Raw genomic sequence first — 56,646 nt, 5'->3', positions numbered from 1 at the left:
CATACCAAACAACCTTATTTGTGTTTACCTACTGCTTGTTTTCTTCGCTGTCCAAGAAGCTGCGCAGGCGGTCGCTGCGGGTGGGGTGGCGCAGCTTGCGCAGGGCTTTGGCTTCAATTTGGCGGATACGTTCGCGGGTAACGTCGAACTGTTTGCCCACTTCTTCAAGCGTGTGGTCGGTGTTCATATCGATGCCGAAACGCATTCTCAGCACTTTTGCCTCGCGCGGGGTGAGGCTTTCAAGCACTTCTTTGGTTACTTCGTGCAGGCTCGAATACATGGCGGCCTCGGCGGGGGCGATGTTGTTTATATCTTCGATAAAATCGCCCAGATGCGAATCGTCGTCGTCGCCGATGGGGGTTTCCATCGAAATCGGCTCTTTGGCGATTTTCATGATTTTGCGGATTTTTTCTTCCGGCATTTCCATCAGCTCGGCCAGTTTGGCAGAATCGGGCTCTTCACCGGTTTCCTGCAGGTATTGGCGCGAGATACGGTTCATTTTGTTGATGGTTTCGATCATGTGCACCGGAATGCGGATGGTGCGCGCCTGGTCGGCAATCGAACGGGTAATCGCCTGGCGTATCCACCAGGTGGCGTAGGTTGAAAACTTGTAGCCGCGCCGGTATTCGAATTTATCCACCGCCTTCATCAGGCCGATATTGCCTTCCTGAATCAAATCGAGAAACTGCAAACCGCGGTTGGTGTATTTTTTTGCAATCGAAATCACCAGGCGCAGGTTGGCCTGAATCATTTCCTGCTTGGCTGCGGCGGTTTCTTTTTCGCTGACCACCATGTTTTTGTTGATTTCTTTCAGCTCTTCAATGGAAATCTGAGTTTGGGTTTCCATATTTGCCAGCTCGGCCTGCTTCTCGATGATGGCATGGCGGAAGCGGTCGAGCGCGCTGCTCCACACATTGCTTTTGGCGATTTCGGCTTCCACCCATTCAAGGTTGGTAATATCGGGCAGGAAATGGGCGATAAAATAATCGCGGTCCATGTGCACGCGTTCCAGGCAGATGTCGCGGATTTCGCGCTCAAGCCTGCGGATGTTGTCGACACGGTCGCGCAGGCTGCTGCTCAGGCTTTCAATCTGGCGCGTGGCAAAACGCACTTCGAGCAGCTTGGAGGCTATGGCGTCACGGTGTTCGAGATAAGCGGCATGGCGGCTGTTGTGTTCGGAGAGTGCGGCAATCATTTGATTGTAATCGGCTTCGATTTTTTCAAAATGTTCCAGCACTTTCTGCTTCAGCTCTTCCAGGTTGGTAGCGGCAATGGCTTCTGCGCTGCCTTCGTCTTCTTCATCGTCGTCGCTTTCATCACCGTCATCGTCGCCCTCATCGGTGTCGGCGGAGGCGGTGGCCGGTGCGGTTTCGAGATGCCCCAAACCGAGTTCGTTCAACAGCACTTCGTTGGGGTCGATAATGGCTTCTACCACTTCGTCGACTTTGATTTCATCTTCGCGGATGCGCTTGATTAATTCGAGAATCTCGGCAACCGAACCGGGGCAGGCAGAAATTGCCTGCACCATGTTTTTGAGGGCATTTTCGATTTTTTTGGCGATAATGATTTCGTCTTCGCGGGTGAGCAGGTCAACCTGCCCCATTTCGCGCATATACATGCGCACGGGGTCGGTGGTGCGGCCGAATTCGCTGTCCACGCTCGACAGAGCCGCCTCGGCTTCGGCTACGGCGTCATCATCGGTGATGGCTGCGGTGTTGTCGCTCATCAGCATTTCTTCGGCATCGGGCGCCTGCTCGGTTACTTGGATACCTAACCCGGCAATCATGCTGACGATGTTGTCGATTTGCTCGGCGTCCGACATATCGTCGGGCAGCGCGTCGTTGATTTCGGAATAGGTGATGTAACCGCGCTCTTTGCCCATGATGATGAGCTGGCGCAACCGCGCCCGCTGCTCTTCGAGGGTCAGCGGGCGGTTGTCGTCTTGTTCTTCGTATCCGCCGTCGCGGACACCGGTGTTTTCGTTGGACATAGAATATTCTCGGGTTAAAACGGTTTAACGGGAATAAGGCCGTCTGAAACATGGGAAATGGGGTTCTGCGGTAGGTACAAGACGACTCGGTTGCAGTGGTATGTATGTGTTTTCAGACGGCCTGCGGATTGTATTCGCAAGCCTGTTTCAAGGTTTCAATGTGCTGCGGGCGTCAATAAGGCCAGCAGCAGCTTTTTTTCGCTTTCGCTCAAACCGCCCTGCCGGCTTTTTTGTTTCAACATTTCAATTTGGGCGTATTTTAACTCATTCAGCAGTTTTTTCATGCCGAGTTTGAAACTTTCGCAATCTTCTTCGCTGCTGCTTTCCAGCTCTTCCGCACCGTACTGCATGTTTTGGAAAATGCGGTTGACGGTGGCTTCGTAAGGCGTGCCGCGCATATGTTCCAAAATCTGTGCGCTGCCCGGCGGCTCCGTGCGGCTGTTGATAAGCTCGGCAAGGTTGGCCAGGCAGGCGAAATCGCCGCTAAGGTTCAGATATTCGGGCAGCTCTATATATGCAGCCCATGCGGGATTTATCAAGAGGCTGCGTATCTGCCGCTCTACTAGGGTTGACATCTGCGGCTGCCTGAAAGTTTCCTGCGGCAGCTTGTAATTTTTCTGCTTCACGTGCTGCTTGGGCGCTTCCTGCCCCAGCAGGCGGGCGAGATTGGCGGGATCGATGCCCACTTTGCCGCCCAATTCCTGTTTCAGCAGAAAGGATAACGCGGGGGCGGTAATCCGGGCGAGCAGCGGGGCGCTGGTTTTCACCAGCTCGGCCTTGTCTTCTTGCGTGTTCAGATTGAGGCCGTCTGAAAGGTGTTCCCAAAAATAGGCCGACAAGGGCTTGCTTTGGTTGAGCAGAACGTCTTCAAACTGCGCTTTGCCGTAGGCACGGATATAGCTGTCGGGATCGTGCTCTTCGGGCAGAAACAGAAAATGCAGCGTTTTGCCGTCTTTCAGCTGCGGCAGCGCATTTTCGAGTGCGCGCCATGCGGCCTTGCGCCCTGCCCTGTCGCCGTCGAAGCAGAAATAAATGCTGTCGGTTTGCCGCATCAGGATTTTCACGTGCTCGGCGGTGGTGGCGGTGCCGAGCGCGGCCACACCGTAACCGATGCCGAACTGCGCCAGCGCCACCACGTCCATATAGCCTTCCACCACCAGAATGCGCCCTGCTTCTTTGATGGCGGCGCGGCCTTCGTGCAGGCCGTAGAGGTTGCGGCCTTTGTCGAACAGCGGCGTTTCGGGCGAATTGAGGTATTTCGGCTCGCCTTTGTCGAGCACGCGGGCGCCGAAGCCGATAACCTGCCCGCGCGGGTTGCGGATCGGAAACATGATGCGGTCGCGGAAGCGGTCGTAATGTTTGCCGTCTTTTTCCACCACCATGCCGCTTTCCACCAGCGGGGTGTTGGGATAGGGCCGGAACACCTGCGCCAGCGGCTGCCAGCCGTCGGGCGCATAGCCCAGGCCGTAATGCTCGATGATTTCGGCGCTCAAGCCGCGTTTGCGCAGGTATTCCTGCGCGCGCGCATCCTGTTTCAGACGGCCTCTGTAAAAAGCGGCGGCGGCTTCGGTGGTTTCTTCCAGCGTTTGCTGTTTTTTCTTGCGCTCGGCGCGCTGTTCGGGGTTGTCCTGCCGGGCGTGCGTGCGCGGCACGGTCAAACCCGTGCGGTCGGCCAGATACTGCACGGCCTCGGTAAAGCCCAACCCCTGATACTCCATGATAAAACCGATGGCCGTGCCGTGCGCGCCGCAACCGAAGCAGTGGTAAAACTGCTTCTGCGGGCTCACCGAAAACGACGGCGATTTTTCTTTGTGAAACGGGCAGCAGGCCATATAGTTGGCGCCGCCTTTTTTCAGCGGCACATGCTCGTCGATAATATCGACGATATCGACTTTGGCCAGCAGCTCGTCTATAAATTCGCTGGGTATCATGGTTTTTTATTCGAGGCCGTCTGAAAAACGGCAACGGGTTAGGCCGTAATCCGTTTCAGACGGCCCTGTTTGGCAATCAGGCCGCCAACATTGCTTTGAGCACTTTATTCACTTCGCCCATATCGGCTTTACCGGCCAGGCGGGTTTTCAAAACGCCCATCGCTTTGCCCATATCGGCCATGCCGGCGGCGCCGGTTTCGGCCACGGCTGCCGCTACGGCGGTACGGATTTCTTCTGCCGACATCATCTGCGGCAGATAGCGTTTGAGCACTTCGGTTTCGGCGTTTTCTTTGTCGGCCAGGTCGTTGCGGCCTGCATCGGTGTAGATTTTCGCGCTGTCGTTGCGCTGTTTGACCATTTTGGTGATGATGGCCGCCACTTTGGCATCGTCTGCCTCCGTGCGTTCGTCCACTTCAAACTGTTTGACGGCGGCATTAATCAGGCGCACGGTAGAAAGCGTTACGCTGTCTTTGGCGCGCATGGCGGTTTTCATGTCTTCGGCAAGTCGGGCTTTCAGGTTCATAGTGTCGTTCGGTCAAATCAAACAATCGGTATGGCTTCTAATGGTGCCGTCCGGTAAAAAAATCAAGTTTTCAGACGGCATACAAAACCAAAAACACCGCAAAGCCTAAGCCTTACGGTGTGCATTGCTTTCGCCGCATCGGAAAGCGCGGCGGATTTAGTAGAGTTTCGGGGGCAGTTGCTGGCTGCGCAGGCGTTTTTGCAGGCGTTTGACGGCAGCGGCTTTTTTGCGTTTGCGCTCGGTGGTCGGCTTTTCGTAGGCTTCGCGGGCGCGCAGCTCGGTGAGCAGGCCGGTTTTTTCCACAGCGCGTTTGAAACGGCGCATGGCAACTTCGAAAGGTTCGTTTTCTTTTACACGGACAGCAGGCATTTTTTATTCCTCAATCAAAATCGGTTACAGGCCGCCGCTTTGTTTTCAGACGGCCTTAAAAATAGGTTAGGTGTGTATCGCAAGTTTTGCCAAACGGCAGGGCGGGATACGCGCCGTGATGTAAACACCACCTCCTAACGGCACGGCAGCAACAGGCTGCCGAAAAATTACCCGCCGTATTCAAACGGCGGCAGACGAATTGGCGGATTATCTTAGCAACGGCTTGGTTTGTCAAGAAAAACGGCGGTGATGCCGACTTTTTCTACCCAGGCATCAGGCTGTTGGTTTTACAAAATGCCAAAGTTACCGGGTTGCCAAAAGTTTGTGTTCCGCCATACCCGGTTATTCTCTTTTGGCAGGGAAATCAAGAAAATAAAGATACCCGGGTCAAGCCCGAGTATGACGGTAATAAATAGATGACGGTAATCATATGGAAACGGATTTCACAAAACCATCAGGCCGGGAGCTTTGCAAAATTCTTTGAGGCCGTCTGAAAAAAAACCATGCTGTCTGCCTGCTTTCAGACGGCCTGATAGGCGTTAACGGCCTACAGAATAATATTTTTACCGTAACCCTCTAAAATTTCTTTGATTTTTAACACGGTTTCTTTGGGCGGCGGGTGTACGCCCTTGAGTTTGTATTCGTCGCCGCACAGCTCCCATTTGTGCGCGCCCAGTTCGTGATACGGCAGAAGCTCCACGGTTTCCACGTTTTCCATACCACCGATAAATCCGCCGAGCAGGTTGGCCGAACGTTCGTCGTCGGTGTAGCCGGGCACGATCACATAGCGCACGCGCACGGGTTGGTTGCGCTCGGCCAGATAGCGGGCGAAGTTGAGGGTTTTGGTGTTGGGAATGCCCACCAGCACTTTGTGGATTTCGGGATCAATCTGTTTCAGGTCGAGCATCACCAGATTGGTGTGGTCGAGCAGGTCGTCGAGGATTTCGTCGTAATGCAAGGCGTAGCCGTTGGTGTCGAGACAGGTGTGGATGTCGTGCTCGCGGCAGGCGGTGAACCAGTCGCGCAGAAATTCGTATTGCAGCAGCGGCTCGCCGCCGGTTGCGGTTACGCCGCCTCCGGTGGCTTTGAGGTAGTGGCGGTATGACAGCACCTGTTTCATCACCTGCTCCACGGTAAGCTCTTGCGATTTGTCGGTGTGCATATCCCAAGTGTCGCGGTTGTGGCAATAGAGGCAGCGCATCAGGCAGCCTTGCAGAAACAGCACGAAACGCAGGCCGGGGCCGTCGACCGTGCCGCAGGATTCGATGGAATGCACGACGGCGGTGCCGTGGTAGCCGCGACGGCCTTCGTGGTGTTCGTTTTCGGGTTTGATGGTGTAGGTTTGCATGACGGTTGTCTTTTTTGGTTTTACACGGGTTGGTTTGACGATGAAATAAAACGGTGTTTTTGAAACAGGTTTCAGACGGCCTGCATCATCCGTGAGGCCGTCTGAAAAAATGCCGGGCTGCGAACCCGGCATTTTGATAACGAACCCTGAACCGGATTACATGCTTGCCGTAAAGGTGCGGGTAATCACGTCTTGCTGCTGCTCGCGGGTCAGCGAGTTGAAGCGCACGGCGTAACCGGATACGCGGATGGTTAACTGCGGATATTTTTCCGGGTGTTCCATCGCATCCATCAGGGTTTCGCGGTTGAGCACGTTCACGTTCAGGTGTTGGCCGCCTTCGGTTTCGCCGGCCTCATGGTGGAAATAACCGTCCATCAGGCCTGCCAGGTTGCGTTCGCGGGACTGCTCGTCTTTACCCAATGCGCCCGGCACAATCGAGAAGGTATAGGAAATACCGTCTTTGGCGAACTCGAACGGCAGTTTGGCTACCGAGCTGAGCGAAGCCACCGCACCGTTCACATCGCGGCCGTGCATGGGGTTGGCGCCGGGTCCGAACGGTGCGCCTGCGCGGCGGCCGTCGGGGGTGTTGCCGGTTTTTTTGCCGTAAACCACATTGGACGTGATGGTGAGCACGGATTGGGTCGGAATCGCGTTGCGGTACATCGGGTGGGTGGCCACTTTGCGCATGAAGCGTTCCACCAAATCGCAGGCGATGTCGTCAACGCGGTCGTCGTTATTGCCGAACTGCGGGTATTCGCCTTCGATTTCAAAATCAACAGCAATATTGTTTTCGTCGCGCACGGGTTTCACTTTCGCGTATTTGATGGCGGAAAGCGAGTCGGCGGCTACCGACAAACCGGCGATACCGCAGGCCATGGTGCGTTTGATGTCGCGGTCGTGCAGGGCCATCAGCGCGGCTTCATACGAATATTTGTCGTGCATATAGTGGATGATATTCAACGCGGTAACGTATTGGGTGGCCAGCCAATCCATAAAGCTGTCCATTTTTGCCATCACGGTGTCGAAATTCAGCACTTCGTCGAGAATCGGCTCGGATTTGGGGCCGACCTGTTCTTTCGATTTTTCGTCCACGCCGCCGTTGATTGCATACAGCAGGGTTTTGGCCAAGTTGGCACGCGCGCCGAAGAACTGCATTTGTTTGCCGACCACCATCGGGCTGACGCAGCAGGCAATGGCGTAGTCGTCGCTGTTGAAGTCGGGGCGCATCAAATCATCATTTTCGTATTGGATAGACGAAGTGTCGATGGATACTTTGGCGCAGAAATGTTTGAAGCCGTCGGGCAGCTGCTCGGACCACAACACGGTGATGTTCGGCTCGGGCGAAGGCCCCATGTTATAGAGCGTGTGCAGGAAGCGGAAGCTGTTTTTGGTTACCAGCGTGCGGCCGTCCAAGCCCATGCCTCCGATGGATTCGGTAGCCCAGATCGGATCGCCTGAGAACAGTTGGTCGTATTCGGGGGTGCGCAAAAAGCGCACCATACGCAGCTTCATCACCAAATGATCGATCAGCTCTTGCGCTTCGGTTTCGGTTAACGTGCCGTTTTGCAGATCGCGCTCGATGAAGATGTCTAAGAAAGTGGCCACACGGCCGAACGACATGGCGGCGCCGTTTTGTGATTTCACGGCAGCCAAGTAGGCAAAATAAGTCCACTGCACGGCTTCGCGGGCGTTTTTGGCGGGGCCGGAAATATCAAAGCCGTAGCCGGCGGCCATTTCTTTCATTTGACCCAAAGCTTTGTGCTGTTCACTGATTTCTTCTCGGCGGCGGATAACTTCTTCCAAGTTTTTACCGGCTTCCAAATCGGGTTGCAGCGAGTTGAACTGCGCCACTTTGTCGGCCATCAAACGGTCGATACCGTACAACGCCACGCGGCGGTAGTCGCCGATGATGCGGCCGCGGCCGTAAGCGTCGGGCAGGCCGGTCAGCACGCCTGATTTGCGGCAGCGGCGGATATCGGGGGTATAAACGTCGAACACGCCCTGGTTGTGGGTTTTACGGTATTTGGTAAAGATTTCGGTTACGGTGGGGTTCAGCTCCACACGGTAGATATTGCACGAATCCTGCACCATTTTCAGGCCGCCGAACGGCATGATGGAGCGTTTCAGCGGTTCGTCGGTTTGCAGGCCGACTACGGTTTCCAAATTTTTGTCGATATAGCCTGGGCCGTGGCTGGTAATGCCGGAAACCGTTTGGGCGTCGATTTTATAAGGCTCGTGGGTGCGGTTTTCCACTTTGATGCCTTCCATCACTTCGGCCCACAGTTTGACGGTGGCTTCGGTGGCGGGGGCTAAAAAGTCGGCGTTACCTTCATAAGGCGTGTAGTTTTTCTGAATAAAATCACGTACGTCAATACTGTTCTCCCACTCGCCGGCTTTAAAGCCGGCCCATGCAGCGGGGCGCTCCTGTGTGGTGGCAGCCATTTTTAACTCCTTGTTTTCAAAAATATAAGAAACAGATTATGTAAAACTTAACGGGCACAGGATAGCACTGATTCAAAACAGGTGCGCTGCAATTTTATTGAAATAAAATTACTTATTGATATAAATCAGGTAGCGAAATGTAGTAGGAAAAAACGGCGGTAAAAATACTGCCCCGCCACAAAAAACAGGCGTAAAATAATTAATTTGCGCGGATTCAAACAGGCCGTCTGAAAAGTTTCAGCTCCGCAGAAACTGCATCCGCTTGTTTTTCAAACGGCCCGGATTTTTGCAGAAACCAATGGGGTTATTTTGGCAGACAGGGCATTTCAGGGTGCCTGACCGTTTTTTTTTCGCAGACCACATGCCGTCTGAAACAAAACTACGGCAGCAATTTACCCGGATTCATAATGCCGCGCGGATCAAGCTCGGCCTTCACAGCCCGCATCAGGGCGATTTCCGCCGCACTGCGCACGCTCGGCAGCCATTGCTTCTTCACCATGCCGATACCGTGCTCCGCCGCCACCGTTCCGTTACAGGCCAACACATTTTCATACACCACGGCATTCACCGCATCTTCATATTCATATACACCGTTATCCAGCACGCCAGGCAGGAAGGTATTGTAGTGCAGGCTGCCGTCGCCCAGATGGCCGAACACCACGATATTGATGCCGGGAAAGGCCGTTTGAAGCGCAGTTTCACAATCGGCCACAAACCCGGCCGCTTTCTCAATCGGCACCGCAATATCGTGTTTGATACTGGCGCCAAGATTGCGCTGCGATGCGGAAATATTTTCCCGCAACGCCCACAAGGCTTGGCGTTCGGCTTCGGATTGCGCCGCCACGGCATTGCCGAAACCGTGCGCCAGCAAAAACTCCGCCAACTCTTCACCCAAGCCGCCGCTTTCCATCGAGTCGGCCAACTCCAGCAGAATATGCCACGGCGCATCAACCGGTTGGCCGATACGGCTGAAATCGGACGACAACGACAACGCAAAACGGCTGACCAGTTCGAAGCTGCACAAACGCTCGGCAAAGCAGCCCTGCACCAGCGTAAGCAGTTCCACCGCCCGCCCTATCGAATCCACCCCCACCCACACGGTTTCAACGGTTTTCGGCAACGCAAACAGTTTCAACGTCGCCCCCGTTATCACACCCAACGTGCCTTCACTGCCGATAAACAGATGGCGCAAATCATAACCGGTGGTGTTTTTATGCAGCGGGTGCAGGTGCGAAACCAATTCGCCGTTTGGTAACACCACTTCCAACCCCAACACCAAATCGCGCATAGTTCCATAGCGCAACACATTCAAGCCGCCCGCATTGCAGGCGATATTGCCGCCGATTTGGCACGACCCTTCGCTGGCCAAACTCAACGGAAACAGCCGCCCTGCCCCCGCCGCCGCTTCCTGTACCGTTTGCAGCACCACACCCGCATCCACGGTAACGGCATTGTCGGCCAAATTAATACTGCGGATTCGGTTGAGTTTGGAAAGGTTCAGCAACACCCCGCCCTCGGGTACGGCAGCTCCGCACAACCCCGTGTTGCCGCCCTGCGGCGTTACCGCTATCCGGTTTTCAAAACAAAACCGCATCAACTGCTGCACCGCAGCCACACTTTTAGGCTGCACCACCGCATCGGCCGTGCCTGTATAGCGGCGGCGCTGATCGGTCAGCCAGACGGATGCGTCTTCTAAGATTTCGTCTGCACTTAAAAATTGCAGCAATGCCGTTTTGATATGTTGCGGATTCATAATTCGGGCCGTCTGAAAAACGAAAAACCTTTCTAAGAAGGTTTCGGAAAAGATAAGGGGCTGTCCAAAACAAAAAACAGGATACATTGTATCCTGTTTTTTACCGCATATTTCAAAAATACGCTTATTGGGCTTCTGAAGCTGCACCGGTAGCAGAAGCAGCAGCGTCAACAGCAGTGTCGGCAGCAGAAGCAGCAGCAGATTCAGCTTCGGTTGCAGCATCGGAAACTTCAGAAGCAACCGCATCAACTGCAGAAGCAGCTTCGTCGGCAGCAGAAGCGGCAGCTTCGGGAGCATCGGCTTGCTGACCGCAGGCGGCCAGGAACAAAGACATCAGAGCAGCGGCTAACAGAGATTTTTTCATTTTCAATACCTTTTAAATCGATTTAAAACAAAATCGGCACAGGCGCGAACCCGGCCTCATATGGGAAAGAAATTCATTACTGAATTGCTGCGGCATTATGCCCGACCTCTCCGGCCGATGCAATGCAGCCGACAACCCAGCTAATCATGAATATGGTAGCTTAGTCATATCAAAGCGGGAATAAGTTCAATATAAATTGCAAATTTCTGCTTTATTTTTGTAATGAAATTAAAGTTTGCATTGAAATTTCAAAAATTTAAATAATTTGATAACAAATAAAACTATTTTTATAATTATTTCGAATTATTTGCCACAACGCCCGCACCAAGTAGCAAAAATACAACATTTGCATAAATTTTAGTATACCCGGCTTGATTTCTCCCTGCAAATTGAAACCAAAAATACAGCCGCTAATGTGTTACAATCATCAAAGTTTTATCGAAGAAACCGAATTTTCAAAGCAAACAAACAAGGACCTCAGCATGGCTATCCAAAAAAATTCTGTTGTTACCCTGCATTACGAGATGTTTGACGCCGACGACCAACTGCTCGACAAAACCGAACAACCCATTACCTACCTTCACGGCGGCTACGACGGTATTTTTCCGCTGGTGGAAGAAGCGCTGCATGGAAAAGAAACAGGTGATGTGGTAGATATTGTTTTACAGCCCGACGATGCTTTCGGCGAGCAAGACCCCGGATTGGTGCGTATCGAAGATGCAGATGTGTTTCCCGTTGAAGTGGAAGTGGGCATGATGTTCGAAGCCGACGACCCCGAAACCGGCGACGTGTGGGTTTACCGCGTAACCGATGTGGCCGACGGCAAAGCCGTAGTTGACGGCAACCACCCGCTGGCCGGCATGAAAATCCGCTTCAAAGCCACGGTTGACAGCGTGCGCGATGCCAGCGAAGAAGAAATCGCCCATGGCCATGTGCACGGCGAGCACGGACACCATCATTAACCGAGCCGGTTTTCCAAACAGCAACAGGCCGTCTGAAACTTTCAGACGGCCTGTATCGTTATAGTGCGGCATCTTTCAAAACCGGCAACTGTAAATCACTATAAGAAAAGCGTACGCCATACTCGGGCTTAGTCCGAATATGGCAATACTGCGGTTTAAGTTGATTGGCAGTGGCGGACAAACCTAATCGCGCTTGGCCGCTTTAGCCTCCTGTTCGGCCTTATATTGCCGCAGAAACACCAATGCCGCCGCTTTCTCTTCTTCCGTGCCGTATTGCAAATCGCGCTGCGCGCGGCGGTAGGCGGCGCGCTCTTTGGCCTCTTCCAACTGCTTTGCCTGATAAACTTCGCGGTTGGCCGACACCACCCGTTGCGTTTGCTGTGCTTGGGCGCGCGCCATCGCCTGTGCAATCAGGTCGGCCGGACTGAACGAGGGAGCGGCCGTCCGCGTCGTGGCGGCCTGCCCTGCCGCTTTGGCTTTAACGGCGGCTTCCCGTTCGGCCAAGCGGGCTTTTTTCTCCTGCAAGTCTCTCGCCGTGCGCTTTTCGTGCCAGGTAAAACGGGCGCGGGCATATTCGGCTGCGGCTTGGCGCGGATTGCCGCCGTGTCCGCCTGCGTGCGCCAGCGGCAGAAAACCGGCCTTTACCGGCTGCATATGGATGCAGTCGACCGGGCACGGTACCACACACAATCCGCATCCCGTGCATTCGTTGCGGATAACCGTGTGCATCTGTTTGGACGCGCCCATAATGGCATCAACCGGGCAGGCTCTGATGCAGGCCGTGCAGCCTATGCACGCGGTTTCGTCTATCCATGCCAGTGCTTTTTCCTGGATTTTGGCGGGCTTGAGCGGCGGCCTGCCGAGCAGGCCGGCAATATCCAGCATAACAGCCTCTCCGCCCGGCGCACACAGATTGATTTCAGCCCCTCCTTCGGCCAACGCCCGTGCATAGGGCAAACAACCCTGATAGCCGCATTCGCGGCATTGGGTTTGCGGCAGCAGTGAATCCAGCTGCCGGATAAGGTGTATGTCAGTCATTTGAAAATATGGTTTTGAAGGAATCAAGCCATCTGAAACCGTTTCAGACGGCCTCGTTTCACCCCCAGATAACATGCTCTTTTTGAAATTTACAAAATTTGTGCGGCTCTTCAATAGAGTGATGGCGTAACGGCTTGCCTGTGTGGCAAGGCATAAGGGTTTATTCTTCTTCCAAACCGAATTTGCGCAGCAGGCGCACCTGGCATTGGCCCAAGTGTTTGCGCATCATTTTGCAGGCGCGGTTGCCTTTGCCCGCTACCACCAGATCGAGGATTTCCCGGTGTTCGCAATAGGTGTGGCGCAGGCTGTCTTTGGGGGCGTCGAAAACGGCGATAATCAGTGAGGAACGGGCACACAGGGTGTTGACGATATCAAGTAAAACCTGATTATCAAGCAGGCGCGCCAACTCCACGTGAAATGCGTTGGAAAGGCGGTTCCAAGCCACACGATCGCCACGTGCGAAGGCGGCTTCTTCCCGCTCTATCAAGGCATACAGCGGTTTGGTACGCTCGGCCAAATCGGGCTGCTCAAGCAGCATATTGATAACGGTTTCTTCTAAAGCGATGCGCATTTTAAATACGTCTTGGGTTTCTTTGGCATCAGGAACGTGCACGAACGCGCCCCGGTTCGGCTGCAAATCAACGATTTTATCGTGTGCCAGCAACGATAAGGCACCGCGCACTGTACCGCGCGAACACACCATCTGCCGGCACAGATCGGATTCGGTCAGTTTGCGGCCGGGGCGGAGCTGGTGGTCGGTGATTCCGTCGAGAATCCGGGCGTATACCCTGAACAGCTCGGAATCGTGCCTTTCTTCCATTGAAGCGGAAGCTGCGGGAGCGTAAAACATGTTGTTGGTATTATTGCTGTTTTCAGTCATACTGCGTTTCTTTGTTTCAGAGTCGGTACAGGCAGGTTTCAAGGCCGTCCGAACGGTTTTTCAGACGGCCTTAACCGACGGAATCTTTATACCTCGATCAGTTCGAAGCTGTGCGTTACTTTAGCCGCCTTGCCCAGCATAATCGAGGCAGAGCAGTATTTTTCGGCCGACATCTCCACGGCTTTGGCAACCGCGCTCTCTTTGAGGTTGCGGCCGGACACTTTGAAATGGATATGGATTTCGGTGAATACGCGCGGGGCTTCGTCTGCCCGTTTGGCGGTAACGGCGGCTTGGCAGTCGGTGATGTTTTGGCGCTGTTTTTCGGCAATCATCACCACGTCGATGCTGGAACAGCCCGCCACGCCCAATAACAGCATTTCCATCGGGCTGGGGCCGCGTTTGACGCCCCCTTCCGCCGCCGCGCCTTCCATCACTACGCTGTGGCCGTGCTCCGTGGTGCCGATAAAGCACATCCCGTCAATCCATTTTGAAGTTACCTGCATGTTTTATTCCTGATGAAACGGTTGTTCCGACACCAAAATGCCGTCCGAATCACTGTATAGATAATGTCCGGGCGTGAAAGTTACGCCGCCGAAGCTGACCGGCACGTCCACTTCGCCCGTGCCTTCCTTGCCGCTTTTGCGCGGGTTGGTGCCCAATGCTTTCACGCCGAAATCGAGGGTGTTGAGTGCTTCGCTGTCGCGTATGGCACCGAAAACCACCGCCCCCGCCCAGCCGTTGGCTGCTCCCGCACCGGCAATCATGTCGCCCATCAGCGCGCTGTATAAATCGCCGCCGCCGTCCACCACCAGCACTTCGCCGTCGGAATGGGTGTTCATCAGCTTTTTAACCAAACCGTTGTCGCGGCTGCACTTTACCGTGCGGATTCTGCCGCAGAAGCGGTAACGGCGGCCGAAATGGCGCAACTGGGTTTCGCACGACGGGGTGTCGGGCGCAATGTCGATCAGGTCGGAGGTGGCAAAATCGTATTGGTTGCTCATGTTTTCTCCTTGTGTTTACAGGCTTCAGACGGCCTGAAAATCTTTGGCGGGATACGCCTTAAAATGGCGCGCAATGCCGAAAATGCAATACATGGCCGTCTGAAAACATTAATTATAAAAGATTTTTACCGTTCAGACGGCCTGCCGCGCTTGCTAAAGGTTTTCCAGCATCCACTGCACATAGCGGCTCACGCCTTCGTTTACGTCGAAAAACGCGCCGTCGTAGCCCGCTTCGCGCAGGCGCGAGATGTCGGCTTCGGTGAAACTCTGGTATTTGCCCTTGAGCGCATCGGGGAACGGGATATAGCGGATAAGCTCTTCTTTTACCAGCTCTTCCAGCGTCATCGCTGCTTTGCCTTCGGCCGAGCGGCAGGCGTTGACGGTGGCGGCGGCCAACTCGTTAAACTGCTGGCTGCGGCCGGTGCCGAGGTTGAAAATGCCTGATTTTTCGGGGTGGTCGAAGAAAAACAGGTTTACTTTTACCACGTCTTCCACGCTCACAAAATCGCGGGTCTGCTCGCCGTTGCCGTAGCCGTCGTTGGCGCCGAACAGGTTAACGTAGCCGTTTTCGCGGTATTGGTTGAAGTGGTGGAAGGCCACCGACGCCATGCGGCCTTTGTGCTGCTCGTGCTGCCCGTAAACGTTGAAATAGCGGAAACCCACCACCTGCGCGGTCAGCCCCTCTTTCATGCGGCGGCGCACCACTTGGTCGAATTGGAATTTGGAATAGCCGTAAACGTTGAGCGGTTTTTCCAGCTCGCGCTCTTCGCGGAATATTTCGCCTTTGCCGTACACCGCCGCGCTGGAGGCGTAAAGGTAGGGGATGCGTTCGTCTTGGCACCAGTCGAGCAGGTCGAGGCTGTATTGGTAGTTGTTGTCCATCATATAGCGGCCGTCGTGCTCCATGGTGTCGGAGCAGGCGCCGTCGTGGAACACGGCTTCGATGTCGCCGTAGGGCAGCTCGTGCTCGCGCACTTGGCGGATAAACTCGTGTTTGTCGAGATAATGGGCGATTTCGCACTCGGCCAGGTTTTTGAATTTTTCGCCGCGCGAGAGATTATCGACGGCAACGATGTCGGTGATGCCGCGCCGGTTTAAGGCTTGAACGATGTTGCTGCCGATAAAGCCGGCGGCGCCGGTTACGATGATGGTCATGATTTTTCCTTTCGGGTGGCCGTCTGAAAAGGCTCGTGTTTTCAGACGGCCGTTAATGTTTGTATCAGCTTCTGCACCCATGCGGGTTGTGTGTCGGTTTGCAGATAAATTTTACCGTCGGCGATATATAGCACCAACGCCAATTCTGCTCCGGAATTATCATAAAGATACGCTTCGTCGGCCAATTGTAGCGCCACGGTCAGATTGGCGTGGCTTTCGATGAAACGCTTGCGGATGACCCTGCTGTCTATCGGATAGCCGCCGCTGCGGATGCGCGACTGTACGCGTTCGATATGCAGATCGGCGGAAACCAGCCCTATATAGTTCAAAATAACATGAAATCCCTTATCTTTGGCCTGCCGCATACGCCGCAACACCGAAACACCCGACAGTGTGGATTCCATGGAAAACGAAATATCATTATTTAAGGCCGTCTGAAAAAGTTTTAACGCCTGCCGCCCTGCCTCCATATCTGCAGCCCGCGGGTTGGCAGGATTAAGCTCGGCGGCGATATGGTCGGAATCAATCACCACCGACACGGCATCGTGGTTCAAACCGCGCAAAGTGGTTTTGCCCGCACCGTTGGTGCCGCAATAAAATACCGCCCTAGGGTCTGTTGACAATTGGCCGGCGAAGCGGTTTTTTGAGGCAAAAATCCGCGTATGCAAGGCAAAAAGCGCAGCAAGGTTGAACACCTTGCGAGCATTTTTAACGCCGCAGACGGGGATTTTTGACCAAAAACACCGCCGTTGCGTTAATTGTCAACAGACCCTAGCCTGCTTCGGCCTCATGCACAATCTCCGTATGCCCGTCGGGGTGGTGCAATACGATGTTGCCTTTTTCATCGGCAAACGCCAATATTTCGTGTTTGGCTTTTTCGGCTATCCATGCGCGGTGGGCCGCCTGCAATTCAGCCTGCTTGCGTTTGATTTTTTCCAAATCGGGTTGGTGCACAGCATTATTCCTTTCAAGGCCGTCTGAAACCGCCGTTATTCCTTTTCGAGCGCTGCTCTCAGCTCGTCAAACGAACATACTGCCGTGCCCAGTTTGGCCACCACCACGCCAGCGGCAGTGTTGGCGATGTGCATGGCTTCGGGCAGGCTGAAACCGGCGGCCAGCCCCAAGCCCATGCTGGCGATGACGGTGTCGCCTGCGCCGGACACATCATAAACTTCCTGCGCCCGCGTGGGCCGGTTGACTATTTCGCTGCCGCTAAACAGGGTCATGCCCTCTTCGCTGCGGGTGAGCAGCAGGGCTTCGAGTTCGAGGTGGCGGCGCAGGTGCTGCGCTTTTTCGGTCAGCTCGGCTTCGCTGCGCCAGCTGCCCACCACTTCCTTCAGCTCGGCGCGGTTGGGCGTGAGCAGGGTGGCGCCGGCGTATTTTTCGTAGTCGTCGCCTTTGGGGTCGATCAGCACGGGTTTGCCGGCCTGGCGCGCCCATTCTATCATCGAGGCAACGTGCAGCAGGCCGCCTTTGCCGTAGTCCGACAGAACCACCACGTCGTATTCGGGCAGCAGAGCGCGGTATTGGTCTTTTACCGAATCAAGGATTTCGCGGTGCGGCATCTCTTCAAAGTCGAGGCGGATCAATTGCTGGTTGCGGGCAACCACGCGCAGTTTCACGGTGGTGGCGATTTCCGAATCACGCACCAGATGGGCGGCCACGCCGTCCTGCCGCATCAGGCCGTCGAGTACGTCGGCGGCTTCGTCGTTGCCGGTTACCGACAGCAAGGCGGCCTGCCCGCCCAGCGAGGCAACGTTGCGGGCAACGTTGGCGGCACCGCCGGCGCGCTGGTCGGTTTTGCCGATTTTGGCCACGGGCACGGGGGCTTCGGGGGAAATGCGCGATACGTCGCCGAACCAGTAGCGGTCGAGCATCACGTCGCCCACCACCAGCACGCGTGCTCGGGCAAGGCGGGTTTTGAGGGTTTGCGGGTCGGTTGGGAATAGCATATCGATCAAATCCGTTTCTTTGGGTTTCAGACGGCCTCTGCCTAAACTTTTAACATCAGGCCGTCTGAAAATCAGCGCATGGCTTGGGCGGCCTCATTGATTTCACGCAGCACGGCCACGGGGTCGGCGGCCCGGGTAACGGGGCGGCCCATCACCAGATAGGTGGAGCCGGCCGCCAGTGCCTGAGCCGGTGTCATGATTCGGCGCTGGTCGTCGCTGTTGCCCGCCACGTCAAGGCGGATGCCGGGCGTAACCAGCACGAAATCACCGCCCAAACCGCGGCGCAGTGGGGCGGCTTCGTGGGCGGAACACACCACGCCGTCCAAACCCGAGCTTTGCGCGAGTTCCGCCCAGCGCAACACCAATTCTTCCACAGGCGCGTTCAGGCCGATTTCGGCCAAATCGGCCGCTTCCATGCTGGTAAGCACGGTTACGCCGATTAACAGCGGTTTGTGAGCCTGATTGGCCACGGCTTCGGCGGCGGCTTCCATCATGCGGCGGCCGCCGCAGGCGTGCATATCTACCATCCACACGCCCATTTCCGCCGCCGCGCGGCAGGCTTTGGCCACGGTGTTGGGAATATCGTGGTATTTCAAATCGAGAAACAGCTCGAAGCCCTGGTTGATCAGGCTTTCGGCCAAGCGGCGGCCGGTGGCGGTAAACAGCTCTTTGCCGATTTTCAAGCGGCATAAAGACGGCTCGAGCCTGCGCACAAACGCGAGCGTGTCGTGTTCGTTGGCAAAATCCAGCGCCACAATCACGGGTGCGCGTGCAGGTTCGGCGTTGAAGTCGGCGATTAAGGGATTCATAACGGTTCCGTTTGGTTGTAGCGGATTAACTTAACTTTCGCGAAGGCTCTGCTGCGCCTTAGCTCAAAGAGAACGATTTTGTAAGCCGCTGAAGCGGCAACAGAATCGGTTCCGTACTATTTGTACTGTCTGCGGCTTGCTGCCTTGTATCGAAAATGTGTGAATCCGCTATATGGGCCAGACGGCGGCAGGAGCGGTTTCACTATACAAACCGACACAAACCGACAGATTTTCCCAATCCGCCTCAAGGCCGTCTGAAACAATAAAATCGCCCTGATTTTAACAGCTTTTCCGCGCACTTGGGCGGTATGCGGCCGCAGCGCGTGCTAAAATCGCCTTTCTTTTTTCAGACGGCCTGATACATGAACTACCTTGCTTGGAACCGCCCGCCTTCATTATCAGAACTCTCTTGCGCCATCACCGCACACCCCAAACCGCTGTATCTGGTTGTATGCCTGTCCGACAACACCCTGCCCGTATTCAGGCCGTCTGAAACGCCTTCAGCACAAGAAACTACATTAAGCCAAGCCATCGGAAGCAAACTCGGCTGCATTCAGTTTAACGCCGCCAATGCGCTATACGATATTCTGCCCGACGTGCATTTGTGGCTGATGCCGTCTGAAACCGCCCGCCGCCTCAGCGAATATTTCCCGCAACCCGTGCAATGGCAAACCGAAGCCGTGCCGCAACTGCCGCCGCCAAACGTCAAACCGTGGTTCAAACCACCCGAACGCCGCCCCGCAACCCGCGCCGTCGTTATCGGCGCAGGCATCGCCGGTGCCGCCACCGCCCGCGCGCTGGCGCGGCACGGCCTGCCTGTTACCGTGCTCGAAGCCGCCGAACCGGCCAACGCCGCCTCGGGCAACCGCCAAGGGCTGCTGTATGCCAAGATTTCGCCGCACAACACCGAGCAGACCGAATTATTGCTGTGCGGCTACGGCCACACCCACCGCCTGCTCGACGCCCTGCTGCCCGCGCAGGAAAACTGGGGCGGCAGCGGCGTGCTCCATCTCAATCATAACGAAGAAGAAACCCGCCGCAATCTGGCGCTCTCGGCGCAAACCCACCACGCCCACCTCTACCGCCCCGTTTGCGCCGAAACGGCCTCGCAACTGGCCGGCATCCCCCTCACGCAAAGCGCGCTTTATTGGCCGCAAGGCGTGTGGCTGAACCCGCCCGCGCTGGTAAACGCCCTGCTCGACCATCCCTTGATAGAGCTGCACACCCGCACCCCCGCACTGGCCGCCGGATACCGCAACGGCGTATGGCAGGTAGAAACCGCCGCGCAAACCTTCTTCGGCAGCCATATTATCTACTGCATGGGCGCACACAGCCCGCTGGCCGCCGCAGCCGACGTATCCGCACTGCCCTACCGCCTGATCCGCGGCCAAACCGACCTGGCCGCCGCCACGCCCTATTCCGCCGCCCTGCGCTGCGCCCTTTCCGCCGCCGGCTACATCAGCCCCGCATGGCAGGGCGCGCACTGCTTCGGCGCCACCTTTATCCAGCACGACACCGGCAGCGAATGGCGCGCAAGCGATGCCGAAGCCAACCGCCTCACTTTGCGCGAACTGGATGCCGAACTGGCCGGAAATTTATTTTCAGACGGCCTGAGTCCGAACAGGCCGTCTGAAAACCGTGCAAACGGCCCCGCACAACCTTTGCAAGGCCATGCCGCCCTGCGCTGCGACAGCCCCGACCACCTGCCGCTGGTGGGTGCGCTCGGCGACATCTATACCATGCAGCAGGCCTATGCCAAACTCGCACTCGATAAAAACTACCGCATCCACACGCCCTGCCCCTATTTGCCGGGCGCCTACATCAACACCGCCCACGGCAGCCGCGGCCTTGCCACTGCCCCCGTCTGCGCCGCCGCCGTCGCAGCCGACATTCTCGGCCTGCCCAATCCGCTGCCGCAACGCCTGCGCAACGCGCTCTCACCCAACCGCACGGTTATCCGCGCGATTATCCGAGGGCGGCCGCTGCTGGCGGAAGCATAATCCTGCACGGTATCGGGTTCCATACGGCAAAGGCCGTCTGAAAATATTTTTTCAGACGGCCTTTGCCTGCTTTCAAACAGAATTATTTGCCCGAATCGGTTTCGGTGATAAACCCGATTTTGCTGATGCCGGCTTCGCGTGCCGAATGCAGGGCTTGGGCAACCGAATCGTATTCCACACGCTTGTCGGCGGCAATCGCCACAATCACATCAGGGTTGGCCGCTTTGGCCTGCCTGAGCTGTTCGGTAATTTCTTCCAAACCCAGCTTGGTGGCGGATTCCGCACCGAGCACATAAGCCCCCTCGGCATCAATGCTCAAGCGCAGCGGCTCTTTGGGCTGGGTTTCCTGTTTCACGTTTTCCGACGCAGTGGGCAGTTGCAGCGGAATCGAGTGCGTAAGCACGGGCATGGTAATCATAAACACAATCAGCAGCACCAGCATCACGTCCACCAGCGGGGTAACGTTGATGTCGGCCATCGGCGCATCGTCGCCGGAATTCATCGAACCGAATGCCATGGCTTAATCCTCTTGGTTTAACAGTTGAACGTGGAAATCGTGGGCGAAAGCGTCCATATCCTGCGCCAGCGTTTTGTTGCCCCGCACCAGAAAGTTGTAGGCCAAAACGGCCGGAATCGCCACAAACAGGCCGGCGGCGGTAGCCACCAAGGCCTCGCCGATGGGGCCTGCCACGGCGGCAATGCTCATCTGGCCGCTTTGGCTGATGTTGATTAGGGCGTGGTAAATCCCCCAAACCGTGCCGAACAGGCCGATAAACGGTGCGGTGGCGCCGATGGAGGCCAGCGCGGTCAGGCCGCTGTCGAAGGGGCGCAGGTTTTGGCTCATGCTGTTGCGGATCTGGGTAACCAGATATTCGTTGAGCGGCACGGCTGCGGCAAGCTTCGCCCCCTGCCCGTTGCGGTAATTCTGCCGCGCCCGCACGGCCTCCTCCGCCAGCGTGCTCACCGGCGATTCGACGGTTCGGGCTTTCTGCACTGCTTCATCGAGTGAGGCGGCATTCCAAATCAAAGGCTTGACCGCCGCATTGCCTTTTTTGGCCTTATTGAGCTTGACGGCGCGTACGATAATCACCGTCCAGGTAACGATGCTCATCAGCACCAGCAGCAGAAATACGCTGATTAATACGTAATCGCCTGATTCAAAAACCAATCCTAAATTCATTGTTGTTTATTCCAAAAAGAGTTGATGATAAGTTAATTATGACGGCTAGCCGCCTTACATAAAATTCAGCCGGCCTGTTTTATTTAGGGCAAAGCAAATACTATTGTGCCCTGTCCTTGATACCATTTGCCTTTAGAGTCGCAAGGATATTTGCGCACAAGATTCTTTGCCGCTCGATCCAAACTGGGGAAACCGCTGCTTTTTATTATTTTGATATTGGTTATCTGATTGCTCGGGGATATCGTAACTATAAATGTTACCGACCCTTCTTCACCATTTTCTTGGGAACGTTGCGGATAGTCTTTTTCGCTGGGTTGGCGGACGGAACAGACACCTTTAACCGGATTGCCCGCGCTGCTTCCCGCGCCGCCGCCGGCAATTTCACCGCTGCCGCTTCCGCTTCCTGTTTTGCTGCCGCTGCCTTCACCCTTTCCGGTTCCGCGCCCTTCGCCGCTTCCCGATCCGCTGCCTTTGCCCTGTATCTTGGCATAGCCCGTGCCGTCGCCGCTGCCGCCTTTTTCCCGCACGGGGCCTGCGGCAGGTTTGTCGGCGGCGTTTTCTGCGGTTTTCTCGGCAGGCGGGGCTGCCGGTTTTTCAACGGGCTTCTCCACCGCCTTTTCTACGGGCCGCTCCACCGGCTTGGGCTGTTCTGCCGATTCGGCTTTAACTTTCTCCACCGGCTTCGGTTTGGGGGTTTCTTTGGGTTTGGAAATATCGGCCTGCGCTTTTTGGGTGATTACCGGTTTTAATTCCTGTTTGGGCGTTTCTGCCGGCTTGGGTTTGGGTTGCGGCTTGGGGGCTTCTTTAGGTTTGGGCGGTTCGGGCTTGGGTTTGGACTCGGGCTGGGCGGCCGTTTCGGGGGCGGGCGCGCCCGCTCCTTCAACTTGGCCGTCTCCGCCGCCGAAACCGCTCAAATCGACGAATTCGATAGTCTCCATATCAATCAGCGGCAGCGGCCTGCCCTGCCACAGCAGGGCCATCAGGCCGATATGTAAAAAAGCCACCAGCGCGAACGTGGAGGGGGTTAAGAAACGTTCATTTTTCATAGCGATGGCATGTTAATAGCTATTATTATTGTTTGCAACCCAAATCTTAAAGATTTGTAACAAAGCGGCAGATTTTTACATTTCAGGCGTTTACTCAAACAAAACAATAACTAATGTGATATAGGCCGTCTGAAACATTTGGGATTGCCGGGAAACGGGCTCAGTTATACCCGGCAGGCAGAAAGCCGGCAGAAATTTCGGTTTTCGGAATATAAAGCAGATCGTAAGTCGGCTTGTTGAGCAGGTCGGCAAGGGTAAAGCCGTCGAGATAATTTAAAAAGGCTTTCATTGCTCCGCCGAGTATGCCCGCCAAACGGCAGCCCGGAGCAATCAGGCATTGGTTGTTATCGCCCATGCATTCCACAAGCTGCATGGGCTCAAGGTGGCGCACTACCGCGCCGATGTTAATCTGTTCGGGCGGGCGGGAAAGTTTGAGGCCGCCGCCTTTGCCGCGCACGCTGTCGAGAAAGCCGCCTTTAACCAGCGCGGTAACCACTTTCATCAGATGGCTTTTGGAGATGCCGTAGGTATCGGCGATGGTGCCGATATTAGCCAGTGCGTCGTCGTTGATGGCGGTGTAGATCAATACGCGCAGGCCGTAATCGGTGTGTTGTGTAAGATGCATAATCGTTTAAGCGGGTTTGACTTGTTTACATAGTAAGTTTCATAATATATGAAACTTATAAAATAATCCAGCACAAGGCACCGCCGTGAAACCCCTCAAACGCCACCCCGACTTAATCGAACGATCGCACGAACACCACCACACCCTTGCTTTGTGCGTGCGTATCCTGCGCAGCCCGGCCGACAACCACCGGGCTGATATTGAAGCGCATATTCCTGATTTGCTGAATCACTTTGAAGCAGAAGAAAAACAGTTCGCCCCGCACTGGCACCAACTTGATGCCGCACTGCGTGCGCGTTTCGAGGCCGAGCATGCGGCCTTGCGCGCCATGATTGCCGATCCGCAATACGGCAGCGAACCGTGGAACAGGGAATTCGCCCAAACCCTGCGCGATCATGCCCGTTTTGAAGAGCGTGAGCTGTTTCCCGCCGTCGAGGCATTTTTATAAGCCGGACAAGTCGGATTTCAGACGGCCCGGCAGTTCACTTGGAATTTCAGGCCGTCTGAAAAAACCGTTTCATGCATCCAGCAACAATCTTTAGGAACCACCATGAATATTTTCTTCAGACACCCCGTTTGGGCAATGGCCTTCAGGCCGTTTTATCTGCTGGCTGCGCTGTTCGGGGCGCTGTCGGTTCTGCTGTGGGGCTTCGGTTACCAGGGCACGGCGGCACTGCCCTCTTTTTTCTGGCATGCCCATGAAATGATTTGGGGTTATGCAGGCGCGGTGGTGGTGGGCTTTCTGTTAACCGCCGTCGCCACTTGGACGGGGCAGCCGCCCACGCGCGGCGCTGCGCTGGCCGGCTTGGCCGCCTGCTGGCTGCTGGCACGGCTGGCACCGTATGTGCCCGGAGGCACGGCTGCGGGCGGTGTGCTGGGAACGCTGTTTTTCTGGTATGCGGCAGTGTGTATGGCCATACCGGTTATCCGCAGCCGCAATTCGCGCAATTATATTGCCGTGGCCGCATTGTTTGTTTTCGGTCTGACCCATGCGGTATTCCATCTTTACCTGCAGCCGTTTCAGGCTGCCTTCCTGCGAAGCGGCCTGATGGCGGGTTTGATGATGGTGGCGGGGTTTATCGGTTTGGTGGGTATGCGCATCATGCCGTTTTTTACCGCCAAACGTTTGAATATCCCGCAAGTTTCCAGCCCGGCGTGGGTGGCTTGGTCGGCTTTGGTGCTGCCCATGCTCTCGGCAGTGCTGACGATATTCCAAACCGCGCCGTCTGCGGCTGCGCTGGCCGCGCTGGCCGCAGGGATAATCAGTCTGGTGCAGGTGTTCCGCTGGTGGCACAAACAAGTGTTGCGCGAACCCATGCTGTGGGTTTTGTTTGCGGGCTATCTGTTTACCGCACTGGGCTTGGCGGTGGCGGGCATTGCACAATGGCTGCCCGCCTATTTGAGCCTGGGTGTGCATTTGATCGGCGTGGGCGGCATCGGCCTGCTGACACTCGGTATGATGGCGCGTACGGCGCTGGGCCACACCGGCCACCCGATTTACCCCGCCCCTGCGCCGATGCCGCTGGCTTTTTGGCTGATGGCGGCCGCTGCCGTGGTGCGCACACTGGCCGCTTTTGCGGGCAGTACGGCCTATACCCACAGCATCCGCCTGTCGGCCGCGCTGTTCGCCGTGTCGCTGCTGCTTTACGCATGGCTCTATATCCCGTGGCTGGTGGTGCCCAGGGCGGACGGCAGGCCGGGCTGACGGCGCATGTTGGAAAAGTTATCAGAACTGCTGCAACAGTTTCAGGCCGTCTGAAAAACGGCCTGTGCTTTTCAGACGGCCCCGGCACATTGTAAACTGACCCGCCCTGCAACCGATATTCAAGGATTCATCAAGTTTCTTTTTCGGTTGAGACCCCGCCATTTATGGCGGTAGAATTTGGGTTTATCGGGCAGGGGTGTAACCCCTTCCCAATCAGGGCAACACGTAGGGCGGCGCTTTATGTGTCGTCCTGTGTGTTGAAACATAAGGATTCATTATGCAAAACCGCATCAAAGCCGGCATTGTCGGCGCCACCGGCTACACCGGTGTAGAGCTGCTGCGCCTGCTGGCCGCCCACCCGAACGTTGACGTTTGCGCCGTAACCAGCCGCAGCGAAGCCGGCACCGCCGTGGCCGATTATTTCCCCAGCCTGCGCGGGGTGTATGACTTGGCGTTCCAAACGCCCGACGAAGCCGGTTTGGCACAATGCGACGTGGTGTTTTTCGCCACCCCCAACGGCGTGGCCATGAAAGAAGCGCCCGCGCTGCTCGAAGAAGGCGTGCGCGTGGTGGATTTGTCGGCCGACTACCGCCTGCAGGATATTCCCGTTTGGGAAAAATGGTACGGCATGGCGCACGCAAGCCCCGAAACCGTTGCCCGTGCCGTGTACGGCTTGAGCGAAATGAACCGCGACGGCATCGCCCGGGCGCAACTGGTGGCCAACCCCGGCTGCTATCCCACCTGCGTTTCCCTCGCCCTTTTGCCCTTATTGAAAGCAGGCCGTCTGAAAGAAAACATGCCGCTGATTGCCGACTGCAAATCCGGTGTTTCCGGCGCGGGCCGCAAAGCCAACGTGGGCACGCTGTTTTGCGAAGCGGGCGACAACTTCAAAGCCTACGGCGTGGGCGGCCACCGCCACCTGCCCGAAATCAAACAAACCATCAGCAGCCTGCAAAGCAACGTGGCCGAAGGCTTGGTGTTCGTGCCCCACCTCACGCCGATGATACGGGGCATGCAGGCCACCATGTATCTGCACCTGCACGAGGGCACCGACCCGCACGAGATCTTGGCCGGTTTCTACCGCAACAGCCCGTTTGTCGACATCATGCCGCCCCTCAGCACGCCCGAAACCCGCAGCGTGCGCGGCGCCAACCTCTGCCGCATCAGCGTGCAGCAGGCGCCGCAAAGCAGCGTGTGGATTGTGCTGTCGGTTATCGACAACCTTGTGAAAGGAGCGGCAGGGCAAGCCGTGCAAAACATGAACATCATGTTCGGCTTCAGCGAAGAAGCCGGCCTGAGCAATGCGCCGCTGCTGCCCTAAACCGGCAAAGCGCGTATCGTGCGGATTCACTTAACTTCCGCTACGGCGTTGCTGCGCCTTGCCGTACTATCCGTACTGCCTGCGGCTTGCTGCCTTGTATCGGAAATTAATTGAATCCACTATAATCTTATCTTTACACCCATAACTTTCAGGAACCGAGCATGAGCATCCAAGAGCAGATTAAAGAAGTGGTTACCACCCACCGCGTGGTATTGTTTATGAAAGGCACCAAGCAGTTTCCGCAATGCGGCTTCTCTTCGCGCGCCGTGCAGCTTCTGCAAGCCGCAGGCTGTGAAGACTTCGTTACCGTTAACGTGCTGGAAAACGAAGCCGTGCGCCAAGGCATCAAGGAATACAGCAACTGGCCGACGATTCCGCAACTGTATATCAACGGCGAATTCATGGGCGGCTCGGACATCATGATGGAAATGTTTGAAGCCGGCGAACTGCAGGAAGCCTTGAAAGCATAACCGTACACCATGCTTGATTAAAACTTTCAGGCCGTCTGAAAAAATGCTTTCAGACGGCCTGAAACCTTTAATCGGTTATAATCGCCGTTTTCTTCGCCGCACGCGGTTCGCAATCCATCCCGCGACAACAAAACTAGGAACCCGCCATGAACCCTCAAAAAGCCGTGGTCGTCTTTTCAGGCGGCCAGGATTCCACCACCTGCCTGATTCAGGCCATCCGCCGATACGGCAACGACAACGTTGAAGCCATCACCTTCCGATACGGCCAGCGCCACGCCATCGAGCTGGAACGCGCCCGCTGGATCGCCCAAGATTTGGGTGTACGCCAAACCGTGCTCGATTTGAGCCTGATGCAGCAAATCACCCATAACGCGCTAATGGACGAAACCGCCGAAATCCAAGCCCCCGCAGGCGGTGTGCCCAACACCTTCGTCGACGGCCGCAACGCCCTGTTTCTGCTGTACGCCGCCATCTACGCCAAAAGCCGTAACGCCCGCCACCTGATTACCGGCGTGTGCGAAACCGACTTTTCCGGCTACCCCGACTGCCGCGACATCTTCATCAAATCGATGAACGTTACCCTCAATCTGGCGATGGACTACGATTTCCAAATCCACACACCGCTGATGTACCTCACCAAAGCGCAAACCTGGGCGCTGGCCGACGAGTTAGGCTGTTTGGACTATATCCGCGAACACACCCACACCTGCTACCACGGCGTGGCGGGCGGCTGCGGCGAATGCCCGAGCTGCGTGCTGCGCGAGCGCGGTTTAACAGAATACTTGGCGGGCAAAACAGCATGAAAATCACCAAAATCTTCACCTTCGATTCCTCCCATATGCTCAACGGCCACGACGGCAAATGCCAAAACCTGCACGGCCACACGTATTCGCTCGAAATCACCGTTTCAGACGGCCTGATCGAAGCAGGCACCAAAGCGGGCATGGTGATGGATTTCGCCGACCTGAAAACCATTGTCAAACAAACCGTTATCGAGCCGTTCGACCACGCCTTCATCTACCACGGCGGCAACGCGCGCGAAAGCCAGATCGCCGCCTTGCTGGAGGGCTGGCAGATGAAAACCCTGCGCCTGAACCGCCGCACCACCGCCGAAAACCTGAGTGTGGAGATCTACGGCCGTCTGAAAGCCGCCGGCCTGCCCGTGTGCAGCGTCAAACTGTGGGAAACCCCCACCTCGTGCGCCGAATATGAAGGAACTGAACCATGCAAACCTTAGCAACCGTATTGGCCTTAATCGTGGCCGCCGAACATTTTTATATTATGTATCTCGAAATGTGCAAAATCCCCAGCCCGCAGGCCGCGCGCATTTTCGGCCTGCCCGAAGAATTTATGCAGCAAAAGCGCGTGCAGGTGATGTTCAGCAACCAAGGGCTGTATAACGGCTTTCTGGCCGCCGGCATCGTATGGGCGCAGTTTTTCGCGCCGCAAAATGCCCGTGCCGAAGCCACCTTGCTGTTTCTCGGCTTTGTGATAACCGCCGCCCTTTGGGGAGCCGTTACCTCAAACAAAGGGATTCTCATCAAACAGGGCTTGCCCGCGCTGTTGGCGTTTCTGGCCACCCCAGTATATGCTTAGGCCTGTCTGAAATATTTTCCATAATAAACAATGAACAGCCACATTACTCCGCCAATTTTGATTGTCGATCTGGAAATCCATCCGCAAACGCAGCGGCTTTTGCAAATCGGTGCGCTGCGCCCCGATACGGGGGTGCAATACGAAAGCCCAAAATTACACAGGGCATCGGATGTTCAGACGGCCTTAGCCCGTTTGGAAGAAATGGCGCAAGGTGCGGATTATGTGATGGGCCACAACATCATCGGGCACGATTTGCCTTATCTGCGCCAAGCTGCGCCCCAATCGCTGCTGCATCCGCTCAAAGTAATCGACACTTTACGCCTCTCGCCGCTGGCTTTCCCGCAAAATCCTTACCACCGCCTGATTAAAAACCATAAACTGATCGCTTCGGCACTTAATTCGCCGCTGGCCGACTGTTATGCCTGTTGGCAGCTGTTTACCGATCAATGTATTTCTTTCGCTAAATTACGCGAAACGGCGCCGCAAGAGTTTGCCGTATACCGCCGCTTGTTCGGTGAACTGCCGTTTTCAGACGGCCGCCATATCCGTTTGGTATCAGATGAGCCGCTATTGAGCCAAGATGCCCTCAAGCAGGCGGTTTTACAGATGTTGAGCGATGCCGACGGAAGCGGCGGCGGCAAATCGTTACGGGTCTGCATGACCCGTTTGGCGCGTTTGCGTTCGCACGATTTAGCCGATGAAAAATTACAGATACCGCTGGCGTATACGTTGGCGTGGTTGAAGGTGTCCGGCGGTAATTCGGTATTGGCACCGTGGGTGCGCCACCAATTTCCCGACAGTGCCCGTCTGATCCGCGAATTGCGCGACCACGACTGCGGTAATCCTCATTGCCGTTATTGCCGCGAAATTTTAAACCCGACGGCGCAACTGATCCGTTATTTCGGGCAAGACGGTAAAATTTCTTCGTTTCGCGCCGTGCAAAATGTGGAGGGCGGGCAGGAAGCCATTGTGAAAGCCGGTATGAAAGGCGAGCATCTGCTGGCGGTACTGCCTACCGGCGGCGGCAAGTCGCTGTGCTTCCAACTGCCGGCGCTCAACCGCTATTTCCGCAACGGCGGCCTAACCGTTGTGGTGTCGCCGTTGCAGTCGCTGATGATGGACCAGGTATACAACCTGCAACGGCGCGGCATTACCGGCGTAGCCACGCTAAACGGCATGCTGTCGGTGCCTGAACGGGCGGATGTGTTGGATAAAACCGCTTTGGGCGATGTGGGTATTCTGTTTGTCGCGCCGGAGCAGTTTCGCAACGGCAGTTTTATCCGCGCCATCGAACACCGCCAGATCAACGGTTGGGTGTTCGACGAAGCGCACTGCCTGTCGAAATGGGGGCATGATTTCCGCCCCGATTATCTCTATGCCGCCAAATTCATCAAAAGCAGGCTGCCTGAAAACGCAGTGCCCGCCCCCGTCAGCTGCTTTACCGCCACTGCCAAGCCTGATGTTCTGGCCGATATTACCCGCCACTTTGGCGAAGAGCTGGGCATCGAATTCAAACAATTTATCGGCGGCAACGAACGCAGTAATTTGTCCTACGAGGTTTTGGACACGCCGCGCGAGAGCAAGCACCAGCGTATTCACGAGCTATTAAGCTGCGAATTGGGCGGCCAAAGCGGCGGCGCGGTGGTGTTTGCCGCCAGCCGCAAGCGCACCGAAGAAATCAGCGAATTTTTGAAAATGCAGCAGTGGGCGTGTTCGCACTTTCATGCCGGTTTGAAGCCCAATGAGAAAGCCGATATCCAGCAACGGTTTATTGACGGCGGCTTGCGTGTGATTGTGGCCACCAATGCTTTCGGTATGGGCGTGGACAAACCCGACGTGCGCTTGGTGATCCATGCCGAAATTCCCGGCTCGCTGGAGAACTATTTGCAGGAAGCCGGCCGTGCCGGGCGCGACCAGCAGCAAGCCAAATGTGTTTTGCTGTTCGACAGGCAAGACATCGACACCCAATTTGGCCTGAACAAATCGTCGCAGCTGGAACGGAATGATTTGAGCCAAATCTGGAACAGGCTCAAACGGCTGAACCGTGCGGACGAGCTGGTGGTCAGCAGCGGCGAAATTTTGCGCGACAGCAGCGAATACATGAGTTTCGACAGCGACGACAATATGGCCGACACCAAAGTGAAAACCGCCGTCGCCTGGTTGGAGCGCTCCGGATTATTGAGCCGCACCGAAAACCGCACCCGCATTTTTCCCGCCCGTTCAGGCCGTCTGAATATCGGACAGGCGCTGGCCAAAATCGAACAAGCCGATCTTTCCCAACGCAAGCGCGAAATCTACCAAACGCTGGCCGAAATCATCTATCAGGCGGCGGATAACGAGGCCGTGAGCACCGATACGCTGTCCGCCGCCACCGGCTGCGGTTATGAGGAACTGCGGGGGATGCTGCTCGAAATGGAACAACTGGACATTTTGAGCAACGACACCCACATCACCGTCAACATCCGCACCGACTCCGCCCGGCCTGCCGAAAAACGGCTGAATGAAGTATTGGCACAGGAAGAAACCGTATGGCAGGTGTTGAAAAACGAAATTCCTGATGCCGACAGCGGTATCTGGCAAAACCTTTCGCCCTCGGCGCTGTGCCGTGCCGCCCGCGAAACCGGCAGCGGAAACGAATGGCATCCGAATGAAATAAAACAGCTGTTGCGCGCGCTGGCGCAAGACAAAGACGCCCGCAAACACAGCAGCGGCAGTTTCGAAATCAAAGATTATGGCAACGATATGCTGAAAATCCGCTTTAAAAACCAAAGCGACAGCTGGGAGGAAGTAACGGAACGCGCCGCCTTGCGCCGGCAGATATGCCGAACCGTGCTGCCGTTTTTAATCGGCAAAACCGGCGGCGTGCGCAGTAAAGATGCGGTGGCGGAAACTACGTTCGGCGAACTGAAAACACTGTTGGATCAAGATTTGGCCTTGGCGGCGCAAATTCCGGCCGATAAGCGTGAAACGCTGCTCAACCAGGCGCTGCTGTTTATGCACAAACAGGAAGTATTCAAACTCAACCACGGCATGACCGTGCTGCGCCACGCCATGACCCTGCGCCTCAATCAGGATGCCGTTGCAGCCAAAATCAAATATCTGCAGCGCGATTACCAACCGCTGCAGGATTTTTATGACGAAAAGCGTTTCCAAATCCACGTGATGCTGGAATATGCCAAAAAAGCCCTCGAAAACATCGGCAATGCTTGGAAGTTGGTCGGCGATTATTTCGAATACAGCGAGAAGGAATTTAAAAACAAATGGTTTAAAGGCCGTCTGAAAGAATTGGAAGAGAATGTTTCCAAAGAAAGTTACAACAGAATTGTCGGCGGCCTGAATGAGGTACAGCGTAAAATCGTTACTGAAAAACAGCCGAAAAACCGTTTGGTGCTGGCCGGCCCCGGATCGGGCAAAACCCGCGTGATTGTGGCACGGGCGGCCTATCTGCTCAAAGTGCAGCATATCGACCCGGCCGCCATTATCGTGCTCACCTTCAACCGTCATGCGGCGCAGGAAATCAAACGCCGGTTGTTTGAACTGGCCGGCCATACGGCCAACGCCGTTACCGTGTTAACCTATGACAGCATGGCCATGCGCCTGCTGGGCGTCCGTTTCGACAAGCCCACCGCCAAAGCGGCCGGAGACGACATCGGCAGCCAGCTGGAAATCTGGTGCGCACAGGCCGCCGCCCTGCTTTCAGACGGCCCGGGCAGCGATGCCTCAGAAGATGGTGCGCGCGACCGGATTCTGGCAGGTTTCCGTTATATTCTGGTTGACGAATACCAAGACATCACCGAACGGCATTACCGGCTGGTTTCTGCGCTGGCAGGAAGGCAATTGGCTGAAGAAGACGACAAACTCACCATTCTGGCCGTGGGAGACGACGACCAAAATATCTATGCTTTCAACGGCAGCAGCAATGAATATATCCGGCGTTTCTGCCAAGATTACCAAGTCGGACAGCCCGACTTTCTCACCTTCAACTACCGCAGCAGCCAACACATTATCCAAGCCGCCAACAGCGTGATCCAGGCACAGCCGGGCCGTCTGAAAAGCCTGCACCCGATCGTGATTAACCCCGAACGCCAATCGGCACCCAAGGGCGGAATTTGGTCGGCCAAAGACCCCGAACGGCAAGGCCGCGTACGCATCATTTCGTTGCCGGGCAACGGCAGCCGCCGTGAAAAAAACAACCGGCAGGCGCAGGCGGTTGCTGCCGAAATCAGCCGTTTGCAGGCGTTTGGGGCGCAAGCGTCGGAAATGGCCGTTTTGGCCTTCCACAATGAAACCCTGCTGCCGGTTCAAGCGTGGTGCGAACAAAACCATATCGCCTATTTCAAGAAAAGCAGTCTGAGACCGAGCCGGCTGCGCCAGTTTGTCCGCCTGATAGAAGACGTTGAAGCCAAAGCCGCACCGAACCTTTCCGCCACCGATTTTGTCAGAATCGTCCGCGAACAACCCGTCTGCCCGGGCTGGCAACAACACTTTGCCGAAATGGCTGACGATTTTGTTGCGGAACACAGCTTCACGCCGTCCGAACATTCGGCCGAAGCCGATATATATTACAGCGGCGGGTACCTCAAATCATGGCTGTACGGCTATACCGGCGAATTGGAGGATATCCGCAGACAAGGGCTGTTTATCGGCACCGTCCATTCCGCCAAAGGTTTGGAATTCAAACACGTTTTTATTTTAGACGGCGGCTGGGAACATTCGGATAACAACGGTGAAAACAGGCGCCTGTTTTATGTGGGCATGACCCGTGCCATTGAAACGCTCACCCTGCTGCATACCGGCACGCAACACGCCTGGCTGCCGTTGCTGTCGGATGCAGAAACTGTGCAGCAATCTTTCGGACACCGCCCGGATTGGGACACCGAATACCGTACTTTAGAATTAAAAGAGCTGGATATCGGTTTTGCCGGCCGCGACCGGCAACGGCCCGCCCAAACCGCCAATATCAAAAACCGCCTGCGGGCCATTGCCGGCCTGCAAACCGGCAGCCGTCTGAACATACGCGCAAACGGAGCGGTGTATGAGTTTCTGGCAGCAGGCGAAGTGGTGGCACGCACGGCCAGACAAGCAAATTTACCGCCGCTGCCGCCCGATACCGAAGCTTGCGCCGCCGAATTTTATGTACGCTACCGAGATCAGGAAGATACTGCCTACCAAGAAGCCTATCCTGCCGATTTGGATCGGTGGACGGTAGTGGTGCCGCAGATTGTTATCAAACCGAACCTGTTAACCGACAAATCCGAACAACTTAAAAAATGACCGAAATCCTCCCCGAAAACCCCGCTTACCGCATCGTCGAAATTTTCGAGAGCCTGCAAGGCGAAGGCTACAACACCGGCATGAACGCCATGTTTATCCGCTTGGGCAAATGCAATCTCGCCTGCGCCTGGTGCGACACCGATTACCTCACGTTCACGATGATGAGCCTTGCGGACATTTTAGGCCGTCTGAAAAGTTATACCGCCCGCAACATCATCATCACCGGCGGCGAACCGACCATACAGCCTCATTTGGAAGTGTTGCTCGATGCCTTGAAATCAGCCGGCTACCGCCTGTATCTGGAAACCAACGGGTTAAATCCCGCACCGCCGCAAATCGATTATGTGGCCGCCAGCCCGAAAGCCTGCTATGCGGCCAAGTATGAAAAGCAGTGCATCAAACAGGCGGACGAAGTGCGCATCGTGGCCGACGGCGACGTGCTGGCGTTTTGCGCGGCGGTGGAACAGAAAATCCGCGCCGAACATTATTATCTTTCGCCCTGCGAGCAAAACGGCGAAATGAATATCTACGACACCATCCGCCAAATCGGCCTGTTAAACAGCCGCCCCGATGCCGCCGTGCATTGGCAGTTGAGCGTGCAGGCGCACAAATGGGCGGGGATTGAGTGAGCAGATAAAACGGCGGAAAGAAACAGGCCGTCTGAAGCCCCCCGGCCGCCGTCATAAATATACTGTACACCTTCCGCGAAGGGCAGCCGCCACCGCACAGCAGTCTTTGCACCGGATCCAAACTGTTTTTGCCGTTCGAACGCAGCCAAAGGCCTTTTTGTGCTACCCTCTGCCACACCGGCAACACCGCGGCAAACAATACCGGCACCAACCAAAGGGATACCCATGAGCTTGAAACAACACATCAATCATTTCCAAGTGCTGCTGAACCAAGGCGTAGATTTATTCCTGCTGCGGCTGCGTATGCTGCAACTGGACGTCAGCGACCAAGCCGCCGCGGTGGTGCGGATTTTCGCCGCCGTGGTGCTGATGGGCGCATTGTTCGTGTTCGGCATGATCAGCCTGCTGTTGGGTTTGAACCATGTTTTAAGCGGCGAAGCCAAAATCTGGGTGTTTTTCGGCCTGGCCGTTTGCAGCCTGCTGGCGATTGCCGCGTTGGCCTCATGGTCGGTTTCTTCATGGAAAAACAAAAACGCCCAAGTAGCCGCCACCCTGCGCGCAATGCAGCAGGATATCGCCTGTCTGCGCGGCATGGCGGCGCAGGATAAGGAGGAAAAAACCGATGAACGCCAAGCATGAAGAACGCAAACTGTTAGAACTGCAGGCCGATCTGGCGCGTTTGAAAATCACCGCCGAGCGTTTGAAAATGCAGCGGGCACGCGAACGGCAAAGCATGATCGACACCGGCTTCAACACCATTCTCGGCCTGGCCGACGGCCTGCCCTCGCAAAACCTGATCTGGAAAAGCCTGCTGCTGCCTTTAAGCCGGAAGCACCGCATCTTCACCGCCGCCGGCCTGCTGCTGTGGCAGGTTTGGCGGCAGGACAACAAACGCTGACGGTTTAACGTTTGATTCAAAACAGGCCGTCTGAAAACCGGACAATAAGGCTTTCAGACGGCCTGAACGCTTGCAAAGATAATTAACGTTTAATCATACAGGCACTTTGCCGACCGCATTTGACCCCGCCCGAAAAACCCCGCAAACTCGCATTTTTACAACCCCGAAAAAAAACCACCGCCATGACTGCCTCCCAACTGCTGCAAACCTTAACCGACATCGTCGGCGCACCCTACATCATCACCGACCCCGCCAAAACCGAACCCTACCGCCAAGGCTACCGCTTCGGCGAAGGCCGCGCGCTGGCCGTGGTGCGGCCGGGCACGCTTTTGGAACAATGGAAAATCCTGCAGGCCTGCGTAGCGGCCGACGTGGTTGTGCTCACTCAGGCCGCCAACACCGGCCTTACCGGCGGCTCAACCCCCGACGGCAACGATTACGACCGCGACATCGTGATTGTAAACACCATGCGCATGAACATCATCCGCCCCATCAACAACAACGAACAAGTCGTCTGCCTGCCCGGCGCCACGCTCAATCAGCTCGAGCTGCTGCTGAAACCCTTGGGCCGCGAGCCGCACTCGGTTATCGGCTCCTCGTGTATCGGCGCATCGGTGCTCGGCGGCGTGTGCAACAACTCCGGCGGAGCACTGGTGCAGCGCGGGCCGGCCTACACCGAAATGGCGCTGTTCGCCCAATTGGACGAAAACGGTGAACTGCGCCTTATCAACCACTTGGGCATCGATTTGGGCGACACGCCCGAAGAAATCCTCACCAACCTGCAAGGCCACCATTACCGGCAGAAAGACATCACGCCCGATGCCGGCAAAGGCCACGACCACGACTATTGCAACCATGTACGGCAGGTTGACGAACCCAGCGCCGCCCGCTTCAACGCCGACCCCGCGCGCCACTACGAAGCCTCAGGCTGCGCGGGCAAACTGATGGTGTTTGCCGTGCGCCTCGACACCTTTCCGCTCGAAAAGCACACCGCCGTGTTCTATATCGGCACCAACAGCACCGACGAACTCACCGAAATCCGCCGCGCCGTGCTGGCCGGTTTCAAAAACCTGCCCGTTTCCGGCGAATACATCCACCGCGACGCTTTCGACATGGCGGCGGTGTACGGCAAAGACACTTTCTGGGTGATTAAAAAATTCGGCACCCACCGCCTGCCGCAATTGTTCGGCCTCAAAGCCAAAGCCGACCGTTTCAGCAAAAAACTCGGCTTTCTGCCCGCCCATTTCAGCGACAAAGTGCTGCAATTTGTCAGCAAATGGCTGCCCGAACACCTGCCGCAACCGCTGCGTGACTACCGCAACCGTTTCGAACACCACTTGATTCTAAAAATGGGCGGCGAAGGCGTGGAAGAAGCGCGCGCCTTTTTGAAAGACTATTTCAACGGCAAATCGGGCGCTTATTTCGAATGCAGCCCCGAAGAAACCCAAGCCGCCATGCTGCACCGCTTCGCCGTTGCCTCCGCCGCCGTGCGTTACCGCGCCGTGCACGACAAAGAAGTGGAAGACATCGTTGCCCTCGACATCGCCCTGCGCCGCAACGATAACGACTGGTTCGAGCAGCTGCCGTCTGAAATAAACAGCAAAATCAGCCACAAACTCTATTACGGCCACTTTATGTGCCACGTGTTCCACCAAGACTACATCGTGAAAAAAGGCCACGACTGCCAAGCGCTGGAACACGAAATGCTGCACCTGCTCGACCAACGCGGCGCGCAATATCCCGCCGAGCACAACGTCGGCCACCTATACGAAGCCAAACCCGCCCTGAAGCAGTTTTACCGAAAACTCGACCCCACCAACAGCTTCAACCCGGGCATCGGCAAAACCTCCAAGAAAAAACACTGGGCCGATTAGGCGCACAGGCCGTCTGAAAATTTTTCAAAAGCCTATCGAAATTTGAACATATCTACTCTGCGTCATACTCGGGCTTGACCCGAGTATCTACCGTTTTTTTGTAACAAGATACTCGGGTCAAGCCCGAGTATGACGAAAGCATTTTGAAAACTGTTACTTGGAATTTGCAAAGCTTTCAGGCCGTCTGAAAACTTTCCCGACATGATATGGACACCCCACACCTGATTTGCCTGATTGCCGACAACCGCACCGCAGCTTTATACCGCCCCAATGCGCTGAACGAAGCCGACCGCCTGCGCGTTCAACGCAACCCCGCGCTGGCAACGCGCACCGACTGGCAGGTCAGCCGTTACCTGAAACAGCAGGCTCCCCTGCCGGTTTGTTCCCTTTCGCACAGCAACGGAACGGCCGCACTGTTGTGCGGCCGCGGCACCGTCAAAGCGGGAGTAGACATCGAAACCATGCGCCCGCGCGACTTTGCCGCACTGGCCGGATGGGTGGCCACGGAAAACGAACGGCGGATACTGTCGGCAAACGGCCGGCAGGCCGACGGCTTCTACCGTTTGTGGACACTCAAAGAAGCACTGCTGAAAGCCGCCGGTTTGGATTTTCCCGCCGACATGATGCGCGTGGGGCTGCAAACCTTTTCAGACGGCCTAACCTGCCTGCACGTTAACGGACGGCGCGGCTGGCAAGGCATCAGCACCACCGTAAACGGCAGCCGGATGCTCTCTTGCGTGTGGCAGGGGCAGGCGGAAATCGAGCTGCAAACACTGGGCGGCTCGGCCTGCGGGCCGGTTGAGCGCTACAGTTAGACTATAAGTGGCTTAAATTTAAGCCACTATACATTTGCTTAAAACAGTTTGAACGCCGTTTCAGACGGCCTTTTTGTGGTTTTTACGTTCTAACCGTTCCGCCGCCTTCAAATTCCAACCGGTTATCCGGCAAAAGCTACGGCATTTATTCCGCTGCGGGCAGTTCCATTGCCAGCACGGCGGCTTCCTGTTTGCGGCGGAAGGCTGCGAGTTTTTCGGCCAATCCGGGGTTTTCGTTGGCCAGCAGGGCAACGGCAAACAGCGCGGCATTGGCGGCGCCGGCTTCGCCGATGGCGAACGTAGCCACGGGAACACCCTTGGGCATCTGCACGATAGACAGCAGCGAATCTTCTCCGCGCAGGTATTTGCCCGGCACGGGCACGCCCAACACCGGCACGGTGGTTTTGGCGGCCACCATACCGGGCAGATGGGCGGCTCCGCCCGCACCCGCGATAATGGCTTTGATGCCGCGCGCGCGCGCGGTTTCGGCGTATTCGAACATTAAATCGGGGGTACGGTGTGCGGAAACGACGCGTGCTTCATATTCAACGCCGAACTCTTTTAAAAACCGTGCGGCATGCTCCATAACCGGCCAGTCGCTGTTGCTGCCCATAATGATGCCTATTTGAGCCATTTGGATTCCTTATTTAAAGAATTAAAAAAAAATTTCAAAAACATATTCCACATCAAATATCCCGGCCGTCTGAAACCGTTTCAGACGGCCTTTTTAGGGGCTGTTATCTGTTTGAAAGGGCGTGTTTGATTTTTTGATCGGTTTTGTATTGGCTCAACGCATAAACCGACCAAATGGCGGCAGGTACCCAGCCGATAAGGGTAACCTGCAGGATCAGGCAGACAATTCCTGCAAACGGACGGCCTATGGTAAAAAACTGCAGCCAGGGAAGGATAATGGCGAGAATCAGACGCATGGTTTCACTTTCTCTTTCATAAATGGTTATCGGTAAATATTTTCAGACGGCCGTTACCGTTTTTTCAATTCGGCATAGGCGCGTTTGGCGGCGGGGCTGTCGGGGTAGGTTCGAACCAGTTTTCGCCAAGTGTCGCGGGCAATATCCTTCTGCTGCATACGGTATTGGCACGAGCCCACACTGAACAGCGCCTCGGATGATTGGACATTGTTGCGGAAACGGTTGGCAAAGCGGTTGCCGATGTTGATAACCGACTCGCAGTTGCCCATGCGCTGATGGCTTTGCAACAGCAGATACATGCGCCGGCGGGCATCGTCGCTGCCGCTGCCGTCACTGTCGGCACCGCGCAGCAGGGCGATGGCGGCGGCGTAATTGCCGCTGTGGTAGTGTTTGAGGGCGTTATCGTAACCGTTGTCAGCGGGGCGGGCGGGTGCGGCCGGTGCCGTCTTACTGCCGCCGGAGCGCGCCTGCGGACGGGCGGCCGGTGTACGGCGTTCCAATTGGCGCACGCGGGTTTGCAGGCTTTCCACCTGCCTTTCCAAACGGGCTATCTGAATGCCCAGCCTGTTGATTTGCGCCTCAGTGTCGGGTTCGGGGTAAGGAATGCGCGCATCAGGCGTATTGCCTTGCGTTGCGGAAGGCGGCGGAGCGCCCGTATTGGCGCAGGCGTTCAGCAGTAAAACGGAAGAAAGCAGCAGGGCGGGGAGTTTGGGGTTCATGATGTCCTCGCGGTTATTTTTTCAACAGCAGGGTGAGGCCGTCGCCCACGGGCAGGGTGATGGGGATGATGCGGTTATCGTGCGGCAGGTTTCGGTTGAATGCCTGCAAAACGGCGTGGGCACCCGGGCTGTCGGCGGTAACGGGCTGCAGCACGCGCCCTCCGAGCAATACGTTGTCGATGGCGATGATGCCGCCGCTGCGCACCAGTTGCAGGCAGCGCTCGAAATATTGCGGGGTGGGCGGTTTGTCGGCATCAATCAGGGCGATGTCGTAAGTGCCGCTGCGGCCTTCGGCAATCAGGTCGTCGAGCGTGAGCAGCGCGGGCTGCAGGTGCAGGGTGATTTTGTGCGCCACGCCTGCGGCCTGCCAGGTTTCACGGGCGATATCGGTAAAGGTAACGTTGATGTCGCAGGCGGTAACGGTGCCTTCGGGCGGCAAAGCCAAAGCCATGGCGGTGCTGCTGTAGCCGGTAAACACGCCCACTTCGAGATAGCGTTCGGCACGGATAAGCCGCGCCAGCCAAGTGAGCAGGGCGGCCTGACCGGGGGCGATGGCCATTCTGCCCAAACGGTGTCCTGCGGTACGCCGGCGCAGGGCGGCCAAAACGGGCGGTTCGGGTTCGCCGATGCTGTCCAGGTAGCCGGCAAGCTGCGGGTCGATATTGTGTTTGTGGATTGCCATGACTGCAAAGGCCGTCTGAAAAATATCAGTCGGGCTGGTAGGCGTAAGGCTTTTTCGGCAGCTTGGCCGCCTCGTAGCCCGCCTGTTCTTCGGGGTTGAGTTCCACGTCCCACAGAAGGGCGCGGTTTTTCAGGCGCTGTTCGGCTTCTTCGGGGTGTTTTTCGATGTAGTCGTCGAGAAACCGGGTAGCTTCGGATTTATAGTGATACATGGTGCGTTCTCTTAGGTTTGGCACGGTATGTTGCGGAATATACAGAATTATAGCCGAAAAAGCGGTATGTGCGTTGCGCTGCGGGCGCTTTATGCGCGGTATGTAACGATGGGGTATAATGCGCCGTTTTACAAAGTGGGGCGGGTTTGGCAGGCAGACCCGCCCGTTGGTAACCCAGGCCATCTGAAACCTTTGCAGAAAGGTTTGCACGCAGGGCTTTCTGCAAAGGTTTCAGGCGTTTCAGACGGCCTTGTTTATGGCTGGAACAATTATGTTGAAAAAATGGCTGCACAAGGTGCTGCCCGGCAAATCGGGCAAAGCGCGCGCGCGCAAAGAAGTGGTTCCGTTCGCCGGACACCGCATCAGCGCCGACATGCTCAGCTTCGCCGCCGAAAAAGTGGTGCGCCGTCTGCACAACGAAGGTTTCGAAGCCTATGTGGTGGGCGGGGCGGTGCGCGACCTGCTGCTGGGCATCGAGCCGAAAGATTTCGACGTGGCCACCGATGCCACGCCCGAACAGGTGCGCAAAATCTTCCGCCGCAGCCGCATCATCGGCCGGCGCTTTCAGATCGTGCATGTGATGGTGGGGCCGGAAACCATCGAAGTAACCACGTTCCGCGGCGGCGGCAAGGTGCAGCACAACGAACACGGCCGCATCATGAAAGACAACACCTACGGCAGCATGGAAGAAGACGCCATGCGCCGCGACTTCACCTGCAACGCACTGTATTACGACCCGATACGCCAACAGATTACCGATTTCCACCACGGTGTGGCCGACATCCGCGCACGCAGGCTGGTGATGATCGGCAACCCTGCCGCGCGCTATCAGGAAGACCCCGTGCGCGTGCTGCGTGCCGTGCGCCTGTCGGCCAAGCTCGGGTTTGAAGTGGAACGGGAAACCGCCGAACCTATTGCGGAGTATGCAGGCCGTCTGAAACAGGAGCCGGCGGCGCGCCTGTTCGACGAAATCATGAAGCTGCTGTTTTCCGGCCACGCCCTGCAATGCCTGACTCAGTTGGAACGCTTGGGCGTGGCCGCCGGCATCCACCCTATTCTCACTGCCCTGCAACAGGCGGGCAAAGGCGGGCAGAACATCGTTACGCCGGCACTGCGCAACACCGACGAGCGTTTGCGCGCCGACAAACCGGTGTCGGTGGGTTTCGTGCTGGCCGCCGTGATGTGGCCGCAGCTCGAAAACCATTGGCAGCGCAACCTCGCCGCCGGCCTCAAACCCGCGCCCGCACTCACGCAGGCCGTTAACGGGCTGCGCGACATCGAAAAAGGCTGGGGCGTGCCGCAGCGGTTTTCCGCCACCATGCGCGAAATCTGGCAGCTCCAACCGCAGTTTGCCAACCGCCGCGGCGCACGGCCGCACCGCCTGATTGCCCAGCCGCGCTTTCGCGCCGCCTATGATTTTCTGCTGCTGCGCGCCGAAACGGGCAGCGCCGACCCCGAACTGGCGCAATGGTGGACGGCCTTCCAACACGCCGACGACGAAACCCGCCTGCTGATGAGCGCCAAGCAGGAACAAGAAAGCAGCCGGGAAAGCGGAGAAAAACGCAAACGCCGCCGCAAACCGCGCAAAAAGAAAGAAAGCAGCAACCATGCCGTCTGAAAACCGTTTGGCGTTAACGCTGATGTTCCGCGAATATTGCAGCCTGTGCCGCAAAATGCGCGACGCCCTGCTGCCCTACCAAGCCGAATACGGGTTTGATTTGGAAATTATCGACGTGGACAGCGACCCGCAGCTGGAAGAACAATACAACGAGCTGGTGCCCGTTTTGCTGCACGGCGGCACCGAAATCTGCCACTGGTTTTTAGACGAACCCAAATTGCAGGCGTTTTTGCACGCCTGCCGCCAGAGTTAAACCGCTTGTTCAGCAACCGCTCCGACATACTCGGGCTTGACCCGAGTATCTTTATTTTTCTTTAAAATCGGAGATACTCGGGTCAAGCCCGAGTATGACGGATGTACTTTTTCTTAAGCCGGTTACTATAAAAGCCTGTGCCCTGCAAACTTCAGGCCGTCTGAAAACAATTGTTCAGACGGCCTGATACCTTTGTGCCGCACCGCAAAAACCCTTACACTACCCGCTTTCACCGCCACAAAAAGGAACCGCCATGAGAAGCCGCCGTTTACGCGAACTGCTCGAACTGCTGCAACCCTATTGGTCGAAAGACCCCGAGCTGAACCTGCCGCAGGTTTTGCAGAAAATCGCCGACGAAGCGGGCTTCGACAAACCGCTTGCCGAACTGACCGACGAAGTGATTATCTACCACCTGAAAATGAGCGGCCGCGGCAAACACGATCCGGTTCCGGGCGTGCAGAAAGATTACGAAGAAGACTTCAAAACCGCCCTGCTCAAAGCGCGCGGCATCATCAAAGAATAAAACCAAAGATTAGGAACCCAAAACCGTTTGCGTGCGCCCATGCCCGCATACGGCACCGCACTGCAAACACCGGTATGGATTTGCAAACGCTTCAGGCCGTCTGAAATCAAAACCGCCCTACTTCCAACCTATTTTCCAAGCCGCCATGCACGCACAGCCGTTCGACCCCCTCGCCATCGCCATCGAAGGCACCAACCTGATTGAAGCCTCGGCCGGCACGGGCAAAACCTACAACATCGCCGCCCTCTTCACCCGCCTGATTGTGCTCGAAAAAATGCCGGTTGAAAGCGTGCTGGTGGTTACCTTCACCAAAGCCGCCACCGCCGAGCTGAAAACCCGCCTGCGCGCGCGTTTGGACGACGCCTTATCGGCATTGGAACACGGCAGCACTTCAGACGGCCTGCAAAACCACTGCCGCAGCCGCCACCCCGGCGACAACTTTATCCTGCCGCTGCTGCAACAGGCCCTGCGGCAAGAAAGCCGCGAGCGGCTGATTGTGCGCCTGAAGGCCGCCGTCGGCCGGTTCGACAACGCCGCGATTTACACCATACACGGCTTCTGCCAGCGGCTGCTGCGCGATTATGCCTTTCTGTGCCAAGTACCGTTCGACGTGGAACTCACCGACGACTCCCGCGAGCGCCTGCTCGTGCCCGCGCAGGATTTCTGGCGCGAAAAAGTAGCGCCCGACCCTTTATTGGCGCAATTGGTATTCAAACACCGCCAAACCCCGCAAACCGCCTTGGCTGCCGTTAAAAACTTTACCTCCCGCCCCTATTTGGTTTTCAGACGGCCTGTAAGCGATTTGGCCGCAAGCTATGCCGGATTGGAACAAATCTGGCAAGAAATCCGCACCGCCCTGCCCGTTTTGGAAGAAAAATTCTGGGCGCTGTCTGCAACCGTTTTAAACGGCAACTATTTCAGAAAACCTTCCTATCAAGAACTCTTCGCCACCCTGCAACAGGCCGCAGAACACAACCGCCTGCCCGACGTGCCGAAAGAAGCCAAGAAAAAAGATGATTTTTTCAACCGCCTCGAAAACTTTTCCGCCGACGTACTGCCCGGCAAGCTTAAAAAAGGCAAAACGGTGGATGCCGAAACCCAAGCCGAACTCAACAAACTGGCAGAGTTCGGCCGCAAACTGGCAAGCGTCGCCCAAGCCGAACAAGACGCCCTCGCCGCCCTCTACTTCGACCTGCTCGACCACCTCGCCGCCGCGCTGGCCGAAAGCAAAAAAAACCGCCGCGAGCGCGTGTTCGACGATCTGCTGCTCGACGTTTACAACGCCCTCACCACCGGCGCGCACGCCGCCACACTGGCGCAAACCGCCGCCGCCGAGTGGCAGGCCGCGCTGATAGACGAATTCCAAGACACCGACCCGCTGCAATACACCGTTTTCAGCCGCCTGTTCGCCGCACAAAACCGCCCGCTGTTTCTGGTGGGCGATCCCAAACAAGCCATCTACAGCTTCCGCGGCGCCGACATCCACGCCTACCTGCAAGCCGCGCGCGATGCCGGCAAACACTACACGCTGGCGGTCAACCACCGCAGCCACGGCAGCCTGATACGCGGCATCAACGCCCTTTTCAAGCAAAAAAACCGCCCGTTCGTGCTCGACCATATCGGCTATGCCGATGTTGGTGCCGCACGCGAAACCTGCCGTCTGAACGGCGGCGGCAGCGCCATACAGGTGCGCTGGCTCAACCGCCCCGACGAGGGCGGTAACAAAGACATTCTGCGCCACCGCGCTGCCGAATACTGCGCCGACGAAACCGCCGGCCTGCTCAACCAAGCCGCCTCAGGCCGTCTGAACTACCAAAAACACCCCGATGAAGCCGGAAAACCGCTGCAAGCGGGGCAGATTGCCGTGTTGGTGCGCAAGCACCACGAAGGGCAGATGGTGGCCGCCGAATTGAAAAAGCGCGGCATCCAAAGCGTGCTGTTAAGCCGCGAATCGGTGTTCGCCACCGAAGAAGCCGCCGCCCTCGCCGCCCTGCTCGGCTTCTGGCTGCAACCGCACGACACCGGGCCGCTGCGCTTCGTGCTCGGCGGCGTGCTGTTCCGCCAAACCGCCGCCGAACTCTACGCCCTCAACCGCAACGAAAGCAGCCTGCTCGAATGGATTGCACCGGCGCAAACCGCCGCCGAAACCTGGCAGCAATACGGCATCTACACCGCCATGCAGCAGTTTGCCGCGCGCCACGGCATCGAAGCGCGGCTGCTGGCGCAAGGCAACGAGCGCAGCCTCACCAACTACCACCAGATTATCGAGCGGCTGGCCGAAGAAAGCGAACAAAGCCTCAGCCCCGCCGCGCTGCACCAATGGCTGCTGGCACAGATTCAAACAGCCTCAGAAGAGGGCCGCAGCCACCCCGACAGCAACCTGCTGCGGCTGGAAAGCGATGAAAATCTGGTGAAAATCGTTACCATGCACGCTGCCAAAGGCTTGCAGTATCCCGTGGTGTTCTGCCCGTTTGCGTGGGACGCCAAACCCGCCGAAAACAAACACTGGCAGATTCTCCACCGCAACGGGCAGGCCGAACTGCTCGCTCCGCACCAGCCGGACGAAAGCGATCGTAACCGCCTGGCCGACGAAGCCCTCAGCGAAAACCTGCGCCTGCTCTATGTGGCCCTCACACGCGCCGAAGAACGCTTAACCGTGTATGCCGCCCATTGCGGCGACACGCCCCGCAACCCGCTGGCCTACCTGCTCGAAGGCGGCGAAAATGCAGGCCGCGCCGAAACCGAAGCCGCCTATACCGCCGCCGAAAAAACCGAAAAAGCCGCCCTGCTGAAACACAACTGGCAGCGTTTTATCGAAAACGCCCCGCCAAACACCGACTTTGCTTTCATAGAAAGCGCACCGCCGGCAGCAAGTTACCGGATGCCAACGGTTTCAAGCGGCCGCTACCAAGCCCAAACCCTGCCCGAGCGCCGTTTTAAGACCATACGCCACACCAGCTTCACCGGTTTGAGCCGCCAAACCCGCCACCGCAGCAACGCGGAAGAGCACGGCCGCGAAGAGCTGCAACCTGCCATCGACGCCGCCGAAACCGAAAATACGCCCGTATTCAGGCCGTCTGAAAACCCGCCCGGCCTCGATATCCATGCCTTTGCCCGCGGTGCCGATGCTGGCGTGTGCCTGCACGAAATTTTGGAACAGTTCGACTTTTCCGCGCCCGCCTCCGGCCAAAGCGAACTCGTGCGCACCTCCCTCGAACGCTACGGCTTCGAGCCGCACTGGCAGCAGGCCGTCGAAACCATGCTCGAGCACACCCGCTTTGCCCCGCTGGGCGGCGGCACGCTCGCCGGCACCCCCGCCAACCGCCGCCGCGCCGAAATGGCATTCACGCTGTATATGCACGATTTCTCGCTCAAGCATTTGCAGCAATGGTTCGCCCGCCCCGATAACGGCCTGCCGGTCGAATGTGCCGCCGCCGCGCAACTGTTGGATTTCAACGATGTAAAAGGTTTTTTAAACGGCTTTATCGACATGGTGTGCCTGCATTCAGACGGCCTCGTTACCTTAATCGACTACAAATCCAACCATCTCGGACAAACCGCCGCCGATTACCACCAAGCGGCCATGAACGAAGCTGTGGCGCACCACCACTATTACCTGCAAGCCCTGATTTACGCCGTCGCCGCCGCCCGCTATTTCCGTTCGCGGCAGCAGCCTGTGCCGAAAATCGCCGTGCGCTACCTCTTTTTGCGCGGCCTCGACGGCAGCGGCAACGGCATCTGGGCCTGGGATATCGATACCGGCCTGCTGGCCGACTGGCTGGAAAGCGGTTGATTTTTATGTGTTTATATAGAGGTTTTTGCAAATAAAAGGCCGTTTGAAATGTTCAGTATGGGTAGGTTGGGTTGAAAACCCAACATGATTATTTTCTTGAAGTTTTTGTTGGGTCTTCGACCCAACCTACCCATACTAATGCGGGATTTAAGCCTTTCAGACGGCCTTAAATATTTTTGCAAAGGTTTCAGGCCGTCTGAAAACAAACCCGAAAGAAAAACGGCATACCCGAAAGTATGCCGTTTGTTTGGCGGTGCCCAATCAGACTGCTGTATTTGGCAGTGGTTTGTGTGTCAGTCCTCTTGCGCCCCGGTTTGCAGATAGTTGGGCAAGCCCATGCCGGCAATCAGTTCCTGCTGGGTTTCCAGCCAGTCGATATGCTCTTCGTTGGTGTCTTTCAGCTTTTCGAGCAAATCGCGCGAAACATAATCCTGCTTCTCTTCGCACAATGCAATCGCTTCCACCAGCGCGGCGTGTTTTTCCTGCTCTTTGGTCAAATCGCACTTAATGATTTCTTCGGTGCTCTCGCCGATTAACAGCTTGCCCAAATCTTGCAGATTGGGCAGCCCCTCAAGCAGCAGAATGCGCTCGATGATATCGTCGGCGGCTTTCATTTCCACGATAGACTGTTTGTAGAAATGTCCGCCCAACTCTTCCAAACCCCAGTTTTTCAAAATGCGGGCGTGCAGGAAATATTGGTTGATGGTAACCAGCAGCAAGCCCAGGTTTTTGTTTAACTCGCGGATAACCAAACGGTCGCCTTGCATGACAATCTCCTTTCAGACGGCCTGTTACAGCTGGCTTTGCAGGTAGTTTTGGATACCCACCAAATCAATCAGGCGCAATTGCTGCTCAAGCCAATGGGCGTGGTCTTCTTCGGTGTCTTTCAATTGGGCAATCATCAAATCACGGGTAACGTAGTCCTGCTTTTCTTCGCACAGTTTGATGCCTTTTTTCAGTGCCGCCTGCACTTCCAGCTCGGTGTTCAAATCGGCTTTCAGAGCCGCAGGCACATCTGCACCCACGTTGATTTTGGCCGGAACCATACCGGGCGTGCCGCCCAGCATCAGAATGCGGCGGATAAACGCCTCGGCGTGGCCGGTTTCTTCTTCCATCTCGTGGTTCAGGCGTTCAAACAGTTTGTTGTAGCCCCATTCGGCATACATGCGCGAGTGGATGAAATATTGATCGCGGGCGGCCAGTTCGCCTGCCAAAAGTTCGTTCATATAATCGATAACAGCTTTATCGCCTTGCATGATTGTGTCCTTTCGTCATGTGGTGTCGGGTGCGCCTTGAAACCGGCGCGGGTTGTGTATTGAACTTGGTTTAAATTGTAAGCAAAAAATTTCGAATCTACAATTTTTCTATTTAAAATACAAATAATTATCAAAAACAATGAAGCAGAAAAAACAATCTTTCCAAAATTAATTTCTTGTTTCCCTTTAATTTTTATTGCGCTTAATATTGATAATTTATCGTAATTCAATTATTTATTTACAATATTTAACCAATTAATTGAGCATACGCCGGCAACATCCGCAGCCTGTCCGGCCCGCTTCTATGATGATTTTTATTTTTATTTTATAGTTCAATCAGGTAACGGCTCTTTAATTATTAATAAGTCATCAAACCGGCCGACGGGAATTTTTAAAACACGAAAGGCCTGCCGGAAATAACATGTTATAATTCACGGTTATTTTTCAGTTATTCCTAATTCTAAAGAAACCATGAAACAAATCCGCAATATCGCCATCATCGCCCACGTCGACCACGGCAAAACCACGCTGGTCGACCAACTTTTGCGCCAATCCGGCACCTTCCGCGCCAACCAGCAGGTTGACGAGCGCGTGATGGACAGCAACGATCTCGAAAAAGAACGCGGTATCACCATTCTCGCCAAAAACACCGCCATCGAATACGAAGGTTACCACATCAACATCGTCGATACCCCCGGGCACGCCGACTTCGGCGGCGAAGTGGAGCGCGTGCTGGGCATGGTTGATTGCGTGGTGCTGCTGGTCGATGCCCAAGAAGGGCCGATGCCGCAAACCCGCTTCGTTACCAAAAAAGCCTTGGCGCTCGGCCTGCGCCCGATTGTGGTGATCAACAAAATCGACAAACCTTCCGCCCGCCCGAGCTGGGTAATCGACCAAACTTTCGAACTGTTCGACAAACTCGGCGCCACCGACGAACAGCTCGACTTCCCCATCGTTTACGCATCCGGCCTTTCCGGCTTTGCCAAACTGGAAGAGGGCGACGAGAGCAGCGACATGCGCCCGCTGTTTGAAACCATTCTGAAGCACACCCCGCCCCCTTCAGGCAGCGCCGACGAAACCCTGCAACTGCAAATTTCGCAGCTCGACTACGACAACTACACCGGCCGCCTCGGCATCGGCCGCATCCTCAACGGCCGCATCAAACCCGGTCAGGTGGTTGCCGTGATGAACCACGAAAAACAGGTGGCACAAGGCCGCATCAACCAACTGCTGGGTTTCAAGGGTCTCGAGCGCGTGCCGCTGGAAGAAGCCGAAGCCGGCGACATCGTGATTATTTCCGGCTTGGAAGACATCGGCATCGGCGTAACCATTTCCGATAAAGACAACCCCGTCGGCCTGCCCATGCTCAGCGTGGACGAGCCTACTTTAACGATGGACTTTATGGTCAACACCAGCCCCTTGGCCGGCACCGAAGGCAAATTCGTTACCTCGCGCCAAATCCGCGACCGCCTCAACAAAGAGCTGCTCACCAACGTGGCCCTGCGCGTGGAAGACACCGCAGACGCCGATATTTTCCGCGTATCCGGCCGCGGCGAGCTGCACCTGACCATCCTGTTGGAAAACATGCGCCGCGAAGGCTACGAATTGGCCGTGGGCAAACCACGCGTGGTGTTCCGCGAAATCGACGGCCAAAAATGCGAGCCGTATGAAAACCTCACCGTTGACGTGCCCGACGACAACCAAGGCGCGGTGATGGAAGAACTCGGCCGCCGCCGCGGCGAATTAACCAATATGGAAAGCGACGGCCACGGCCGCACCCGCCTCGAATACCACATCCCCGCGCGCGGCCTGATCGGCTTTCAGGGCGAGTTTATGACCATGACGCGCGGCACGGGGCTGATGAGCCATGTGTTTGACGACTACGCCCCCGTGAAGCCCGATATGCCCGGCCGCCACAACGGCGTGCTGGTGTCGCAGGAACAAGGCGAAGCGGTAGCTTACGCATTGTGGAATCTGGAAGACCGCGGCCGCATGTTCGTGTCGCCCGGCGAAAAAATCTACGAAGGCATGATTATCGGCATCCACAGCCGCGACAACGACTTGGTGGTCAACCCGCTCAAAGGCAAAAAACTCACCAACGTGCGTGCCAGCGGCACCGACGAAGCCGTGCGCCTGACCACGCCGATCAAGCTCACGCTGGAGAGCGCGGTCGAGTTTATCGACGATGACGAGTTGGTGGAAATCACCCCGCAATCCATCCGCCTGCGCAAGCGCTACCTGCAAGAGCACGAGCGCCGCAAGCATTTTAAAAAGCCGGATTAAACCGACGGATTGATTGGAACCGTTTAAAAACAACAGGCTGTCTGAAAAAATATTTTTCAGACGGCCTGAGTTACTTACACGCATTTGCATACACCGGCTGCAATCGAAAAGCAGTTTGTTAACCCGTCATACTCGGGCTTGACCCGAGTATCTTCTTTTTTCTAAAACAATTCCGGATACCCGGGTCAAGCCCGAGCATGACAGAACCGATTCTGTTGCTGCTTTCTCGGCTTATAAAATCGTTCTCTTTGAGCTAAGGCGCAGCAACGCCGTAACGGAGTAAGTGGATTCACTACAGTATCGAAAATCATATATCAGCTATATACTGTTTACCCTTCCCACACACAAGGCCGTCTGAAAAATGCACACACCCGATTGCGCCATACTCGGCCTGGGTTATCTGGGCAGGCCGCTGGCCGAAAAAATGTTCGAGGGCGGCAGCTGCGTATCGGCGCTCAAACGAAGAATCACTTCCGACGACATCAACCTGCCGGTAGACCTGCACGCTGCCGATTTAAACGATGCTCAGGTTTTTCAGGCGGATTTCTGGCAGACATGGGCAGACAAACCCGTGTGGTTCTGCCTGCTGCCGCCTTCCGCCGTTGCCGGCTACCCCGCCGTGCTGGCAGGCTGGCTGCAACTTGCGCGGCATTTCGGCATCGGCCATATCGTTTATGCAAGCAGCACTTCGGTTTACGGCGGCGCCGTGCGCGAATGCGGCGAACACACCCCGCCCGCCCCGCAAACCGAAAGCGCGCGCAAAGTGCGCCAAGCCGAAGAACTGTTCTTAAACAGCGGCATCGCCAATATCGACATTTTACGTTTGGGCGGCCTCTATTGCGCCGAGCGCCACCCTTTGCACAGCCTGCTGAAACGCAAGCATCTTGCCGGCGCACACCAACCCGTGAATATGCTGCACCGCAGCCGCGCCGTTGCCGCCCTGCACCGAGCCGCCGCCACGCCCGCCGGTTTGCGGATACGCAATATCGTCGAGCCGCAACACCCGCCCAAACACGAATTCTACCGCGCCGAAGCCGCCAAACTCGGCCTGCCCGAACCCGAGTTCGACACAGCCGACCGGCGCGGCGGCAAAACCGTGCATACGGTTTATGATGATTTCGCCGGGATATTATTGTGATATAAAGGCCGTCTGAAACCCCAATGCCGTTTTCAGACGGCCTTCGAGAAAGAAGATTTGCATGAGCGCCCTACTCCCCGTTATCAACCACCTTATCCAGCAAAACCGCGAAACCCAAGCCGCCTTGGGTGCTTTTGCAGGCAAAACACTCGGCCTGCACGCCGCCGGCGTGCAGATTACCGGCACGTTTAACGCGCAGGGCTTTTTGGAATGCGCCCGAAACACGGCCGACACCGAAATCCGCTTCAACTCCGGTGCGGTGCAGAAAGTGCTGCAAGGGCAAACGCCCGGCGTGGGCGATGTTTCCGTTAGCGGCGACACCGGCTTAGGCATGGCCCTGCTGCCGCTTATCGGCAGCCTGCGCTACCACGCCAACAACGACTTAAGCCGCCTGTTCGGCGATGCGGCGGCAGGCGGCATCAGCATGCGCGCCGAAAAAGCCGGCCACACCGCCAAGCAAATCGGCCTGAGCATACTCGAACAGCTCGGCGACTTCGCCAAAGAGCCGGAAGCGCCCGTGGTAAACAAACACACGCTGTCGGCATGGTCGCGCGAAGTCGATACCCTGCGCGACGACACCGAGCGTTTCGAGGCACGGCTGGCGAAGCTGGAAGAGCGCAATAAGATTTGATACGGCTCAAGCCTGTTATAAAGCCTGTACCGGTTTCTGCCGCACTTTCCTGCATACCGCAGCGGCATTATTTTTTCCAACCACTCCGATTAAAAGTTAAAAGGCCGTCTGAAATATGAAAAACATCGTTATCCTGATTTCCGGTAGGGGCAGCAATATGCAGGCCATCGTGGAAGCACAGATTCCCGATGCCCGCATCGCCGCCGTGTTAAGCAACAACGAAGCCGCCGCCGGTTTGGCCTGGGCGGCGGAACGCAACATTGCCACCGACAGTCTCAACCATAAAAGTTTCGACAGCCGCTTGGCATTCGACGAAGCCATGATGCGGAAAATCGACGCCTACCAACCCGATTTGGTCGTATTGGCGGGCTTTATGCGCATACTCACGCCCGAATTCTGCCGGCATTACGAAGGCCGCCTGATCAACATCCACCCCTCGCTGCTGCCCGCCTTCACCGGCCTGCACACCCACGAACGGGCCATTGAGGCAGGCTGCCGCATCGCAGGCTGCACCGTGCATTTCGTTACCCCCGAGCTGGACTGCGGCCCCATAATCGCACAGGGCGCGGTGCCGGTGTCCGACAACGACACCGCCGACACACTCGCCGCGCGCGTGTTGGAAGCGGAACACCTGATTCTCCCGCAGGCCGTGGCTGATTTCGTTGCAGGCCGTCTGAAAATATCGGGCAACCGCGTTATCCGCAGCCCGGATTCAACGGTGCAAAATGCCCGCCTGCTGGCGTGAAAACCAATGCTTATAGCGGATTCGATTATTTCGATACCAAGCAGCAAGCCGCAGACAGTACAAGCAGTACGGAACCGGTTCTATTGCCGCTTCCCCGGCTTACAGAATCGTTCTCTTTGAACCAAAGCGCGGCAACGCCGTAGCGGAAGTTAAATTTATCCGCCACAGCGGATAAATTTACTTTCATCAAACCTTGGCTTAAAAACGGTTTTGCAGGCTGCCAAAACAGCAGCAGAACCGTTCTCCGCAGCCGCATCATCTGCCTTACCGCCTTGCGCTGAAATAACCCGCCCCGCTATCGATAATGTTCGCGATAAATGCTGCAGGTGTTTCAGGCCGTCTGAAAATGCTAGAATCAACGCTTTTATAACCCCTGCACCGCCCCCATATCCGCGCCATGCAAGCAAACACCCCCCAAAACATCATCGTCGGCCTTTCCGGCGGCGTCGATTCCTCCGTAACCGCCGCCCTGCTCAAACAGCAGGGGCATCAGGTGCGCGGCGTGTTTATGCAAAACTGGGAAGACGACGACAACGACGAATATTGCAGCATCAAGCAGGATTCGTTCGACGCCATCACCGTGGCCGACATTCTCAATATCGACATCGACATCGTCAACTTCGCCGCCCAATACAAAGACAACGTATTCGCCTATTTCTTAAAAGAATATTCCGCCGGCCGCACCCCCAACCCCGACGTATTGTGCAACGCCGAAATCAAATTCAAATGCTTTCTCGACTACGCCGTCGAACAAGGCGCCGACGCGATTGCCACCGGCCACTACGCCCGCAAAGAAGTGCGCGACGGCGTGCACTACCTGCTCAAAGGGCGGGATGCCAACAAAGACCAAAGCTATTTTCTCTACCGCCTGCAACCGCACCAGCTTTCGCGCGCCGTTTTCCCCCTGGGCGGTTTGGAAAAACCCGAAGTGCGCCGGCTGGCCGCCGAAGCCAAGCTGCCCACCGCCGCCAAAAAAGACAGCACCGGCATCTGCTTTATCGGCGAGCGGCCGTTCCGCGAATTTTTGCAGCAATACCTGCCCACCGACAACGGCGACATGGTTACGCCCGAAGGCAAAAAAGTGGGCGGGCACGTCGGCCTCATGTTCTACACCATCGGCCAGCGCAAAGGCTTGGGCATCGGCGGCGCGGGCGAACCGTGGTTTGTGGCCGGCAAAGATTTAAGCAAAAACCGGCTGATTGTGGTGCAAGGCCACGGCCACCCGCTGCTCTATACCAACAGTTTAATAATGAACGACTTAAGCTGGACATTGCCCGAAAGGCCGTCTGAAGGCCGCTACACCTGCAAAACCCGCTACCGCATGGCCGATGCCCCGTGCGAACTGCGTTACCTCGACAACGAAACCGCAGAGCTGCTGTTCGACGAACCCCAATGGGCGGTTACCCCCGGCCAATCCGCCGTGTTATACAGCGGCGACATCTGCTTGGGCGGCGGCATCATCACCACAACCGACAAGCCCGTTATCATTGCCTGATAAAGCCACGGGCCGTCTGAAAAGCTTTCAGACGGCCTGCACAACACAAGGAAACACATCATGGAAAAAATCTGGCTCGACAGTTACGAAGAGGGCGTAAGCGCCGAAATCGACCCCGCGCGCTACCAATCGGTGATTCAGGTATTCCAAGAAAGCGCCAAAAAATACGGCCACCGCCCCGCCTTCCAAAACCTCGGCAAAACCATTAGCTATGCCGAAACCGCCAAGCTGGTTAACGACTTCGCCTCGTTCCTGCAAAACACCCTCAAACTGCCGCGCGGCGAACGCGTGGCGATTATGATGCCCAACCTGATGCAATACCCCGTCGCCCTCTTCGGCGCCCTTCAGGCCGGCCTAACAGTAGTGAACACCAACCCGCTCTATACCCCGCGCGAACTCAAACACCAGCTCAACGACAGCGGCGCCACCACCATCGTCGTGCTTGAAAACTTCGCCAACACGCTCGAATTGGTGCTGCCGCGCACCAAAATCAAAAACGTTATCGTTGCCACCGTCGGCGATATGTTCGGCTTCTTCAAAGGCAGCCTGATTAATTTCGTGCTGCGCAAAATCAAAAAAATGGTGCCCGAATACCGCATCGCCAATACTATTTCCTTTCAGACGGCCTTAAAACAAGGCGCATCGCAACCCTTTACCCCCGTCGGTATTACCCGCGACGACACCGCCTTCCTGCAATACACCGGCGGCACCACCGGCACAGCAAAAGGCGCCGTCCTCACCCACGGCAACATCTGCGCCAATATGCAGCAGGCTGCCGAATGGATTAAAAACAAACTCGTGCCCGGCGAAGAAGTGGTGATTGCCGCTCTGCCGCTCTACCATATTTTCGCACTCACCGTAAACCTGATGATTTTCACCCAGGCCGCCGCCAAAATCATGCTGATTACCAACCCGCGCGATATGAAAAGCTTTATCGGCGATATGAAAAAAGAAAAAATCAGCGTGTTTATCGGCGTGAACACCCTGTTTAACGCCATGGCCAACCGCCCCGATTTCGCCGAAGTCGATTTCTCCGCCCTCAAGCTCACCCTCGGCGGCGGCATGGCTACCCAAAAAGCCGTGGCCGAAAAATGGAAAAACATCACCGGCACCCCCATCGTCGAAGCCTACGGCCTCACCGAAGCCAGCCCCGGCGTGTGCTGCAACCCTCTGAACATCCCCGCCTACAGCGGCGGCATCGGCCTGCCCGTGCCTTCTACCGAAGTCGAACTGCGCGGTGCCGACGGCAAAGAAGTTCCGGTAGGACAGCCCGGTGAAATGTGGATACGCGGCCCGCAAGTGATGAAAGGCTATTGGAACCGCCCCGAAGAAACCGCCAAAGCCATCGATGCGCGCGGCTTTCTCGAAACCGGCGACATCGCCGTGATGGACGAAAAAGGCTGGTTCAAACTGGTCGACCGCAAAAAAGATTTGATTGTGGTTTCGGGCTTCAACGTTTACCCCAACGAAATCGAAGAAGTGGTGGCGCACCACGACAAAGTGCTCGAAGTGGCCTGCATCGGCGTGTCCAGCGAAAAAACAGGCGAAGCGCTGAAACTGTTTGTGGTGAAAAAAGACCCGTCGCTCACTGCCGAAGAGCTGACTGCCTTCTGCCGCACCGAGCTGACCGCCTACAAAGTGCCCAAAAACATCGAATTCCGCGACGAGCTGCCCAAATCGAACGTGGGCAAAATCCTGCGCCGCGAGCTGCGCAACGAAGCGCAAGGGAACGCTTGAGCCTTTGCAAAACCCATACAGCCCTCTTCAAAACCCTCCACGTCATACTCGGGCTTGCCCCGAGTATCTGTTATTTTCGAAAGCCAAAAGATACTCGGGTCAGGCCCGAGTATGACGTGGAAAGTTTGAAAATGCAGAAACATTGTACAAAAGCAAACAGGCCGTCTGAAAATATTTTCAGACGGCCTGTTATCATAACAAACCAAACAAAATCAGCTTTGTACGTTAATGCCCGCAGTAACCGTGCTCTGGCCTTGGGCGCTGCTGCCGGTTAAATAAGAAGCGGCCAAATCGCTGCAGCATCCGCAGCAGGCAGCCACCCCCAACTGCGCCTGCAAATCGCTCAGGCTGCTGGCACCGGCGGCAACGGTTTCTTGGATTTGGCGCTCAGTAACGGCATTGCAGATGCAGACAAACATTTTCGTGCTCCTTGTTTTACGCTTCTAAAATAAGAATTGGTTTTATTATTAGACACGAATATAAATAAAAACGGTTTGCATTGCAAGCATAGAAATTGCAAATTGACGAAATAGTGAAAACATTTGCCGGAAAGAGTGGCAAAAACACACCGGCCGAACGGGTTAAAAAGAAAAGCCCGAAAACCGGGGTGGTTTTCAGGCCGGATATGCTGGTGGAGGCGGGGGGAATCGAACCCCCGTCCGAAAGCCCTCTACAAAGCGTTC

At 56.2% G+C, this 56,646-nt stretch carries 54 protein-coding genes and 1 other RNA gene; 25 read left to right on the top strand and 30 right to left on the bottom strand.

Annotated features, from left to right (window positions below; genetic code table 11):
• Positions 1–28: 28 nt before the first annotated feature.
• The 8 genes from rpoD to Q3970_RS06505 form a co-directional block, all read right to left on the bottom strand.
• A complete protein-coding gene (rpoD, locus tag Q3970_RS06540) occupies positions 29–1,990 on the bottom strand; it encodes an RNA polymerase sigma factor RpoD (protein WP_303099790.1) in 1,962 nt (653 codons plus the stop codon).
• Between the two features lie 155 nt (positions 1,991–2,145).
• The gene (gene dnaG / locus Q3970_RS06535; protein ID WP_303099789.1) at positions 2,146–3,921 is read right to left on the bottom strand and encodes a DNA primase; all 1,776 of its coding nucleotides are present in this window, start codon (positions 3,919–3,921) and stop codon (positions 2,146–2,148) included.
• A gap of 76 nt (positions 3,922–3,997) precedes the next feature.
• Positions 3,998–4,444 carry a GatB/YqeY domain-containing protein gene (locus tag Q3970_RS06530; RefSeq protein WP_303099788.1) on the bottom strand — a complete coding sequence of 149 codons (447 nt, stop codon included), beginning with the start codon at positions 4,442–4,444 and terminating at the stop codon, positions 3,998–4,000.
• A gap of 156 nt (positions 4,445–4,600) precedes the next feature.
• The gene (gene rpsU / locus Q3970_RS06525) at positions 4,601–4,813 is read right to left on the bottom strand and encodes a 30S ribosomal protein S21 (protein ID WP_303099787.1); all 213 of its coding nucleotides are present in this window, start codon (positions 4,811–4,813) and stop codon (positions 4,601–4,603) included.
• A 547-nt stretch (positions 4,814–5,360) separates the two neighbouring features.
• The gene (gene pflA, locus Q3970_RS06520; RefSeq protein WP_303099786.1) at positions 5,361–6,161 is read right to left on the bottom strand and encodes a pyruvate formate lyase 1-activating protein; all 801 of its coding nucleotides are present in this window, start codon (positions 6,159–6,161) and stop codon (positions 5,361–5,363) included.
• A gap of 156 nt (positions 6,162–6,317) precedes the next feature.
• On the bottom strand, positions 6,318–8,603 hold the full coding sequence (gene pflB, locus Q3970_RS06515; RefSeq protein WP_303099785.1) for a formate C-acetyltransferase: 2,286 nt from the start codon (positions 8,601–8,603) through the stop codon (positions 6,318–6,320).
• Positions 8,604–8,982: 379 nt separating this feature from the next.
• Positions 8,983–10,356 carry an FAD-binding oxidoreductase gene (locus Q3970_RS06510; protein ID WP_303099784.1) on the bottom strand — a complete coding sequence of 458 codons (1,374 nt, stop codon included), beginning with the start codon at positions 10,354–10,356 and terminating at the stop codon, positions 8,983–8,985.
• Between the two features lie 124 nt (positions 10,357–10,480).
• Positions 10,481–10,720, bottom strand: coding sequence for a hypothetical protein (locus Q3970_RS06505; RefSeq protein ID WP_303099783.1), 240 nt, complete (start codon positions 10,718–10,720; stop codon positions 10,481–10,483).
• A gap of 482 nt (positions 10,721–11,202) precedes the next feature.
• Between Q3970_RS06505 and Q3970_RS06500 the strand changes: the two genes are divergently transcribed.
• Positions 11,203–11,682: a peptidylprolyl isomerase gene (locus Q3970_RS06500; protein ID WP_303099782.1), complete on the top strand. Its 480-nt coding sequence runs from the start codon at positions 11,203–11,205 to the stop codon at positions 11,680–11,682.
• A 183-nt stretch (positions 11,683–11,865) separates the two neighbouring features.
• Here the strand turns inward: Q3970_RS06500 and Q3970_RS06495 are convergent, their stop codons facing one another.
• From Q3970_RS06495 to pyrF, 9 genes are all read right to left on the bottom strand, one after another.
• The gene (locus Q3970_RS06495) at positions 11,866–12,720 is read right to left on the bottom strand and encodes an RnfABCDGE type electron transport complex subunit B (RefSeq protein WP_303099781.1); all 855 of its coding nucleotides are present in this window, start codon (positions 12,718–12,720) and stop codon (positions 11,866–11,868) included.
• A gap of 160 nt (positions 12,721–12,880) precedes the next feature.
• Entirely contained in the window at positions 12,881–13,600 is a 720-nt protein-coding gene (locus Q3970_RS06490) for a GntR family transcriptional regulator (RefSeq protein WP_303099780.1), read from the bottom strand.
• A gap of 86 nt (positions 13,601–13,686) precedes the next feature.
• Complete coding sequence (locus Q3970_RS06485; protein WP_303099779.1) at positions 13,687–14,103, bottom strand: OsmC family protein; 417 nt, start codon at positions 14,101–14,103, stop codon at positions 13,687–13,689.
• Positions 14,104–14,106: 3 nt separating this feature from the next.
• Complete coding sequence (rraA, locus tag Q3970_RS06480; RefSeq protein ID WP_303099778.1) at positions 14,107–14,601, bottom strand: ribonuclease E activity regulator RraA; 495 nt, start codon at positions 14,599–14,601, stop codon at positions 14,107–14,109.
• A gap of 153 nt (positions 14,602–14,754) precedes the next feature.
• Complete coding sequence (rfaD, locus tag Q3970_RS06475) at positions 14,755–15,756, bottom strand: ADP-glyceromanno-heptose 6-epimerase (protein WP_303099794.1); 1,002 nt, start codon at positions 15,754–15,756, stop codon at positions 14,755–14,757.
• A 41-nt stretch (positions 15,757–15,797) separates the two neighbouring features.
• On the bottom strand, positions 15,798–16,379 hold the full coding sequence (locus tag Q3970_RS06470; protein WP_303099777.1) for a zeta toxin family protein: 582 nt from the start codon (positions 16,377–16,379) through the stop codon (positions 15,798–15,800).
• 148 nt (positions 16,380–16,527) lie between these two features.
• Complete coding sequence (locus Q3970_RS06465) at positions 16,528–16,710, bottom strand: hypothetical protein (protein WP_303099776.1); 183 nt, start codon at positions 16,708–16,710, stop codon at positions 16,528–16,530.
• 35 nt (positions 16,711–16,745) lie between these two features.
• Positions 16,746–17,708, bottom strand: coding sequence for a D-glycero-beta-D-manno-heptose-7-phosphate kinase (gene rfaE1 / locus Q3970_RS06460; protein WP_303099775.1), 963 nt, complete (start codon positions 17,706–17,708; stop codon positions 16,746–16,748).
• A gap of 71 nt (positions 17,709–17,779) precedes the next feature.
• On the bottom strand, positions 17,780–18,517 hold the full coding sequence (gene pyrF, locus Q3970_RS06455; protein ID WP_303099774.1) for an orotidine-5'-phosphate decarboxylase: 738 nt from the start codon (positions 18,515–18,517) through the stop codon (positions 17,780–17,782).
• Between the two features lie 362 nt (positions 18,518–18,879).
• Here pyrF and mnmC point away from each other — a divergent pair, with 362 nt between their 5' ends.
• Positions 18,880–20,517: an FAD-dependent 5-carboxymethylaminomethyl-2-thiouridine(34) oxidoreductase MnmC gene (gene mnmC, locus Q3970_RS06450; RefSeq protein WP_303099773.1), complete on the top strand. Its 1,638-nt coding sequence runs from the start codon at positions 18,880–18,882 to the stop codon at positions 20,515–20,517.
• Between the two features lie 82 nt (positions 20,518–20,599).
• On the opposite strand, the gene Q3970_RS06445 is transcribed toward mnmC, so the two are convergent.
• From Q3970_RS06445 to Q3970_RS06430, 4 genes are all read right to left on the bottom strand, one after another.
• A complete protein-coding gene (locus Q3970_RS06445; RefSeq protein WP_303099772.1) occupies positions 20,600–21,034 on the bottom strand; it encodes a biopolymer transporter ExbD in 435 nt (144 codons plus the stop codon).
• Positions 21,035–21,037: 3 nt separating this feature from the next.
• The gene (locus Q3970_RS06440; RefSeq protein WP_303099771.1) at positions 21,038–21,697 is read right to left on the bottom strand and encodes a MotA/TolQ/ExbB proton channel family protein; all 660 of its coding nucleotides are present in this window, start codon (positions 21,695–21,697) and stop codon (positions 21,038–21,040) included.
• 83 nt (positions 21,698–21,780) lie between these two features.
• Complete coding sequence (locus tag Q3970_RS06435) at positions 21,781–22,743, bottom strand: energy transducer TonB (protein WP_303099770.1); 963 nt, start codon at positions 22,741–22,743, stop codon at positions 21,781–21,783.
• Positions 22,744–22,903: 160 nt separating this feature from the next.
• Entirely contained in the window at positions 22,904–23,368 is a 465-nt protein-coding gene (locus Q3970_RS06430) for an Rrf2 family transcriptional regulator (protein ID WP_303099769.1), read from the bottom strand.
• Between the two features lie 85 nt (positions 23,369–23,453).
• On the opposite strand from Q3970_RS06430, the gene Q3970_RS06425 reads away from it, so the two are divergent.
• From Q3970_RS06425 to Q3970_RS06365, 13 genes are all read left to right on the top strand, one after another.
• Complete coding sequence (locus Q3970_RS06425) at positions 23,454–23,816, top strand: hemerythrin domain-containing protein (RefSeq protein WP_303099768.1); 363 nt, start codon at positions 23,454–23,456, stop codon at positions 23,814–23,816.
• A 102-nt stretch (positions 23,817–23,918) separates the two neighbouring features.
• A complete protein-coding gene (locus Q3970_RS06420; protein WP_303099767.1) occupies positions 23,919–25,073 on the top strand; it encodes an NnrS family protein in 1,155 nt (384 codons plus the stop codon).
• Between the two features lie 277 nt (positions 25,074–25,350).
• Positions 25,351–26,394: an N-acetyl-gamma-glutamyl-phosphate reductase gene (argC, locus tag Q3970_RS06415; protein ID WP_303099766.1), complete on the top strand. Its 1,044-nt coding sequence runs from the start codon at positions 25,351–25,353 to the stop codon at positions 26,392–26,394.
• Positions 26,395–26,555: 161 nt separating this feature from the next.
• Entirely contained in the window at positions 26,556–26,864 is a 309-nt protein-coding gene (grxD, locus tag Q3970_RS06410) for a Grx4 family monothiol glutaredoxin (RefSeq protein ID WP_303099765.1), read from the top strand.
• A 146-nt stretch (positions 26,865–27,010) separates the two neighbouring features.
• Positions 27,011–27,667 (top strand): 7-cyano-7-deazaguanine synthase QueC, encoded by a 657-nt coding sequence (queC, locus tag Q3970_RS06405; protein WP_303099764.1) that lies wholly within the window; start codon positions 27,011–27,013, stop codon positions 27,665–27,667.
• Positions 27,664–28,101, top strand: a complete 438-nt coding sequence (queD, locus tag Q3970_RS06400; RefSeq protein ID WP_303099763.1) for a 6-carboxytetrahydropterin synthase QueD — start codon at positions 27,664–27,666, stop codon at positions 28,099–28,101. The genes queC and queD overlap by 4 nt, the downstream gene beginning before the upstream one ends.
• Entirely contained in the window at positions 28,089–28,460 is a 372-nt protein-coding gene (locus tag Q3970_RS06395) for a DUF1304 domain-containing protein (protein ID WP_303099762.1), read from the top strand. The genes queD and Q3970_RS06395 overlap by 13 nt, the downstream gene beginning before the upstream one ends.
• A gap of 30 nt (positions 28,461–28,490) precedes the next feature.
• On the top strand, positions 28,491–33,734 hold the full coding sequence (locus Q3970_RS06390; protein ID WP_303099761.1) for a RecQ family ATP-dependent DNA helicase: 5,244 nt from the start codon (positions 28,491–28,493) through the stop codon (positions 33,732–33,734).
• Positions 33,731–34,363: a 7-carboxy-7-deazaguanine synthase QueE gene (locus Q3970_RS06385; RefSeq protein ID WP_303099760.1), complete on the top strand. Its 633-nt coding sequence runs from the start codon at positions 33,731–33,733 to the stop codon at positions 34,361–34,363. Before Q3970_RS06390 ends, Q3970_RS06385 begins: the two co-directional genes overlap by 4 nt.
• Before the next feature lie 225 nt (positions 34,364–34,588).
• Positions 34,589–35,002: a phage holin family protein gene (locus Q3970_RS06380; RefSeq protein WP_303099759.1), complete on the top strand. Its 414-nt coding sequence runs from the start codon at positions 34,589–34,591 to the stop codon at positions 35,000–35,002.
• On the top strand, positions 34,986–35,261 hold the full coding sequence (locus tag Q3970_RS06375) for a hypothetical protein (RefSeq protein ID WP_303099758.1): 276 nt from the start codon (positions 34,986–34,988) through the stop codon (positions 35,259–35,261). The genes Q3970_RS06380 and Q3970_RS06375 overlap by 17 nt, the downstream gene beginning before the upstream one ends.
• A gap of 182 nt (positions 35,262–35,443) precedes the next feature.
• Positions 35,444–37,135: a D-lactate dehydrogenase gene (gene dld, locus Q3970_RS06370; RefSeq protein ID WP_303099757.1), complete on the top strand. Its 1,692-nt coding sequence runs from the start codon at positions 35,444–35,446 to the stop codon at positions 37,133–37,135.
• Between the two features lie 206 nt (positions 37,136–37,341).
• Positions 37,342–37,950 (top strand): 4'-phosphopantetheinyl transferase superfamily protein, encoded by a 609-nt coding sequence (locus Q3970_RS06365; RefSeq protein WP_303099756.1) that lies wholly within the window; start codon positions 37,342–37,344, stop codon positions 37,948–37,950.
• Positions 37,951–38,095: 145 nt separating this feature from the next.
• On the opposite strand, the gene purE is transcribed toward Q3970_RS06365, so the two are convergent.
• From purE to Q3970_RS06340, 5 genes are all read right to left on the bottom strand, one after another.
• Positions 38,096–38,584, bottom strand: coding sequence for a 5-(carboxyamino)imidazole ribonucleotide mutase (purE, locus tag Q3970_RS06360; protein WP_303099755.1), 489 nt, complete (start codon positions 38,582–38,584; stop codon positions 38,096–38,098).
• Positions 38,585–38,687: 103 nt separating this feature from the next.
• Positions 38,688–38,879 carry a YqaE/Pmp3 family membrane protein gene (locus tag Q3970_RS06355; RefSeq protein WP_303099754.1) on the bottom strand — a complete coding sequence of 64 codons (192 nt, stop codon included), beginning with the start codon at positions 38,877–38,879 and terminating at the stop codon, positions 38,688–38,690.
• 53 nt (positions 38,880–38,932) lie between these two features.
• On the bottom strand, positions 38,933–39,598 hold the full coding sequence (locus Q3970_RS06350) for a tol-pal system YbgF family protein (RefSeq protein ID WP_303099753.1): 666 nt from the start codon (positions 39,596–39,598) through the stop codon (positions 38,933–38,935).
• 13 nt (positions 39,599–39,611) lie between these two features.
• Positions 39,612–40,280, bottom strand: a complete 669-nt coding sequence (locus Q3970_RS06345) for a class I SAM-dependent methyltransferase (protein WP_303099752.1) — start codon at positions 40,278–40,280, stop codon at positions 39,612–39,614.
• A gap of 25 nt (positions 40,281–40,305) precedes the next feature.
• Positions 40,306–40,491 carry a DUF3460 family protein gene (locus Q3970_RS06340; RefSeq protein ID WP_085365914.1) on the bottom strand — a complete coding sequence of 62 codons (186 nt, stop codon included), beginning with the start codon at positions 40,489–40,491 and terminating at the stop codon, positions 40,306–40,308.
• Between the two features lie 271 nt (positions 40,492–40,762).
• Here Q3970_RS06340 and Q3970_RS06335 point away from each other — a divergent pair, with 271 nt between their 5' ends.
• The 4 genes from Q3970_RS06335 (at position 40,763) to recB (ending at position 46,678) form a co-directional block, all read left to right on the top strand.
• Positions 40,763–42,109, top strand: a complete 1,347-nt coding sequence (locus Q3970_RS06335; protein WP_303099751.1) for a polynucleotide adenylyltransferase PcnB — start codon at positions 40,763–40,765, stop codon at positions 42,107–42,109.
• Positions 42,099–42,362, top strand: coding sequence for a glutaredoxin family protein (locus Q3970_RS06330; RefSeq protein ID WP_303099750.1), 264 nt, complete (start codon positions 42,099–42,101; stop codon positions 42,360–42,362). The genes Q3970_RS06335 and Q3970_RS06330 overlap by 11 nt, the downstream gene beginning before the upstream one ends.
• 253 nt (positions 42,363–42,615) lie before the next feature.
• Positions 42,616–42,885, top strand: coding sequence for a DUF1040 family protein (locus tag Q3970_RS06325; protein WP_303099749.1), 270 nt, complete (start codon positions 42,616–42,618; stop codon positions 42,883–42,885).
• Between the two features lie 145 nt (positions 42,886–43,030).
• A complete protein-coding gene (recB, locus tag Q3970_RS06320) occupies positions 43,031–46,678 on the top strand; it encodes an exodeoxyribonuclease V subunit beta (RefSeq protein WP_303099748.1) in 3,648 nt (1,215 codons plus the stop codon).
• A 293-nt stretch (positions 46,679–46,971) separates the two neighbouring features.
• On the opposite strand, the gene bfr (Q3970_RS06315) is transcribed toward recB, so the two are convergent.
• A complete protein-coding gene (gene bfr, locus Q3970_RS06315; protein ID WP_303099747.1) occupies positions 46,972–47,445 on the bottom strand; it encodes a bacterioferritin in 474 nt (157 codons plus the stop codon).
• Positions 47,446–47,469: 24 nt separating this feature from the next.
• The gene (bfr, locus tag Q3970_RS06310; protein WP_303099746.1) at positions 47,470–47,934 is read right to left on the bottom strand and encodes a bacterioferritin; all 465 of its coding nucleotides are present in this window, start codon (positions 47,932–47,934) and stop codon (positions 47,470–47,472) included.
• A gap of 471 nt (positions 47,935–48,405) precedes the next feature.
• Between bfr (Q3970_RS06310) and typA the strand changes: the two genes are divergently transcribed.
• The 6 genes from typA to Q3970_RS06280 all read left to right on the top strand — a co-directional run bounded on the left by typA (position 48,406) and on the right by Q3970_RS06280 (position 55,963).
• The gene (gene typA, locus Q3970_RS06305) at positions 48,406–50,217 is read left to right on the top strand and encodes a translational GTPase TypA (protein WP_303099745.1); all 1,812 of its coding nucleotides are present in this window, start codon (positions 48,406–48,408) and stop codon (positions 50,215–50,217) included.
• A gap of 361 nt (positions 50,218–50,578) precedes the next feature.
• On the top strand, positions 50,579–51,355 hold the full coding sequence (locus Q3970_RS06300; protein WP_303099744.1) for an SDR family NAD(P)-dependent oxidoreductase: 777 nt from the start codon (positions 50,579–50,581) through the stop codon (positions 51,353–51,355).
• A gap of 61 nt (positions 51,356–51,416) precedes the next feature.
• Positions 51,417–51,986: an SCP2 domain-containing protein gene (locus tag Q3970_RS06295; protein ID WP_303099743.1), complete on the top strand. Its 570-nt coding sequence runs from the start codon at positions 51,417–51,419 to the stop codon at positions 51,984–51,986.
• Positions 51,987–52,101: 115 nt separating this feature from the next.
• Positions 52,102–52,731, top strand: coding sequence for a phosphoribosylglycinamide formyltransferase (purN, locus tag Q3970_RS06290; protein WP_303099742.1), 630 nt, complete (start codon positions 52,102–52,104; stop codon positions 52,729–52,731).
• 397 nt (positions 52,732–53,128) lie between these two features.
• Positions 53,129–54,226 carry a tRNA 2-thiouridine(34) synthase MnmA gene (mnmA, locus tag Q3970_RS06285; protein WP_303099741.1) on the top strand — a complete coding sequence of 366 codons (1,098 nt, stop codon included), beginning with the start codon at positions 53,129–53,131 and terminating at the stop codon, positions 54,224–54,226.
• A 60-nt stretch (positions 54,227–54,286) separates the two neighbouring features.
• On the top strand, positions 54,287–55,963 hold the full coding sequence (locus Q3970_RS06280; RefSeq protein ID WP_303099740.1) for an AMP-binding protein: 1,677 nt from the start codon (positions 54,287–54,289) through the stop codon (positions 55,961–55,963).
• A gap of 212 nt (positions 55,964–56,175) precedes the next feature.
• On the opposite strand, the gene Q3970_RS06275 is transcribed toward Q3970_RS06280, so the two are convergent.
• Complete coding sequence (locus Q3970_RS06275; RefSeq protein WP_303099739.1) at positions 56,176–56,382, bottom strand: (2Fe-2S)-binding protein; 207 nt, start codon at positions 56,380–56,382, stop codon at positions 56,176–56,178.
• A gap of 210 nt (positions 56,383–56,592) precedes the next feature.
• Positions 56,593–56,646, bottom strand: a transfer-messenger RNA (tmRNA) gene (gene ssrA, locus Q3970_RS06270); the annotation flags it as partial.

Source organism: Neisseria sp. (assembly GCF_030530745.1).
In the GTDB taxonomy this organism is placed as follows: Bacteria; Pseudomonadota; Gammaproteobacteria; order Burkholderiales; family Neisseriaceae; genus Neisseria.
Note: the sequence above shows the minus strand (reverse complement) of the source record. Positions and strands in the feature narration are given on the sequence as shown.

Excerpts from the sequence above, each read along its gene's own strand:
- rpoD (WP_303099790.1), bottom strand. The coding sequence starts at position 1,990 with ATGTCCAACGAAAACACCGGTGTCCGCGACGGCGGATACGAAGAACAA.
- dnaG (WP_303099789.1), bottom strand. The coding sequence starts at position 3,921 with ATGATACCCAGCGAATTTATAGACGAGCTGCTGGCCAAAGTCGATATC.
- Q3970_RS06530 (WP_303099788.1), bottom strand. The coding sequence starts at position 4,444 with ATGAACCTGAAAGCCCGACTTGCCGAAGACATGAAAACCGCCATGCGC.
- rpsU (WP_303099787.1), bottom strand. The coding sequence starts at position 4,813 with ATGCCTGCTGTCCGTGTAAAAGAAAACGAACCTTTCGAAGTTGCCATG.
- pflA (WP_303099786.1), bottom strand. The coding sequence starts at position 6,161 with ATGCAAACCTACACCATCAAACCCGAAAACGAACACCACGAAGGCCGT.
- pflB (WP_303099785.1), bottom strand. The coding sequence starts at position 8,603 with ATGGCTGCCACCACACAGGAGCGCCCCGCTGCATGGGCCGGCTTTAAA.
- Q3970_RS06510 (WP_303099784.1), bottom strand. The coding sequence starts at position 10,356 with ATGAATCCGCAACATATCAAAACGGCATTGCTGCAATTTTTAAGTGCA.
- Q3970_RS06505 (WP_303099783.1), bottom strand. The coding sequence starts at position 10,720 with ATGAAAAAATCTCTGTTAGCCGCTGCTCTGATGTCTTTGTTCCTGGCC.
- Q3970_RS06500 (WP_303099782.1), top strand. The coding sequence starts at position 11,203 with ATGGCTATCCAAAAAAATTCTGTTGTTACCCTGCATTACGAGATGTTT.
- Q3970_RS06495 (WP_303099781.1), bottom strand. The coding sequence starts at position 12,720 with ATGACTGACATACACCTTATCCGGCAGCTGGATTCACTGCTGCCGCAA.
- Q3970_RS06490 (WP_303099780.1), bottom strand. The coding sequence starts at position 13,600 with ATGACTGAAAACAGCAATAATACCAACAACATGTTTTACGCTCCCGCA.
- Q3970_RS06485 (WP_303099779.1), bottom strand. The coding sequence starts at position 14,103 with ATGCAGGTAACTTCAAAATGGATTGACGGGATGTGCTTTATCGGCACC.
- rraA (WP_303099778.1), bottom strand. The coding sequence starts at position 14,601 with ATGAGCAACCAATACGATTTTGCCACCTCCGACCTGATCGACATTGCG.
- rfaD (WP_303099794.1), bottom strand. The coding sequence starts at position 15,756 with ATGACCATCATCGTAACCGGCGCCGCCGGCTTTATCGGCAGCAACATC.
- rfaE1 (WP_303099775.1), bottom strand. The coding sequence starts at position 17,708 with ATGCTATTCCCAACCGACCCGCAAACCCTCAAAACCCGCCTTGCCCGA.
- pyrF (WP_303099774.1), bottom strand. The coding sequence starts at position 18,517 with ATGAATCCCTTAATCGCCGACTTCAACGCCGAACCTGCACGCGCACCC.
- mnmC (WP_303099773.1), top strand. The coding sequence starts at position 18,880 with ATGAACTACCTTGCTTGGAACCGCCCGCCTTCATTATCAGAACTCTCT.
- Q3970_RS06445 (WP_303099772.1), bottom strand. The coding sequence starts at position 21,034 with ATGGCATTCGGTTCGATGAATTCCGGCGACGATGCGCCGATGGCCGAC.
- Q3970_RS06440 (WP_303099771.1), bottom strand. The coding sequence starts at position 21,697 with ATGAATTTAGGATTGGTTTTTGAATCAGGCGATTACGTATTAATCAGC.
- Q3970_RS06435 (WP_303099770.1), bottom strand. The coding sequence starts at position 22,743 with ATGAAAAATGAACGTTTCTTAACCCCCTCCACGTTCGCGCTGGTGGCT.
- Q3970_RS06430 (WP_303099769.1), bottom strand. The coding sequence starts at position 23,368 with ATGCATCTTACACAACACACCGATTACGGCCTGCGCGTATTGATCTAC.
- Q3970_RS06420 (WP_303099767.1), top strand. The coding sequence starts at position 23,919 with ATGAATATTTTCTTCAGACACCCCGTTTGGGCAATGGCCTTCAGGCCG.
- argC (WP_303099766.1), top strand. The coding sequence starts at position 25,351 with ATGCAAAACCGCATCAAAGCCGGCATTGTCGGCGCCACCGGCTACACC.
- grxD (WP_303099765.1), top strand. The coding sequence starts at position 26,556 with ATGAGCATCCAAGAGCAGATTAAAGAAGTGGTTACCACCCACCGCGTG.
- queC (WP_303099764.1), top strand. The coding sequence starts at position 27,011 with ATGAACCCTCAAAAAGCCGTGGTCGTCTTTTCAGGCGGCCAGGATTCC.
- queD (WP_303099763.1), top strand. The coding sequence starts at position 27,664 with ATGAAAATCACCAAAATCTTCACCTTCGATTCCTCCCATATGCTCAAC.
- Q3970_RS06395 (WP_303099762.1), top strand. The coding sequence starts at position 28,089 with ATGCAAACCTTAGCAACCGTATTGGCCTTAATCGTGGCCGCCGAACAT.
- Q3970_RS06390 (WP_303099761.1), top strand. The coding sequence starts at position 28,491 with ATGAACAGCCACATTACTCCGCCAATTTTGATTGTCGATCTGGAAATC.
- Q3970_RS06385 (WP_303099760.1), top strand. The coding sequence starts at position 33,731 with ATGACCGAAATCCTCCCCGAAAACCCCGCTTACCGCATCGTCGAAATT.
- Q3970_RS06380 (WP_303099759.1), top strand. The coding sequence starts at position 34,589 with ATGAGCTTGAAACAACACATCAATCATTTCCAAGTGCTGCTGAACCAA.
- Q3970_RS06375 (WP_303099758.1), top strand. The coding sequence starts at position 34,986 with ATGAACGCCAAGCATGAAGAACGCAAACTGTTAGAACTGCAGGCCGAT.
- dld (WP_303099757.1), top strand. The coding sequence starts at position 35,444 with ATGACTGCCTCCCAACTGCTGCAAACCTTAACCGACATCGTCGGCGCA.
- Q3970_RS06365 (WP_303099756.1), top strand. The coding sequence starts at position 37,342 with ATGGACACCCCACACCTGATTTGCCTGATTGCCGACAACCGCACCGCA.
- purE (WP_303099755.1), bottom strand. The coding sequence starts at position 38,584 with ATGGCTCAAATAGGCATCATTATGGGCAGCAACAGCGACTGGCCGGTT.
- Q3970_RS06355 (WP_303099754.1), bottom strand. The coding sequence starts at position 38,879 with ATGCGTCTGATTCTCGCCATTATCCTTCCCTGGCTGCAGTTTTTTACC.
- Q3970_RS06350 (WP_303099753.1), bottom strand. The coding sequence starts at position 39,598 with ATGAACCCCAAACTCCCCGCCCTGCTGCTTTCTTCCGTTTTACTGCTG.
- Q3970_RS06345 (WP_303099752.1), bottom strand. The coding sequence starts at position 40,280 with ATGGCAATCCACAAACACAATATCGACCCGCAGCTTGCCGGCTACCTG.
- Q3970_RS06340 (WP_085365914.1), bottom strand. The coding sequence starts at position 40,491 with ATGTATCACTATAAATCCGAAGCTACCCGGTTTCTCGACGACTACATC.
- Q3970_RS06335 (WP_303099751.1), top strand. The coding sequence starts at position 40,763 with ATGTTGAAAAAATGGCTGCACAAGGTGCTGCCCGGCAAATCGGGCAAA.
- Q3970_RS06330 (WP_303099750.1), top strand. The coding sequence starts at position 42,099 with ATGCCGTCTGAAAACCGTTTGGCGTTAACGCTGATGTTCCGCGAATAT.
- Q3970_RS06325 (WP_303099749.1), top strand. The coding sequence starts at position 42,616 with ATGAGAAGCCGCCGTTTACGCGAACTGCTCGAACTGCTGCAACCCTAT.
- recB (WP_303099748.1), top strand. The coding sequence starts at position 43,031 with ATGCACGCACAGCCGTTCGACCCCCTCGCCATCGCCATCGAAGGCACC.
- bfr (WP_303099747.1), bottom strand. The coding sequence starts at position 47,445 with ATGCAAGGCGACCGTTTGGTTATCCGCGAGTTAAACAAAAACCTGGGC.
- bfr (WP_303099746.1), bottom strand. The coding sequence starts at position 47,934 with ATGCAAGGCGATAAAGCTGTTATCGATTATATGAACGAACTTTTGGCA.
- typA (WP_303099745.1), top strand. The coding sequence starts at position 48,406 with ATGAAACAAATCCGCAATATCGCCATCATCGCCCACGTCGACCACGGC.
- Q3970_RS06300 (WP_303099744.1), top strand. The coding sequence starts at position 50,579 with ATGCACACACCCGATTGCGCCATACTCGGCCTGGGTTATCTGGGCAGG.
- Q3970_RS06295 (WP_303099743.1), top strand. The coding sequence starts at position 51,417 with ATGAGCGCCCTACTCCCCGTTATCAACCACCTTATCCAGCAAAACCGC.
- purN (WP_303099742.1), top strand. The coding sequence starts at position 52,102 with ATGAAAAACATCGTTATCCTGATTTCCGGTAGGGGCAGCAATATGCAG.
- mnmA (WP_303099741.1), top strand. The coding sequence starts at position 53,129 with ATGCAAGCAAACACCCCCCAAAACATCATCGTCGGCCTTTCCGGCGGC.
- Q3970_RS06280 (WP_303099740.1), top strand. The coding sequence starts at position 54,287 with ATGGAAAAAATCTGGCTCGACAGTTACGAAGAGGGCGTAAGCGCCGAA.
- Q3970_RS06275 (WP_303099739.1), bottom strand. The coding sequence starts at position 56,382 with ATGTTTGTCTGCATCTGCAATGCCGTTACTGAGCGCCAAATCCAAGAA.